This is a genomic window from Bacillus massilinigeriensis (genome assembly GCF_900111815.1).
GTDB lineage: Bacteria > Bacillota > Bacilli > Bacillales > Cytobacillaceae > Mesobacillus_C > Mesobacillus_C mediterraneensis.
On record NZ_LT630027.1, the window covers coordinates 1 to 41,459 of the forward strand.

General features: G+C 37.8%; 35 protein-coding genes, 3 pseudogenes and 1 riboswitch. Of the genes and pseudogenes, 16 read left to right on the plus strand and 22 right to left on the minus strand.

Annotation, left to right across the window (positions count from 1 at the left end; translation table 11 throughout):
- The first annotated feature begins 177 nt into the window (after positions 1 to 177).
- Entirely contained in the window at positions 178 to 300 is a 123-nt protein-coding gene (locus BQ5796_RS17875; RefSeq protein WP_428839327.1) for an ATP-binding protein, read from the plus strand.
- Positions 301 to 642: 342 nt separating this feature from the next.
- Here the strand turns inward: BQ5796_RS17875 and BQ5796_RS16950 are convergent, their stop codons facing one another.
- The 5 genes and pseudogenes from BQ5796_RS16950 to BQ5796_RS16965 all read right to left on the minus strand — a co-directional run bounded on the left by BQ5796_RS16950 (position 643) and on the right by BQ5796_RS16965 (position 4,109).
- Positions 643 to 1,473, minus strand: coding sequence for a hypothetical protein (locus tag BQ5796_RS16950; protein WP_071461339.1), 831 nt, complete (start codon positions 1,471 to 1,473; stop codon positions 643 to 645).
- A gap of 111 nt (positions 1,474 to 1,584) precedes the next feature.
- A pseudogene (locus BQ5796_RS17595) lies at positions 1,585 to 1,794 on the minus strand (ATP-binding protein); the annotation flags it as partial.
- Positions 1,795 to 1,882: 88 nt separating this feature from the next.
- Positions 1,883 to 3,474, minus strand: a pseudogene (gene tnpC / locus BQ5796_RS18900) (IS66 family transposase).
- A gap of 90 nt (positions 3,475 to 3,564) precedes the next feature.
- The gene (tnpB, locus tag BQ5796_RS16960) at positions 3,565 to 3,918 is read right to left on the minus strand and encodes an IS66 family insertion sequence element accessory protein TnpB (protein ID WP_071461543.1); all 354 of its coding nucleotides are present in this window, start codon (positions 3,916 to 3,918) and stop codon (positions 3,565 to 3,567) included.
- Positions 3,915 to 4,109 carry a hypothetical protein gene (locus tag BQ5796_RS16965; RefSeq protein ID WP_071461544.1) on the minus strand — a complete coding sequence of 65 codons (195 nt, stop codon included), beginning with the start codon at positions 4,107 to 4,109 and terminating at the stop codon, positions 3,915 to 3,917. Before BQ5796_RS16965 ends, tnpB begins: the two co-directional genes overlap by 4 nt.
- Positions 4,110 to 4,129: 20 nt before the next feature.
- Here BQ5796_RS16965 and BQ5796_RS16970 point away from each other — a divergent pair, with 20 nt between their 5' ends.
- Both BQ5796_RS16970 and BQ5796_RS16975 read left to right on the plus strand, forming a co-directional pair.
- Positions 4,130 to 4,399, plus strand: coding sequence for a hypothetical protein (locus BQ5796_RS16970; protein WP_071461545.1), 270 nt, complete (start codon positions 4,130 to 4,132; stop codon positions 4,397 to 4,399).
- Positions 4,400 to 4,542: 143 nt separating this feature from the next.
- A complete protein-coding gene (locus BQ5796_RS16975; protein WP_071461546.1) occupies positions 4,543 to 5,190 on the plus strand; it encodes a DUF4352 domain-containing protein in 648 nt (215 codons plus the stop codon).
- A 225-nt stretch (positions 5,191 to 5,415) separates the two neighbouring features.
- Here BQ5796_RS16975 and BQ5796_RS16980 read toward each other — a convergent pair whose 3' ends face one another.
- A complete protein-coding gene (locus BQ5796_RS16980; RefSeq protein WP_071461547.1) occupies positions 5,416 to 5,928 on the minus strand; it encodes a GrpB family protein in 513 nt (170 codons plus the stop codon).
- Between the two features lie 200 nt (positions 5,929 to 6,128).
- Positions 6,129 to 7,427: pseudogene (locus BQ5796_RS16985) on the minus strand (transposase).
- Between the two features lie 1,264 nt (positions 7,428 to 8,691).
- Here BQ5796_RS16985 and BQ5796_RS16995 point away from each other — a divergent pair.
- The 4 genes from BQ5796_RS16995 to BQ5796_RS17010 all read left to right on the plus strand — a co-directional run bounded on the left by BQ5796_RS16995 (position 8,692) and on the right by BQ5796_RS17010 (position 13,586).
- A complete protein-coding gene (locus BQ5796_RS16995; protein WP_234969415.1) occupies positions 8,692 to 10,128 on the plus strand; it encodes an AcpB/EbpR/MafR family transcriptional regulator in 1,437 nt (478 codons plus the stop codon).
- Between the two features lie 202 nt (positions 10,129 to 10,330).
- Positions 10,331 to 11,038, plus strand: coding sequence for a purine-nucleoside phosphorylase (gene deoD / locus BQ5796_RS17000; RefSeq protein ID WP_071461550.1), 708 nt, complete (start codon positions 10,331 to 10,333; stop codon positions 11,036 to 11,038).
- A 45-nt stretch (positions 11,039 to 11,083) separates the two neighbouring features.
- The gene (locus tag BQ5796_RS17005) at positions 11,084 to 12,379 is read left to right on the plus strand and encodes a purine/pyrimidine permease (RefSeq protein WP_071461551.1); all 1,296 of its coding nucleotides are present in this window, start codon (positions 11,084 to 11,086) and stop codon (positions 12,377 to 12,379) included.
- 25 nt (positions 12,380 to 12,404) lie between these two features.
- Entirely contained in the window at positions 12,405 to 13,586 is a 1,182-nt protein-coding gene (locus tag BQ5796_RS17010) for a NupC/NupG family nucleoside CNT transporter (protein ID WP_071461552.1), read from the plus strand.
- A gap of 220 nt (positions 13,587 to 13,806) precedes the next feature.
- Here BQ5796_RS17010 and BQ5796_RS17015 read toward each other — a convergent pair whose 3' ends face one another.
- From BQ5796_RS17015 to BQ5796_RS17035, 5 genes are read right to left on the minus strand one after another with little or no spacing between them, the layout of a single operon-like run.
- The gene (locus BQ5796_RS17015) at positions 13,807 to 14,580 is read right to left on the minus strand and encodes a TatD family hydrolase (RefSeq protein WP_234969416.1); all 774 of its coding nucleotides are present in this window, start codon (positions 14,578 to 14,580) and stop codon (positions 13,807 to 13,809) included.
- Positions 14,581 to 14,585: 5 nt separating this feature from the next.
- Positions 14,586 to 15,326, minus strand: a complete 741-nt coding sequence (locus BQ5796_RS17020; RefSeq protein ID WP_097678035.1) for an ABC transporter ATP-binding protein — start codon at positions 15,324 to 15,326, stop codon at positions 14,586 to 14,588.
- A 2-nt stretch (positions 15,327 to 15,328) separates the two neighbouring features.
- Positions 15,329 to 16,090: an ABC transporter permease gene (locus BQ5796_RS17025; protein ID WP_071461554.1), complete on the minus strand. Its 762-nt coding sequence runs from the start codon at positions 16,088 to 16,090 to the stop codon at positions 15,329 to 15,331.
- Complete coding sequence (locus tag BQ5796_RS17030; RefSeq protein WP_071461555.1) at positions 16,090 to 16,380, minus strand: thiamine-binding protein; 291 nt, start codon at positions 16,378 to 16,380, stop codon at positions 16,090 to 16,092. Before BQ5796_RS17030 ends, BQ5796_RS17025 begins: the two co-directional genes overlap by 1 nt.
- Before the next feature lie 12 nt (positions 16,381 to 16,392).
- Positions 16,393 to 17,388 carry an ABC transporter substrate-binding protein gene (locus BQ5796_RS17035; RefSeq protein WP_071461556.1) on the minus strand — a complete coding sequence of 332 codons (996 nt, stop codon included), beginning with the start codon at positions 17,386 to 17,388 and terminating at the stop codon, positions 16,393 to 16,395.
- 74 nt (positions 17,389 to 17,462) lie between these two features.
- A riboswitch (TPP riboswitch) is annotated at positions 17,463 to 17,571 on the minus strand.
- Positions 17,572 to 17,895: 324 nt separating this feature from the next.
- Here BQ5796_RS17035 and BQ5796_RS17040 point away from each other — a divergent pair.
- From BQ5796_RS17040 to BQ5796_RS17085, 9 genes are all read left to right on the plus strand, one after another.
- Positions 17,896 to 18,255 carry a nucleotide excision repair endonuclease gene (locus tag BQ5796_RS17040; RefSeq protein ID WP_071461557.1) on the plus strand — a complete coding sequence of 120 codons (360 nt, stop codon included), beginning with the start codon at positions 17,896 to 17,898 and terminating at the stop codon, positions 18,253 to 18,255.
- A 298-nt stretch (positions 18,256 to 18,553) separates the two neighbouring features.
- Positions 18,554 to 19,126, plus strand: coding sequence for a bifunctional transcriptional activator/DNA repair enzyme AdaA (locus BQ5796_RS17045; RefSeq protein WP_071461558.1), 573 nt, complete (start codon positions 18,554 to 18,556; stop codon positions 19,124 to 19,126).
- Positions 19,113 to 20,021: a DNA-3-methyladenine glycosylase family protein gene (locus tag BQ5796_RS17050; RefSeq protein WP_071461559.1), complete on the plus strand. Its 909-nt coding sequence runs from the start codon at positions 19,113 to 19,115 to the stop codon at positions 20,019 to 20,021. The genes BQ5796_RS17045 and BQ5796_RS17050 overlap by 14 nt, the downstream gene beginning before the upstream one ends.
- On the plus strand, positions 20,014 to 20,502 hold the full coding sequence (locus tag BQ5796_RS17055) for a methylated-DNA--[protein]-cysteine S-methyltransferase (RefSeq protein WP_071461560.1): 489 nt from the start codon (positions 20,014 to 20,016) through the stop codon (positions 20,500 to 20,502). The genes BQ5796_RS17050 and BQ5796_RS17055 overlap by 8 nt, the downstream gene beginning before the upstream one ends.
- Positions 20,503 to 20,735: 233 nt before the next feature.
- On the plus strand, positions 20,736 to 21,932 hold the full coding sequence (locus tag BQ5796_RS17060) for a class I SAM-dependent rRNA methyltransferase (RefSeq protein ID WP_071461561.1): 1,197 nt from the start codon (positions 20,736 to 20,738) through the stop codon (positions 21,930 to 21,932).
- A 147-nt stretch (positions 21,933 to 22,079) separates the two neighbouring features.
- The gene (locus BQ5796_RS17065; RefSeq protein WP_071461562.1) at positions 22,080 to 22,271 is read left to right on the plus strand and encodes a hypothetical protein; all 192 of its coding nucleotides are present in this window, start codon (positions 22,080 to 22,082) and stop codon (positions 22,269 to 22,271) included.
- A gap of 230 nt (positions 22,272 to 22,501) precedes the next feature.
- Entirely contained in the window at positions 22,502 to 22,756 is a 255-nt protein-coding gene (locus BQ5796_RS18600) for an AlbA family DNA-binding domain-containing protein (protein ID WP_071461563.1), read from the plus strand.
- 497 nt (positions 22,757 to 23,253) lie between these two features.
- Positions 23,254 to 23,841 (plus strand): dienelactone hydrolase family protein, encoded by a 588-nt coding sequence (locus BQ5796_RS17080; RefSeq protein ID WP_071461565.1) that lies wholly within the window; start codon positions 23,254 to 23,256, stop codon positions 23,839 to 23,841.
- Between the two features lie 142 nt (positions 23,842 to 23,983).
- A complete protein-coding gene (locus BQ5796_RS17085) occupies positions 23,984 to 24,634 on the plus strand; it encodes a hypothetical protein (RefSeq protein WP_071461566.1) in 651 nt (216 codons plus the stop codon).
- Positions 24,635 to 24,839: 205 nt separating this feature from the next.
- On the opposite strand, the gene BQ5796_RS17090 is transcribed toward BQ5796_RS17085, so the two are convergent.
- The 10 genes from BQ5796_RS17090 to BQ5796_RS17135 all read right to left on the minus strand — a co-directional run.
- Positions 24,840 to 25,241 carry a hypothetical protein gene (locus tag BQ5796_RS17090; protein ID WP_071461567.1) on the minus strand — a complete coding sequence of 134 codons (402 nt, stop codon included), beginning with the start codon at positions 25,239 to 25,241 and terminating at the stop codon, positions 24,840 to 24,842.
- A gap of 373 nt (positions 25,242 to 25,614) precedes the next feature.
- Positions 25,615 to 28,989: a trifunctional glycoside hydrolase family 18/polysaccharide deacetylase/glycosyltransferase family 2 protein gene (locus tag BQ5796_RS17095; RefSeq protein WP_071461577.1), complete on the minus strand. Its 3,375-nt coding sequence runs from the start codon at positions 28,987 to 28,989 to the stop codon at positions 25,615 to 25,617.
- Between the two features lie 573 nt (positions 28,990 to 29,562).
- On the minus strand, positions 29,563 to 30,537 hold the full coding sequence (locus BQ5796_RS17100) for a carbohydrate kinase family protein (RefSeq protein ID WP_071461568.1): 975 nt from the start codon (positions 30,535 to 30,537) through the stop codon (positions 29,563 to 29,565).
- Between the two features lie 10 nt (positions 30,538 to 30,547).
- On the minus strand, positions 30,548 to 32,038 hold the full coding sequence (locus tag BQ5796_RS17105; RefSeq protein WP_071461569.1) for a glycoside hydrolase family 32 protein: 1,491 nt from the start codon (positions 32,036 to 32,038) through the stop codon (positions 30,548 to 30,550).
- A 77-nt stretch (positions 32,039 to 32,115) separates the two neighbouring features.
- Positions 32,116 to 33,516 (minus strand): sucrose-specific PTS transporter subunit IIBC, encoded by a 1,401-nt coding sequence (locus tag BQ5796_RS17110; protein WP_071461570.1) that lies wholly within the window; start codon positions 33,514 to 33,516, stop codon positions 32,116 to 32,118.
- Between the two features lie 176 nt (positions 33,517 to 33,692).
- Entirely contained in the window at positions 33,693 to 34,688 is a 996-nt protein-coding gene (locus BQ5796_RS17115; RefSeq protein ID WP_071461571.1) for a LacI family DNA-binding transcriptional regulator, read from the minus strand.
- Between the two features lie 238 nt (positions 34,689 to 34,926).
- On the minus strand, positions 34,927 to 37,818 hold the full coding sequence (locus tag BQ5796_RS17120; RefSeq protein ID WP_071461572.1) for a DEAD/DEAH box helicase: 2,892 nt from the start codon (positions 37,816 to 37,818) through the stop codon (positions 34,927 to 34,929).
- Positions 37,819 to 37,846: 28 nt separating this feature from the next.
- The gene (mutT, locus tag BQ5796_RS17125; RefSeq protein WP_071461573.1) at positions 37,847 to 38,245 is read right to left on the minus strand and encodes an 8-oxo-dGTP diphosphatase MutT; all 399 of its coding nucleotides are present in this window, start codon (positions 38,243 to 38,245) and stop codon (positions 37,847 to 37,849) included.
- Between the two features lie 267 nt (positions 38,246 to 38,512).
- Positions 38,513 to 40,618 (minus strand): SA1320 family protein, encoded by a 2,106-nt coding sequence (locus tag BQ5796_RS17130; protein WP_071461574.1) that lies wholly within the window; start codon positions 40,616 to 40,618, stop codon positions 38,513 to 38,515.
- Between the two features lie 16 nt (positions 40,619 to 40,634).
- Positions 40,635 to 41,459, minus strand: an 825-nt coding sequence (locus BQ5796_RS17135; RefSeq protein WP_141769967.1) for a DUF1672 family protein, incomplete at its 5' end; no start/stop codon positions are given.

Sequence of the window (41,459 nt, forward strand, 5' to 3'; positions counted from 1 at the left end):
TTTGGCTAAATTAGGCTGAAGGAACGCTGTCTCTTCGGGCCCTTTTTGCCCCTCCTCCCGCCAGGGAATGATTAACATTAATCTATTGTCGCATGATTTTCTAAAATTGTACCGCCACAATTTTTTCCTAAAACAACAAAAAACACTGCCAACGAATATGGCAGCGTACAGGATGAGATCTTTCAGGAAGCCAAACTGGCTAATGCGATTTTAGACCGTATTTTACACCATGCATCGGTAGTAGCAATGGTGGGAAGTTCTTACCGCCTAAAGGATCACTTTACAACAGAAAGCGAGTAATTTTGTACACTCTTAAACGAGCAATAATGTACATATTTACGTTGACATTTATAAATTATGGACTAAAACGTAAAAAAATAGTGATATAGCCACGCAATCGCTATAAAAAATATTCCACGTATGAATATAAAGATTTTCCTCTCTAATAACATAATTCTGCGTATAAACACTAAATCATGTAGGGGTGCTTTTCACCATTTAGAACAAAACAGAATGCTAAGATAATGTAAGCACTACTAACCCCACACTATAAACACAATCCAAACATAAATGCACTAAAAAAATCCTCTTAAGAAAGGGGATTTTTTGTTTAAGTAAATGTATCAAAAATTAACAACTTTTTTACTCATATTCTTTATGATTTATTATCCTATAGACTTTTACATTACTCTCATCTATTGATATAAAGTGATTTGATTCTCTTGTATCTAATCCTCTTGTGCTACCTTTAATTTTACCTATTAGTTGAGGACGGCTTTTGCCAATCTCCCAACAATATAGTTCACCATTAGAATTGTATCTATCAAAAAAGTATCCAAATTTTCCTCTTACACAAAGAGCATTTGAGCCATGTAAGACTTTAGGCACTTTGTAAGATTCTAGAGTTTTTTTAGCTGGATTTACGCAAAGCAAAGGAAAGTCAGTATAAGGAAAAAGCCATAATGAAGGAGATTTGCCTTTACAGATAGCGTAACAGTCGACAATATATGGTCTATCTAATAAGTCACTATGGTATCTAAATGTGGGAGTACCATTATAGGAAAAAAGTACAAGACCTTCAGTTGAAATTCCACTTCCAAACACACCTTCGTCAAAATAACTAATCCAAATACCTTCTTTACTAGTTACTATATCTTCAATACCATCTCCACAGTAAAAGGAGTTTTGAATTTTACCTTCAGTATTTAAAATATAAAGATTTTCTCTTTTGCTATCATTACGTGCGTCGGCAATTAGGAAACGATTATGGTCAATCCATCTAATTAACGGAAAATCACAAGTGATATTAATATTATTAAGACTTAATTGAGTGTCACCTATTTGTACTATAAATTTTCTGTTCTTTTCTAATATCAATAATAATCCATAGTTGTCGCTCCAATCACAATCAATTAATTCAACATTGTTATTACTTGATGGTTTTGAGTACAAAATGGTTTCAATAATGTCCATGAAATCATCTCCAAAAGAATCATATGTAAATATTATACAACAGATTTGTATTTGGCAAGCAAAAAATGTATGAAACGGCAGTTAAAAATGTAGCCACCTGCCAACCGTTTTCTAATTTTGTAATAATGACTCCTTATAGCGATGACTATCGCCATTAAATACCACCAGATGAGAGTGATGGATCAGTCGGTCAATGACTGCTTCCGTTAATATTGGATCTCCAAAGACGTGGTTCCACTGACCGAACTGAAGATTGGTCGTAATAATAATACTCTTGGACTCATAACACATTGAAATAATTTGGAATAATAGTTCTCCACCGTAAGCCCGAATTATAAAAAAAGAACGCACCATCCGGTACGCATCACAAATAGCCGTAAATTCTGATTCTTTGAATCGAATTACGGCTTTATTTACGACATTCTAGCTGTATCTTCTTTGACCAGGGCAAGTACTGATCCAAAATTCCAGGATCTTGATGGATACCGAGATTCGGTAGATCGGTGAAAAGCTTCTTTATGTATTCGTAGAAATCAATGCCATTACTTTTGGCTGTTTCTGCGATACTTAAACAAATGGCATTGGCTTTTGCACCTGCTTCACTCACGCTAAAGAGCCAGTTTTTTCTCCCTATAACGTTTGGTCGGATGGCATTTTCGGCGGGGTTATTATCAATTTCAATGCGCCCATCGTACAGGAATGCTTTGAGTCCATTTGCCCTATTCAGTGTGTATTCGGCTGCTATGGCAAGGGCATTTTTTCCGTAGAATGGCGATTTTTCAACCCATTCAAGGAATTTCACAACAATCGGCTTTGAGTATTTTTGGCGTTTTTTTCTGCGCTTACTCGGAGACAACCGTTTAAATTTCCTTTCGAGTCGGTATAAATCGTCACAATAACTCACGCCAATCTGACCATTTTTGCTGTCCGCTTTCAGCCAATAGCAACGAACGTGCGCCCAACAGTTTGCGAAGGTAACGCCTTTCAACTTCCCATAGGCAGAATAGCCATCACAAATAATGGTCCCAGAAAAGCCTTCAGTGAAGCTTTCAAGGATTAGCGGGCCCGTGACAAAGCACTTTGAAAACGAGTCATTGGCGGCCCTTGGCATGGCACACTTCGATACACCCAATTATAAGCATTGGTTTGACCGGATTTCCCATCAGATCGATAGAGAATTTGTCCATACGTTTCATCGACGTGTAAAAGGGATTTCGTCATCATTAAATGCTTCATACGTTCATAAATGGGCAATAACCAATCGTGTGAGGCACGAATAACCCAATTCGAAAGGTTCTTATCGTTGGTATTCAGGCCATAACGGTCCCATTCTTTTACCTGACGGTAAAGGGGTAAGTATTGTGAGAATTTATCATATATGACTTTGGCAAGTACGCTAGGACTTGCGATACTGCGTTGAATAGTTGGCTGCGGTGCTTTACCTCGTTTAATTTGCGCCTTTTGAAATGTTTCACCTTTGCAATTTTTACATTCATAGGCATGTTCAATGTGTTGTACTTTCTTCATTCTTGCCGGAATAAATTCTGCTTCTTCGCGTACGATTGTGCTGCCAATTTCACTCATTTGTCCCTGGCAACACTCACATTGCGTATTTTCTGGATGATAGTGAATTGCTTCTACTTCTATGTCATCACGTAATGAATCATTTCGTTTTTTCTTCTGAATCGTTCGAACAACAGTATAGGAAATAGTCTGTTGGCTTTGTTCATCTGTGTGCTCAGATTCGCTAAAAGACGAGTCATCATCAAATAAGGAAGCTTGCCCTTCTGGGATGTTATATCTCGACTTTTCTGTTTTCGAGCCATATAAGAGCTTTGTAAAGTGTCGAAGTTGTTGCGTCAACGTTTCATTCTGTTTCAACGATTGATCCAATTTTTTCGATAGTTCTCGGTTTTGTTGATTGGAATGAGCCAATTGCTCTTCAAGCAATTGAATCACTCTCTCCAATTGGTTTTCATTCTTAGAAGAAGCCTTCGTCACATCATTCACCACTTTTCGCTCTTATTCACTCTTCTTATTATAGCGAGTTCGAACAGCGGCATAAAGATATAAAATGAAGGATTTTTCAATTTAAAACGAACCCTTTGGTGATGGCTGGATTGCCTTTGGCTGCTGGATGGATAACCCTTCAAGAAGCCAGCGAAGCTCTTGTTGCGAAAGATTACGTACTTCCTTTTCATCTTTTGGCCATTGGAGTTTACCGTTATCTAAGCGTTTATAAAGTATGGCGAAGCTATCACCGTCGAAGTATAAACATTTATAGCGATCTTTACTCCATCCTGCAAATAAGAAAATGGAATCACCATATGGATCCAGTTCGAAAGAATCTTGAATCAGCGTTGCCAGTCCATCAATGCCTTTTCGCATATCAGTTTTTCCACAAATGATATAAATATTTTTTACACTTGTATAGTCATATTTCACAGGTGTTTCAGCTCCCTCATAACCGTTTGGATCAAGTGCTGATCCATAGCGTTGGAGAAGGAGATTTCGACGTTAGCCTTTTTGATCGTGCAAACGTGACTTGTGGTAGATGGTGAAGCGGTGGATGGATAGGAAACGTTATTTTCGTTATGTAATGTAACGGGGACAATGGTGAGTTTTTGTTGCAGCATAGGAAAAGCACCTCCCTTAGATGGATACATTCATCGTACCAGGAGGTGCTGCATGCTTATATGCGTTGTTTGATTGGGGGCTTACTGTTCAGGCTTACATAGAAGAAAAGGAACAGATAATACAATTAACTAGAGAAGAGCTTGAATCATCTACAGATGTTCCTGTAAAAAGAAGTAACAAAGAATATGTATTGTTATTAGACATATTTTTTGCTGATGAATCTAAACAAACTGAAAAGATTAAAGTTGCTATTGCAGGTCTTATTATGGCAGATATTAAAAAGAATTAATTGTGCCTTTTGTTGTTATGCTTTATATACAAATTACTATCAATCTCAAATGCATTTGAGTCATTTGGTACAAAAAATTAACAAATTTTGAATATTATATAGTACAATTATATTGCATATACATAAACTAGGAGGATTCAGCTATGTCTAAATTAGTTAATTGCAAAGCATGTGAAAAGGAAATTGCAAAAGGTGTTAAAAAGTGTCCAAGCTGTGGCAAAGACCAACGCTCATGGTTTGGCAGACACAAGATTCTAAGTTTTATTGGAGCAATTATTATTCTTGGTGGTATTGGTAGTGCTTTAGGTGGAGGAAGTGAAGAAACTTCATCATCAGTTTCTAAAAGTGGGGAAGTAAAGCAAGAAGCTAAGAAAGAAGAAGTGCAATTCAAAGTAGGAGATATTATCAAAGTAGATAGCCTAGAGTACACTGTAACAAAGGTTGAGGAAAAGGATAAGGTTGGTAATGAGTACATTAATAAAACAGTTTCTAATGGTGGAACTTTCGTAGCAATTCAATACACAGTCAAAAACGTAGGTGACGAGCCTGTAGGCATGTTCGACTATCCATCTATAAATCTAGTAGATGAAAAAGGTGCGAAATATGACGCAGATATTGATGCGAGTTCAAATTACGCAATAGAAACAGATATTGACAATTCAAAGATTGCATCAGACCTAAATCCTGATATTCAAGTGACAGCTACAGATGTTTATGAAGTATCTAAGGCAAAGTATTCTCAAGGCAAATGGTTTATCCATATAGGAGATGCTAAAGTTCAACTTAAGTAGAACTTTCAGGGTACATTTAATGAAATAGAAATCTAATGATTTTCAATGTATAATACTATTTAGTGTATGGTAAAAGAAGGGGGTTGGAAGTAGACTTCCTTCTTTTATGTATTAGTTGACTATTTATTGTTTATTAAGGTATACCTTTAAAAACAATAATAAGAAATTATATGATAACTCCAATATTCTACTATTGTATTTCTTAGTTGAATTACCGAGGTGATATTATCTTTTTATTTTTTCTAGAATAGACTTAACAAATTGGGCTTTATCATCTGCATATTTATGTTTATTATTTTTATTTAGTGTTGATAATTTCTGTTTAAGTTGTTCGTATTCAATTCTTGCTGTATCGTTATTTCTCAAATAATCCCTAAAATCCAACTGTTCAAGTAAATATTTACTTCCACTTTGGTACATATGGATTTGATGTGTTCTTGGTTCACCTTTATTAAAGTAATGTCTATCTGGTAAAACATTTATTCCTTTGTATGAGTAACCAAGAGTTTCTAAAGGAATAACATCTTTTTCACCATCATGAAAATCTTTAATTTCAATAGCTATATCAATAATTGGTTTTGCACTTAATTGTCTAACAGCTGTACTACCAATATGGCGAACAGCTAGAATATGTTGACCAACTACCTTTTGTATCCTCTCTTGCTCTAATAAAAATTCCCTTTCCCATTCTTTTGTCCAAGGAACTAAAAAAACCTCACCTTTTGGTAATCCAAGCATTTCAATACCTCCATATCTTAAATGTTTCTTATCGTCTATTTAATGTATTTGAATCAATTTCATAATTGCTCTTTTTAAAAAAGCTAAAACGACTCCTGTTAGGGAATAAGCCTTTTTTTAAAATGATTTTTGAAAATGTGAGCAGTTGTTTGCACTCCAAATAGTAGGTTGAAAACAATCAACCTTTTCCAAACGCTCTATTAAGCAGCTGCTTGTTGATCACTCCATTGTTGGTTCATCCGATCGGCAGCCAATTTTGATGCATTGTAAACAAGAGTAACCAAATCAAAATGGAGTTTCGCCTTTCTTCCTGTCCGATGATGCACATTGTTCAACTGGAAGAATTCTTCTAAATAGGCATTTACTCGTTCCACGGCTGTTCTTCTGCGTAAATGGCCTTCTACTTTTCGGAACCACGGGCTGGTGCTGTATATCGTCTGAGGTCTGTTTGAATACGGACTTTATAGACTTTCTGGCATAAGGAATCCTTTGCCAAAGGGGCGCACTCTTTTGACCGGACGTATTTTAGAGATTGGTTCTTCTTATCATAGCTGTTATAACGATACGAATGCTTCCTGACGCAAGTAAGGGCAAAATGCTCGTCATAGCCGGCCCACTCGCCCTCGCCGCGTTTGTTGTAGGCGATGACGGAGTGGGCTTTCAGCGCGAAAAGTTGTTGGTAAATCGGAACGAAATCATAACCGGCATCCATGTATCCATGCTGAATAGAAAGGGGCAGCTCTTGAACGCCCTTTAAAAGAAGTATCGCAGCTTTGCCGTCATTCAAGTTTCCCGAACTCATCATGGATTGAAGAATACACTAACTTTTTTGTCCCGACAGCTAGATGGGCTTTGTATCCGTACCAGAAGACGTTTTTCCCTTCGCTGTTTTTCTTGATGCCCCAGGCAGGTTCAACTGGCATTTCCGAGCGAAGTTCTTCTATGGAAATATCCAGCTGATCGGCGATGGTCTTTTCGTACAAGATTTTATTCTATTCTTCTGCTCTTTTTTGCTGGTCGTACTATTCTTTTTCTTCTTTCTTTTTACGAACACGTTTTTTAGGTTCCAGCTTGGCTTTCTTTTCTGCGGCAGGTGCCTGATCCCTAGCCTGGAAGTGAGAGGCATCGATTGCCACATTTTCGTCGTCGACAAAGCATTCCTCCATCGCTTGAAGAAGAAGCGACTCCTTTTCTTTTTCCAATATGTTAGATGCAGAGAGTCTATCAATTAAACGGGAATAGGACGCTTCGTCAGGACTTGGTCCGAAACGAGAAATCCACATTCAAGGCGAAATAAGATCATGTTTCAACCTTTTTACGAGATCCTTAATAGTTGGGATGCGCTCCACTAGTCTGGCTACCAAAGAACAAATCATTGCAGCGTAATTTAGCTCGGCAGGAGAACCGCGCTAAGATTTTTTTGAAACGGCAAAAACAGCAGAATCCAGGTTTATCGCAGAAAAAACAGCTTGAAACTGTTGGATAGGGTTCCAAATCATATACCAAACAGGCTTCCTTGTCTTATAATAGAGATAGGGAGAATTCCTCCAATCTCTATTGTTTTGGTCCTACTTAACAAATTCGAGATTTTGGGGAGGTGCTCCTTTTTTGGTGCCTATAAAACCTTGATAGACAAGGGCTCAGATTCATGAAATTCATTCAATTATGTATAAATTTGGTATAAAATAGAATAAGTTTATGCTCATAGGTATATAGTTGTAAAATTGAATTTATTTAACTGTTAAAATCTGAAAGATGTTATGATGTGAAATATAATCATGGAAAATATTTTTTGGTGTATAGGAGGATCTTATGGAGAAATTTTGTTCAAAGTGTAACTCTACAATGGTAGAGGCAAAACTAGATAGTAAGGTCCGATTCGTGTTTCAATAAAACGAGAAAAGGTAGGATTATTAGCTTTAAAATCAGCAGATCTTTCGGCGATTGAAGCCTTTGTTTGTCCGAACTGTGGGCTCATTGATTGGTATGCAGCAGAACCAAGTAAGTTTAGCTAATTGAACATCTATAAACAAGTTGAAAAGGAGTAATGAGCATGAGTACTGGGAAAAACAACTTTGGAAGCAATTAATGAATAATGGATTTTTCACAGCAATATTTATTGTGTTACTAAGCGCTATAGCACTTGCTTTTGTATTATTAAAATAACAGAAAAAAGGCAAGAGAATAGCAATGTTAGTGTTTAGAAAGCTGCCTTTTTTCATTATCAACTTAAAACTTTGAAAATACAGATTTATCTAATCTAATTCAAAAGAATTGATCGGCCATTTGATCTATTTGATCAAGCATCCCATCATGAATTACCTTCTCTAATTCAAATGTCATATTCCCCAAAAATAATAATGGAGCTTTCGTAGTCGTGAGTTTTCTTCGTGATAGTATGACAAGCAGGACATTTATGCGATTTAAGAGGCATCTCTGTATGAATGCAAAGTCTCCCATCCACTGACTCCACCTTGGTGACCATTACTTCTTCAAAACCAGGTAAAATTATGTTAGAGTGCATTATGCACGTATCTCCAATTCCTGCTTGTTTTTCAGCAACTCAAGTATAAAAGATTGGATGGTTACGTGCATTTTTTTGTTCAAAATTGTGTAAGAACCCCAATAAATATTATAGAACCCAAAGGAGCACCGTTCCATTTAATGTGGAAGGTGCTGTTTTAATTGTTTTTCAATCTTAGGATAATATAAGTAGTGATAAAATAGTACTAATAAAAACGTTTAATGGTAAAGGGTGAGAACGTGGATAAGGAATTCAAACTAGCTAGGCAATTATTAACCTTGCTTGATTCTGAACAAAGATGGTTTACCTTAGCTGAGGTTGAAAAAAGTTTAGGTATTTCTGATAAAACAATACGTAAGATGGTTGAGGAGATAAACAAGCAATTGCCCGCCACTATGACCATTGAAGTTTCAAGAGGAAAGGGAATCTTTCTTCAACGTGATGGGCGAAGTAAAACGGTTAGTGAAGTGATTTCTAGTATGTTCAGACAAACGGTCTTTTATCGGCTGATGAATTTATTGTTTGTGAATGGTAATCACTTCTCACTGGAGGAACTTGCTGAAGCAATGTATATGAGCGCTTCATCTTTGAAGAAACTGATTGTTCAGTTAAACAATAATGATCTAAAGCCGTATAAGTTAAGCATTACATATTCAACCCCTATGATAAAAGGGAATGAAATACATGTCCGATATTTTTACTGGAAGTTATATGGTGATGCATATGAGTTTACAGGATGGCCCTTTACGAATATCAACTTTGATTTTATCAACCAATTAATCACGAATATAGAGGATGAGAAAAATATTGTTTATTTTATCAATTCCAAAAGGAAATTAACCTTTTTAGTGGCAATTGTATTGGAGAGAGTGATGAAAGGGAAGTATGTAAAAATTAATGAAGGTGGTTATCCTTGGGGAAAGGGGATTTTCCATTTGCCTGTAAAAGCCTTCGGGAAGGAACTTGAAAAACACTTCTCTATTGAATTGCCAAATAGTGAAATATTCTTCATCCAATCACAATTTAGTCTAAGCCAGTACCATTATTATGAAGGATCAGAAATGACACCCACGCAAGAAGCCGAATTATACAAGGATAAAGAAGCATATCAAATGGGGAATGAGTTATTAGCATTATTGGCAAAGGTTTACCCTAATATTGATAGGCAAGTGCGGTTTATCTCGAAGTTATATGAGTTTTTTGACAAGCTTTTAATCGACAATGCAATTCCCGAATGGATGATGATATCAAAAAGCAATTTAACAGCATATGTTCAAAAAGAGTGTCAGCAGATTTATCAAGAAATGCAAACATCCATGAAAAAGTGGCAAAAATCTTACCCATCCGTCAAATATAATGATTTTCATTTAACAAAACTAACGCTACTTGTTCGTTCAAGCATACGTTATAAAAGCAAAAACGCCTTCTTAGTTATCGGAGAGGAGTTTTCAATCCGCCATTACATTGCGAATTTGATCAAGAAAGAAATTGGTGACCAGTTGATCATTAATACTTCCATAATGAAAGGGCTGACTGACGAAATGGTGCGGCAACATCAGATTGATTTCGTCATAAGTAATTTCCCGGTTGAATTAAAGACAGTGCCCGTTGTTATTATTTCTACGATTCCATCTGAAAGAGATTTAGATAATATTCGTAAAGAATTGCTATTATAATTTGGTCAATTATTTTCCGTATCCTACGTAAGATTCTGGTCTAGTTTGTAAGTATAAAAAGCCGTATGCTCATAGTAGTTTCAGAGCTTATTTCTTTCTCTCAGAGAAATTTGTTCGGAAATTGCTATGGGCATCTTTTTTTATAATAGTTGGAAGCGATTTCACTTAAAACAATATTTATATTACTTTGGAGGGAAAAAATATGAGTAGGCATTTAGGTGCAAAAGAGGGACAAATAGCAGAACGCGTATTGCTCCCGGGCGATCCTTTGCGTGCAAAATTCGTTGCAGAACAATTTTTAGATAAGGCTTATTGCTATAACGAAGTAAGAGGAATGTATGGTTACACAGGAATGTACAAAGGTGTGCCGGTTTCAGTTCAGGGGACAGGGATGGGAAATCCATCGATGAGTATATATGTTACTGAATTGATAAAAGATTATGGAGTTAAAAAAATGGTTCGAATCGGAACATGTGGAGCCATGCAAAAAGAACTAAATATCCGCGATATTATATTAGCCCAGGCAGTTTCTTCAGATAGTAATTTGACAGAGAAGATTTTCCTTGGCTGTAATTATTCACCCACGGCAGACTTTTCATTGTTAATGAAAGCATATCAACAAGCACTAAGCAAAAAAGTAAATACCTTTGTTGGCAACATTTATAATTCTGATGAATTCTATCGTGAAACATTAGATAGGCTTCACAAGTTTATGGAATTCGGTGTGTTAGCGGTAGAAATGGAAAGCACAGCCCTTTATACCTTAGCTGCTAAATATGGTGTAAAGGCATTATCTATTTTGACCGTGGGTAGTCAATTATTAACAAATGAAAGCTCAACCCATGAAGAAAGTGAAAAATCCTTTAATGAAATGGTAGAAATTGCTCTAAATACGGTCATCGATGACTAATTATATAGGTAATTTTAATAGGTACGAAAAGAGAGTGGGAAAGAAATGAAGGACATACTGTCCGGATTGCAGTGGATGATTTTTATGATAGCAGGTGCAATTGCTGCACCAATTGCTATCGCAGATATATATAATTTAACACCCATTGAATCTTCTGGACTGATCCAAAGCACAATTATTACTCTAGGGATAGCTGGCTTTTTACAAGGGTTGATTGGTCATAAATTACCTATTCATGAAGGTCCTGCTGGTTTATGGTGGAGCATTTTTACCATTTATGCAAGTTTGGTGGGGGTTTTATATACTTCACACATAGCTGCTTTACAAGCTTTATGTGGAGGAATGATTATTAGCGGTGTTTTATTTATCCTGCTTTCAGCATTTAAGCTAATGGACAAGATTGCTCAATTATTCACACCAACCATCACATTTATCTATTTACTTTTATTAATCTTTCAATTAAGTGGTTCCTTTATGAAAGGGATAATGGGTATTACATCAAGCCACACGATGTTAGATGTTAAAGTATTTTTACTTAGTGTGATTGTCATTTGTATCACTTTTTGGTTGGGAAACAGCCGCTATAATTTACTGCAACAATTTTCAATAATGATAAGTATATTGGTAGGTTGGCTACTATTTATGATTTTCGGTAAAATGCCGGCACTTTCACAGGTAGATACACTATTTAAACTACCGGAGATCTTTCCGTTTGGAAGGCCTAATTTTGACAGTGGGACCATCACTACTGCGGTTTTGTTAACACTGTTATTAATAACCAATGCGATTGCATCAATCCGTTTGATGGAGACTGTTATGAAACAAAAACAATCAAATGATAATTGCCGCTATTTACGTGCTGGATTTACGTCTGGGATTACGCAATTTATTTGTGGCTGTTTAGGTGCGGTTGGCTCAGTACCTATCTCGGGAGCAGCGGGATATGTTGAACAAACAGGCATGAGAGAACGCATATCATTTTTAATTGGATGTAGCCTAGTTATCTGTATCTCATTGGTTCCGCCAATTATGAATGTATTAGCAGGCATTCCAGCGCCTATAGGCTATGCAGTAACATTTGTTATTTTTGTTAAGATGGTCGGAATAGCTTTGAAGGAATTGAAAAAGGTTATTCATGAAGAGCGAACCTATATGATTAGTGGAGTTTCCCTTTTAGTTGGTGTGGGTTTAATGTTTATCCCTTCATCAGCAACGATTCAGTTATCTCCGATTGTTATAGCCATTTTAAATAATGGATTAATTTGTGGAAGTCTCTTAGCTATTATTTTAGAACAAGGATTAATATGGAAGGAAAAACATTGGAGTAAGCTTACCCATTAAACAATGACTCATTGGAGGGAAAAAGATGCATTATTTAATATCTGTTGCTGGTCTAATTATTGTTCTATTACTTGCATGGCTAGCGAGTAATAATAAAAAAAGGATTAAATATCGTCCGATCATTGTCATGATTGTTGTTCAAATTGTTTTAGGATTTCTTTTACTTAAAACGAGTATTGGGGAATTCTTAATTAAAGGTTTTGCAGATAGTTTTGCCAAATTACTTGAATATGCCAATGAAGGTACAAACTTTGTCTTTGGTGGAGTTGCAAATGAAGGAGCTCATACATTTTTCCTTTTTGTTTTGATGCCAATAGTTTTTATGTCAGCAATAATCGGGATTTTGCAACATTATAAAATTCTGCCGTTCATTATAAAGTATATTGGTTTAGTACTAAGTAAAATAAATGGTATGGGGAAATTAGAATCTTATAATGCAGTTGCAGCAGCAATCGTAGGACAAAATGAAGTATTTATTTCGGTTAAAAACCAAATTGGATTTTTGCCTAAACATCGCTTGTACACATTATGTGCGTCGGCGATGTCGACTGTATCCATGTCAATTGTTGGTTCATATATGACGATGCTGGAACCTAGGTATGTAGTGGCAGCATTAGTATTAAACTTATTTGGCGGTTTTATCATCGCATCTATCATTAATCCGTATGAAGTTAAACCTGAAGAAGATATTATTGAAGTCCAAGAGGGAGAAAAACAAACGTTTTTTGAAATGCTAGGCGAATATATTATGGATGGTTTTAAAGTAGCTATAGTAGTTGGGGTGATGTTAGTCGGCTTTGTTGGATTAATTGCCTTAATTAACGGGATATTCAGCGGTATATTTGGCATCTCGTTCCAAGGGGTTTTGGGGTATGCTTTTGCACCAATTGCCTTTGTAATTGGTGTTCCGTGGCATGAAGCTGTTAGTGCTGGCAGTATCATGGCAACAAAGCTTGTTGCAAATGAATTTGTTGCGATGCTTGACTTTGTTAAAATACAAGACGGTTTAAGCGAACGTACAACGGCAATTGTATCCGTTTTCTTAATATCATTTGCTAACTTTGGGTCCATTGGAACTATCGTAGGTGCAGTAAAAGGGTTAAATGAAAAACAAGGAAATGTTGTTGCTCGCTTTGGACTAAAGTTGCTATATGGCGCGACGCTTGTAAGCGTTTTATCTGCTATAATAATCGGCATCGTATTTTAAATAGGTTTTATGAGTTTTAACGGATTAAGCTTAAAGGCATAATCTAAGTCTTATTCATAAGGGCACTATTTCTGGAGTCTATTCGTTTCAACAAACTCTAGAAGTAATGCCCTTTTTGCTGCCATCCAGTTTGCTTGGAAAGGCAATCGATATAAACTCAGCAAAATCTACTCCAGTTTTTTAGTACTTTAGTTATAAGTCTATTCAATGGAAAACCAGGTTAAATAGCAAAGAACGACTTAGCATTATAAAAAACATACTGCGACACTTCATCCATTGAAAGCTTTTTTATTTTGGCTATGGTTTTTATCGATTCTCTCATCATAGCGGGATGTGTCATCTTTCCGGCAAATGGTCCTTCAAAAGGCCATGGTCCGTCTGTTTCGACCATCATTTGCTGAAGTGGGTAGGCTTGGACGAGGCGTTGAATTTCCTCTTCATATAAAACATCGGGTGTGACAGAGATATAGTACCCGTTTTCTGCCATTCGTTGAACCGTTTTGCTATCACCTTTGAACCAATGGAAATGGGCCCCGGTAACAGAGTATCTTTCCAAAAGGTCACAAACGATCGGTGCATCTTCATAAACAGCGTGAAGGACGATAGGTTTTTCTAATTCCTTACTTAGTGTAATAAATGCTTCTAATAGTTCAATGTGTTGGCTGCGTTGAAGGGTAGTTAGTTTTTGATCTTTCCCTAAATAATACGGAAGCCCCACTTCACCAACTGCGACCATGTCATTTTGATTGCTCCTAATCCAACTGAAAAGTGTCTCTATTTCTTTTTCCGTGGGGGGCATTTGTTCAGGATGATAGCCAAAGGATGGCTTCACCTTTCGGTATAATTTGGCAAGATCCTTATTTTTCTTGCACGATTCTAAATCAAATGAAACGGATATGAGTGCTTCTATGGATGAATCGCTTTCCATGATATCCTGAATTTCTTGGTCGTTATAATGATCTAAGTGAATATGCGCATCAATCATTTTTAACAACTAGATCACTCTCCTGTTTTTTTGAGAGAATAGTAAATTTTCCGTTTCCATTCTAAAAACTCGTCTTCTAGATACAAACTTTCCTCTCTTGGACGTGAAAAAGGGACGCGAAACTCGGCTGCCACCTGAGAAGGTTTATTGGATAAAACAATAATTCGGTCAGATAGAAATAATGCTTCCTCAATATTATGTGTCACAAAAAGGATGGTTTGGCGATGTTCTTCCCAAATCGATAAAAGCCATTTTTGCATCTCAATTCGTGTTAATTCATCTAAGGCAGAAAAAGGTTCGTCCAAGCAAATGATGGGCTGTGGACTTAATAATGCTCGAACAAAGGAAACCCTTTGTTTCATACCACCAGATAACTCATCAGGATACGCATTTTCATAACCCGATAATCCAGCGATATCAATCATTTCTAAAGCTGCTTCTTTTTCTTTTTTTCCTTGAAGCTCTTGCCCTAACAACACATTTTCAACAATCGTTCTCCAAGGAAGGAGAGAAGGGGTCTGTGGCATATAACTAATAAACCCCCGTTTTCCGTTAATGACTTGATTATCTAAGCGAATTGTTCCTTTATCTGGTGTGAGGATTCCGCCGATAAGGCTGAAAATCGTACTTTTCCCGCTGCCTGATGGACCAAGAATCGAGACAAACTCATTCCTTTCAACGGTAAATCCGAGGTTTCTAATAACTTCGTTTTTCCCGAATTTCTTAGCAATATTTGAAACAGTTAGGTGACTCACTTTCATTCCGCCCCTTTCCACTGCCACCGAACGAGCCAGCGCTCAATAAGAACGATGATAGAGAAAAATAATAAACTTAGTGTCACGATAGCAAATATAGCCACGAATACTCTATCTGTTCGGAAGGATGAAGAGGCGAGGGTCATATAAACTCCGATACCCACTTTCGCGCCAAGCCATTCAGAAATAACAGCACCCATGACACTATAGGTAGCAGATATCTTTAATCCAGAAAGCAGGGAAGGAAGAGCATAGGGGAGCTCCAGCTTCCAAAATAATTGCTTATTCGATGCTCCTGCCATAATCATGTAATGCCTTAATTCATTGGGAGTTTGCTTAAATCCATCTAATGCGGCAACAGTGATTGGAAAAAAGCAAACGAGAGTAATAACGATCACTTTCGGCAATAACCCAAAGCCAAACCAAATCACTAAAAGAGGAGCTAAGACTATAATAGGGATGTTTTGCGAAATGATTAGCAACGGATAAATCGAATCCCGAAAGAAAGGGAGCAAATGCAATAAAATAGCTGTAAGCAGGCCGATTGATAAACCTAATGAGAACCCAAGCAACGATAATTTAGTCGTTGATAGTAAATGCGGATAAAAGTGAGACCAACCATTGAAACCCTCATAAAATATTTTTGTTGGAGTGGGTAAAAGCCAATTCGGTATTTCAAATTTTGTCGCAACCGTTTCCCATATAATGAATAAAAGGAGGAGAACCAACAATGGTCTCCACCCTTTCGTAATGATATTGATCATTATCTATATTTCTCCGTAAGCTGGTCCATCGCGATGCCTGATGGCTGGTACAATACTTTTACTTGGGAGATAACATTACTGCTTCCCATCTCAATCATGCGATCATTCATTTTTACGATTACCTGCAGTAATTGCTGTAAGTCGCCTTCCATTGTTGTTTCAAGGGGATGCACCTCAAACTTTACCCCGGACTCTTGAATCACTCGAATTGCTTCATCTACGTATGGAATAACATTTTCGCCATCTTTTGTTTTTGGAATGATTTGAATACTGATTAGTGAATTTGTCATTTCAGAACCCCCTTATTGTGGTAAAAATTCATTTGTAAATGCCTTTTTGGCATCAAGCTTTTTCTCGAGAAGTCCATTTTCAAACATCCATGAAGCATAATTTTCCCATACCTCTTGTTTTTGCTCTCCCCATCTCGGCGCATCATCTTGATATTTAGGAGCTAGCCATTCTTGGCTTTTTTTAACAAGCTTTGGATCCAGGTCAGGAACTGCTTTAATTAAAATGTCAGAAGCATCGGATGGATTTTTAATAGCAAATTCATAGCCTTTAGAAACTGCTTTTACAAACGATTTAACTGTTTCTGGGTTTTCTTTTATCATGGTTTCATTGGTTGCAAGAACAGGTGTGTAATAATCGAGTTTATCAGAGTAGTCTGTTAGATAGACCATGTTGAGCTTTTCGCCGCGCAGTTCTGCTTCTATTCCAGTCCAGCCATAATAAATCCATGCGAAATCGATGTCTCGTTTCATAGCTGTAAAGAAATCAGTATCACCCATATTTACAATCGACACTTTGCTTATATCGGTATTCCCTTTTTTCATTAAGGAAGAAATAACTGATTTTTCAATGGGTGAGCCCCAGCCCCCGTATGTTTTACCTGCAAAGTCTTTTGGTGAGACAATGTTCTTAGAAGCGGGTGAGGCAAAACCAGATGTATTGTGTTGAATGACGGCTGCGATGGAGACAAGCGGCACCCCTTGAATACGTGCTTGTGTGATCGATTCCTGATAGCTAACGCCAAACTCTGATTTGCCTGAGGCAACAAGCTGATCAGCTCCAGTTTCACCGGGCATCATGATGTTTACATCTAAGCCTTCTTTTTCAAAATATCCCTTTTCTTTCGCCACATATAAACCGGTATGATTCGTGTTTGGTGTCCAATCAAGTACGACAGTGACCTTTTTAAGAGATTGTTTATCTTTCTTTTTCGTTTCTTGTGTTGATTTCGGATTGCTGCAGCCTGCGATCATTAATAAGCAGCATAATACGATTAACCACTTTTTCATTCCTAGTCCTCCTATGTACATAATAAAAAGCGCCCTAGGGGAGAACCCAGGGCGCACATTAGCAAACAATCGTAATTGTTCAAGAATATGTTCCCTTCGCTGGTATCAACCAGATCAGGTTCTAAGGGTCAACATCTTAATGATGTAATCTCAACCGGCACACCGGTCCCCCTACAATTCTAGCTATAAAATTATCTTCCAAAACTAATTATAACATTCATTTTCCCTAAAGAAAAATATGATAATGGAATAGAGCGGGGGTTTGTTTGATAGTTCTAAAAAAAATCAGATACAGTTTAACGCTCGGACAAAAAGTATATATGTATTGAAAGGTGTGCTATCATTGGGGAAATGAGCTTCAGAATATAATTTATTTTCTAAAGCGTAAGTGTGCGAAAGTTTAGATGATAATATAGTAAAAGGATATTAAAGGAACTAGTGGGTCATACCAATAGAAGTAGTGTTGTTTTTGCCTTTAACCAAACACCAAAGGAGAAGTGAACAAAAGTGATTAACATAACCATTCCAAAACCCGATGTTACAATTACCAAACAGAAGAACCCTGAATTAAGTAATATTTACGGGTTTACAGATTTCCATCTCATTACTAGAGAAAAGGGCGGCATCTTTATGTTCTATAACAATAAAGAAGAGCTTTTGTTTGTCGGTAAGGCTAGGAAATTGAGGCAAAGGATTAAAAAGCATTTCGAAGACACTGTTTCCCCAATAAAAAATCATAGAGACGAAGTCACTAAAATTGACGTTTGTGTGGTTGAAGACCCTGTAGATAGAGAAATTTATGAAACGTATATTATTAATACACTCAAAGCAAAATACAACGTAGACAAGGTCTTTTTTGAAAAATGAATATAAACGTGAAAAGTGAAGCGCACTAGCTTCACTTTTTTATTTGAATACCGAGACCATAAGAGCAAGAATGAGGACGATTGGAGGTCGGATACTTGTTAAAATAAACTACAAATATGAGGAAGAGATAAAGTTAATCTCCCACTAAATGTATTATCTTTACCTGGAATAACGAATTGTAATAAGCTAAGGTGTTAGAAATGATTTATCCGATAAAGTGATTGCTTACTTTGTAAAGAGTATTGGTAAAGTAAAGACTACCCGATTGTAGGACGTACAGAGAGGAGTGTGAAGTAACATGGTGACGAATATCAACCTCTCATTTGAGGAGATGTGGGAGAAAATCATCGAATGTGACCGTAAATATGACGGGCTATTTTTTACTGCAGTAAAAACAACGAAAATATACTGTCGCCCTTCTTGCAGATCAAGGAAGCCGAAAAAAATAAACGTTGAATTCTATGACGACATAGAGGAAGTAGAAAAAGCAGGTTATCGTCCTTGCAAAAGATGCCAGCCAGAAGTGGCGCATTCCCCGCATGTGGCGTTTGTCAGAAGTGTCATTACGTTCCTGGTCAATCATTATAAACAAAATTTAATACTAAAGGATATTGCGGATGTAGTTGGTTTAAGCCCTTTTTATTTGGAACGCTTATTTAAACAAGAAACCTCTGAAACTCCACGTACTTATTTAGAAAAGATACGCATTGATAAAGCGGCCCACCTTTTAAAAAATACAACCATGACGAACCTAGAGATATGCTATGAGGTTGGATTCCAGAGTACCTCCAATTTTTATAAAATATTTCGCAGCATAAAGAACTGTTCACCTAGTGAATACCGAAAGGAACTTTTAAATGAATTGGACTGATTGTGGATCTTATCTAGAAATTTATCCGCCAAAGGAATTTAATTTTGAAGAGTGTTTAATTTTTTTAGGCAGGTCCAGCCAGGAAGTGCTTCATCAATTGAAAGAAGGATCTGTATATAAACTAATAAAAGTGAACGAATCTTTGGTTTTATGTCGTATTGGATACACCCATAATGCTATAAAAGTTGAATTCCCAATAAGCCCTCCACCGGTTGACTTGCGAAACAAAGTGGCAGCGTACATTTGGGAATGGTTTGATTTGGATCAGGATTTAGTGGGATTTTATCAAGTTGCTAGCACAGATAAAGTTTTAAAGAAAATTGTACCTAAATATGATGGATTGCGGATTATCGGTATTCCCGATCTATTTGAAGCGTTGGTATGGGCGATTATAGGACAGCAAATTAATTTAACTTTTGCCTACAAACTAAAGAAGCGCTTCGTCGAACAATATGGCGATAGTCTAACCTGCAATGGAGAAACGTATTGGTTATTCCCCTCATTTGAAAAAATAGCTTCCATCAACGTTGATGACTTAAGGAAACTTCAATTTACTGTTAGGAAAGCGGAATATATCATTGATATTGCAAAAGCTATGACAAATGGTGTGCTAACAAAAGAATTACTGCTTCAGGAAAAAGATGTTCAGCAAATAAGAAAATCATTAATGAAAATAAGAGGTATTGGAGCATGGACGGCGGATTATGTGATGATGAAATGCCTGCACGATACCTCTGCATTCCCAGTTTCAGATGTCGGTCTTCATAATGCCTTAAAGAATCTATTAGGTCTTGAGAGGAAACCGACTATAGGAGAAATAGAAGGGTATGCAACAGGTTGGGAAGGCTGGCAGGCATACGCTACCTTTTATCTTTGGAGGTCTTTATATGACTAAAACACATCAATTGGATTATGAATCACCAATTGGCATAATTGAAATAATGGGAACCAATGAAGCAATCAACTCGATTTTATTTTCAGAAAAAGATAAAAAGGAGAGTTTTTTACAGGATCAAACTCCTAATGTTCTAGCAGAATGTTATACCCAACTTGATGAGTATTTTAAAGGTGATCGTCATGAATTTTCATTTCCGTATCAATTTGAAGGGACTGGCTTTCAAAAAACAGTATGGGAAGCTTTAATAGAAATTCCCTATGCGGAAACGGGGTCCTATAAGGATATTGCCATTTCCATTGGGAATGAAAAAGCCATCAGAGCTGTAGGGAATGCAAACGGGAAAAACAAGTTAAGCATTGTGATTCCTTGCCACCGAATTATTGGGTCAACAGGAAAGTTAACCGGCTATGCAGGTGGTCTCTGGAGGAAAGAATGGCTGCTTCATCATGAAAAATCTTTTAAAAGAGTCATGACATAAAGGATAAAAGCACATTTCCCTCTATGGAATGTGTTTTTTGCCATTTTATCGCTTCAACCTTAAATAACAGGGTGAATAAGTGGTTACAATGGAGAAATGAATATGTCCCAATTTATATGTAAATGATTTAGCGCACTATAAATGGTATGCTTATCTAGTGTGTTCAGCATGTTTGCCTCGCGAAATGGCGGGGGATTATTTGGGCACGATAATAAAATTGATAGGATGACTAGATGAAAAAAGATGTCACTTTAAAAGTTAAGAGCAAGTTTGTAAATAAATATAGAAGCGGTTATCCGCTCATATCAAAGGAAGCCATCATTCATTTTAACGATGGTGCGGAAGAAGGAACGATTATCCGCCTCGTTGATGAAAAAGATAAGTTTATCGCAAAAGGCTATGTTGGAAAGCAGAACAAAGGTTACGGATGGACTCTTAGTAGAAACGAGAATGAACAGATCGATCAAAGTTTTTTTGTGAAAAAATTGAAAGACGCGATTAAGTATAGAGAGCCGTTTTATAATAGCCCTGATACCAATGCCTTCAGAGTTGTAAATGGTGAGGGTGATGGCTTAGGCGGTTTAACGATAGAGTATTTTGATGGCTACTATTTAATCAACTGGTACAGCAAAGGTATTTATCACTTTCGGGAGCAGATTATTAATGCTCTGAAAGAATTGGTTGAGTTTAAAGCAATTTACCAAAAGAAGAGATTTGATGTCAGCGGGAAATACATTGAAGAAGACGATTTTGTATTGGGAGAAAGAGGAAGTTTCCCGATTATCGTTAAAGAAAATGGAGTAAACTTCGCTATATATTTAAATGAAAGTGCGATGGTTGGTGTATTTTTAGATCAAAGAGATGTAAGAAAAAGAATTCGAGATACTTATGCAGCAGGAAAGAACGTACTGAACACCTTTTCCTACACAGGCGCATTTTCGGTATTTGCTGCCGTAGGAGGCGCAGCTAAAACGACAAGTGTTGATTTAGCAAACAGAAGCTTAAACAAAACCATTGAGCAGTTTAGTTTGAACGAGCTAGATTATAACGCTCAGGATATCATCGTTGAAGATGTGTTCAAATACTTTAAGTATGCGGTGAAGAAGCAGCTAATGTTTGATATGGTTATACTCGATCCCCCAAGCTTCGCAAGGTCAAAGAAGATGGTTTTTAGCGCGGAAAAGGACTATAAAAATCTTTTGAAGGAAGCTATCTCGATAACGGAAGATGAGGGAATTATCGTAGCTTCCACTAATGCTAGCTCTTTTAATATGAATAAATTTAAAAGCTTTATTGATATGGCATTTAAAGAATCTAACAGAAGGTATCAGCTTGTTGAAGAATTCTCCCTTCCGAAAGACTTTAAAACAATAAAAGAATTCCCTGAGGGCAACTACCTTAAGGTTGTGTTTATAAAGAAACTGCGGTAGAAAGAATCATGCTATATCGATACAGAGACGCATAGGAATGGCATAACATGATCATTTCTATGCGTTTTCGACATTATACTTCCAGTTTGCAGACATGACTTGAGCCATTGACGCACGTATCTGAGTTTAGAAAGGTGTTATAAGACAATGAAATATATCAAATCTCAAATGAAAAAGCTGATCAAAGACAATGAGGAATTGCAAATGCGCTTAAAAGAGCTGATGGAAGAACACCAGCTCGAGAAAAACTTCGCCCTCAAGGCGTTGTACCATACAGAGGTTGCTGAGGGCGGAAAGTACCAACTAGCATACCAAGCACTTGACTTGCCCAAAGGGTAGGTCATTTTTTTATTAATTTACATGGAGTCAATTGGGCGAAAGACAATAGCTTCACTTAGATTCAAAACGGTGAACCGTATATAGGGGGCGTCCACCGTTTGTTATGGTTTCAGCAACAAACCTAAACGGAAAGCTTATACTTTTCGATATGTTCTTGAACCATATTTATGTTAAGAGTTATTGTTTTTTTATAGAATCGGTTTGAGAAAAAGTATGCTGCTGTGTCAAATATGTGTAAAATAAAGATAAATAATTATGAAGCACAAGACTTAGACTTCAAACAATGGAACGATAGATGTAGAGAAGATAACATAAAGACAATGATTAGTTATGCTGTTTGTATGGCAAATGGCGGTGGGGGTAGCGTTGTTTTTGGTATAGCTGACAAAGTGCGGGGAATAGATAATGCTCTTAAAGGGGTACCATCTGATATAACTATATTCGAACTGCAAAAAAGGATATATGAAAAGACGGACCCACATTAACTCCTTCAATCGATGATATTTATCTAAAAGATGGTTCTGTAAGGCTTTTGATAATGAATGTTTTCCCAGGAATGCCTCCTTATACAACAACAGACGGTGCTGCAACAATAAGACAGGGAAAAGATTGTCTGCCTTTTACAGGAACATTAAGAAGGCAATATTGCACCATCCGCCAGTAGCTAGAAATAACCATCTAATGGATCTACTTGACAGATTAAAATTAGTACATGCTAGGTTATCATGTCTGACTCTTCATATAAAATTCACCTCTCGTCCGGTTTATTTTTCTTATGTATTTGGGCAAGAAACAATCGAGGAACCCATCGTAATTGCATATTTTACGATGGGTTCCTTTTACTTACTAAGACAAGTAGGGGATCATATCAGCTTGACCCGAAAAACTGGTGAGAAGATTGAGCGACAAAAATTTATTTTTTAACTGAGCATGAAGTTACGTATTAATAAATTGGTGTCTTTACTCTCGTTCGGAGGCTAAAATGAAAAATTCTGATACTCTAGTCATTGTCATTCATGAAATCTATGGAGTTAACAAACATATTCAGAGCTTTTGTGAATTGTTATCAAAGCAGAATTTTAATGTCATTTGTCCCAATTTATTAGGACGAGAGACACCTTTTGATTATTCCCAAGAGGGAACTGCTTATCAATATTTTATGGAGAGCATAGGTTTTACAAATGCTGTAAATAAAGTAAAACAGATAGTTTCCAGTGCTAAAGAGAAATACCAAAGAATATTGATTATAGGATTTAGCGTAGGAGCAACTGTTGCCTGGTTGTGCTGTGAGGACGAACGTGTGAACGGAATAATTGGATACTACGGTTCGCGCATTAGGAATTATGCAGAATTAACACCAATATGCCCAACACTGCTTTTCTTTCCAGAGGAAGAAAAATCATTTCATGTAGACGAGTTAATCTCCACTTTAGATAAAAAGAATATCGTAGTACATAAATTCAATGGAAAACACGGGTTTAGTGACCCTTACTCTCTAAACTATAACCCAATATCAGCACAAAGAGCTTATAGTGGTGTGTTGAGCTTTATTAGTGAGAGGGCTAACTAGTAGCTAGAATAAAAATAAAGAAGGTTAGTAAAATACAATAAAAATACCCAAAATTTTCTGCCCAATCATACCCCCTTAATAGAGTAGGGTAACTTCGTATTCTTTTATTAGTAAAATCATACAAAACATCAAGGGGATTTTTATGGCCAAAATGAGCAAGGGAGCCTTGGCTATGGTAGTAGCGGGAGCTGTTACGTTTTCTGTGACGAATGCCGTGTTATTTGAGCCGATTGTTAAAAAATTAGCATTGCCGAAAAAAGTAGAAGAAAAGACCGAGAGAGTTGCAGTGAAACCGATTAAGAAAAAAGACGATGATAAAAAGCAACAGTATCGTAAGCCTGCTGTTCAGGTAAAAGCGGCGAATGAAACAGCGAATAAAGTAGCTGCCGCACCACCCAAGGCGGAGACAATTAGCAAAAAGCCTGAGGCTAATTTTGCTAGTCAAAATCAAACAGCAGCTAATACTACTGTTACAAGAAAAGCAGAAGTTCCTCCAACAGCACCGGTTTCGAAAAAACCAAGTCAACCCACTGTAACTCCTGTAAAAAAGGTACCTTCCGTGAATCCCAATACGCCAAGTAAGCCTCCCGTATCAACGACACCTGGAAACACAACGCCACCAAGCGGGAAGACTCCTCCTGCTACCTCGAAGCGGCCAGCGACTGCGGGTACAGCACGTCCGGCTGGCACTGGGCCTTCTACGGTCAAACCAGCTCCTGCACAGCGGGCATCAATTGCAGTACAGGAAAAAGTAGAGCAAAAAAAGATTAGAAAAGAAAGCAGCGGAAAATAGGTCGCCAACATTTGGTGATCTATTTCTATGTAAAAGCAAGAGAAAGCCCTCATCGATTGGGAAAGGCTTTACTTGTTGTAGGGATAACATCAGGGAAATACGGACTTACAACGTTAGGGGTTTTAAAAATATAAAAAAGCCTAACCTCTCGGTGTTAAGAGTTGTTAGGCTTAGTAGTTTGCTTCAGTTATCATTGATAAATCGCTTAGTATTTTACAACCGTAGTCACGCTTCGCTTGGAAGCAATAGTTCGTCTCACCAGTTCTTCTTTCCATTTTTTTTCACTTAACTGATATTGACCATATTGATCCTTATAAGTCTTATTTAAAAGATTTATCGTCCTTGCTTCTTCAGGATAATTAAAAGACAATGCTTTGCCATGGCGGCCCTCTTCATAGATATATAGCTCAATAACGTCACCAAACTCCATGATTTTGTCTAAAAAGGTTACAAATTCGAAGTCTTCTTCACCATATTCATAAACATACGGCAGTGTAAATGGTAAATGTGCCTTATAATTTTCACCACTAATAAATGGGAAGTTATTATTCTCTTGATGGAACTCTTGTATCGGTCTTAAACTTGCAATAAAATAATGACTGGTCATTTCATCACCTACTTTTGGCAATCATTAGTTGTAATTTTATCTCTATATCATATTTAATATTAGTTAGTTGATTTTTATTAATGCGCCATATATTATACAAGTCGAGCTTCTCAATACTTGTAAATATTCATGTAGATGCAAACCCACATTATGAAATTGGAAAAAGAAGTCACCCTCTACCGCTATACAAGTGATTATCTAAATTTAGAAGCTATTTCACCATATGGTTTATTGGTATAATACCATTTTAATTCAGACATAGTGGTCTCGTTAGAGTCTTTCAGACCACTAAAACTATCTTAAGGTTATTAAAAACAGGGGGATCGTTTTGAAAATAAGCTTCGTTGTAAATCCACATTTCTTAACGGAACTCCTATATAGTTTCCTTTGCATCTTCGACAATCGTATTTTCCTTTGTTGCGTTGCCTTTTCGCTTTAGCTTACCCCAGCCGACGGTTCCTCCTTTTAGCGCCGAGAAGATTGATTTAATCACGACATAGGTCATCAGGTGCTTGTACAGGATGCGCTGTAGGAACAAAGAGCTTAGCGGCTTTGGATCTTCTTTTTCTAAACGGAATGCGTATAATGCAGCAAAGAGATCGAGCAGATAGAAAAGGATAAACCCAATGGCTGCTTTTTGAGGCTGGGTGTTAAAAAGGGCCAGGATGAACAAAATGTCAGCCAGCGGCGCTATTGTCTGGTAGACATATTGAAACAGCCACATGTTTGGAAGAGCGATATAACCTAATGATTTATTCTTCCAGCTAAATAAAGCTGAGCGGTGTTTCCATAAGCATTGCAGGGTACCGTACACCCAGCGGTAGCGCTGTTTTGCAAGACTCTTGATATCTTCTGGAGCCTCTGTGAACGCATAGGCTTTCTCTTCAAATTCAATTCTTTTGCCGTTGCGAAGAAGCGTAAGGGTGATATCGGTGTCCTCCGCTAGTGTATCCTCTTGGAAGTAACCTGCTTCCTCCACATCAGTCTTTCTCCACGCACCGATTGCGCCTGGTACAACCGTGATGCAGTTGAGGGTGGCAAAGGCTCTTCTCTCAAGGTTGAAGCCTGTCACATATTCGATATGCTGCCACTTTGTAAGGAGGTTTCGTTTGTTGCCTACCTTTACGTTTCCTGAGACCGCAGCGACATTTTGATGTTTAAAATGATTCACGAGCAGGGAAATGGCATCTTCAGCAATGAGGGTATCGGCATCAAGGGCGACAACGATTTCTCCCTTTGCTTGATGAAAGCCAAGATTGACTGCAGAAGACTTGCCGCCGTTCGCTTTTTTAATCAGTCTCACTAAAGGCTGGTTAACATAAGCAGCCTCTACAATAGCAGCCGTTTCATCTTTAGAACCATCGTCAACTACCAGAATCTCCAAGTTTTTGTAAGTGTTCGCAAGAATAGAATTAATCGTTTTGCAAATTACTTTTTCCTCATTGTAGGCGGCAATGACGACACTAACAAAGGGAGTGAAGTTAGGGTCTATCACAGTTTCCTGATATCTTTTTCGCTGTCTCCACGAAAGGAATACGAAGACAATCAGCCTTAAAATACCTAAAAAGATTGCAGAATAAAATAGGAGATTTAAGCCTGAATGCCAGCCTTTCATGGCCATGAAGACGGCTTTATCATAAATTAGAAAAGGGCTGTCCTTGCTTACTGCCGGCATGACTTCTTTCTCGCTTTTTCCAAGAAGGCCGCCAATGGTTGTAAAAGTATAGCCGCGCGCTTTAAGCTCACTTATGATCAGCGACAAGGCCTCTACCGTGCTGGACCGGTCACCGCCGGAGTCATGCATCAGAATCACATTTCCATTCTCCAGCTGGCTCAATACCCGGTTCACCACTTTATTTTTAGAGATACCTTTCCAGTCGTCCGTATCAATTTGCTTCCCGACCATGGTGTAACCCATCTCTTGTGCCCGTATTATTGGCACAAGTTCTTTATTTGTTTGCGGGTTAGCTTCGGCCACATATGGCGGGCGGAAGAGTGTCATCGAATGGCCTGTAATTCCTTGAAATAAGCGCTGAGTCGCATTCAGTTCCATTCTTGTTTGATAAGGAGTGCTTGATGCGATATCAGGGTGGGAATACGTATGGTTGCCAATTTCGTGGCCTTCCTTGTGCATTCTTTTAACGAGTTCTGGATGCATAAGCGCATTTTTTCCGACGATAAAGAAAGATCCCTTAATATCATTCTTTTTCAAAATATCCAATATTTTTGGTGTGTACGCAGGATCTGGGCCGTCATCAAAAGTCAGAACGATTTCCTTCTTGTTGGATTTCCCGTGCCGTACAATTTCTAATGGATTTGGCAGTTTGTCATAGCTTAACTTTTGGACCATGCTGTTCGAATCCAATTCGACCGTTCTTTTTCCTGCTTTTAGGGGAGCGGTTATCTGTAAGACTTCTCCTTCTCCCGTACTGTTCACAGGATTTGGACTAGCTAAGGACGTAAGGGCACCGGACGGGTCCTTGAATTCCTTCGGTTTATTGATAAATTTCCACACAGCAGGATCTTCAGAACCGAGGCGCCAGATTGCTACGCCTTTTGAGCCGCTGTCGATTCCCAGCCTCATTTGGTTGTAAAAAGATGCGGCATCAAGGAACCAGACAGTATAGTTTTTACGGTCCTTTTTATAGCGGAAATAAGGATTGCCTGATTGTTGATGCCAATAAATTGGAATGTTGTTTTTCCTGCTTAGCTCCATGACATCTCTAAAGGTCATTGCTTCTGCAGGTTTTTTCGAATTTTCCTCCCATTTATAGCCGTAGTTTCCTAAACTCACAACTAGTTTCTCGGAAGGGATATTAAGCTTGCTTAATTTATTTTTTACCCAGTCAGTTGATGCAATCGGTCCAGGCGTACTTGTTGAGTAATGCTGGTCATATAGCATGATAAACACCCTGTCTGCATTCGCAGCGATCGAAGGATAGTCAAAGCTATTGTTGCCTGGCGGGAGATCGACAGTGACTGCTAGGCCATTCTGATGAAACGCAGCATACGTTTTTTTCATAAACTCGGTAAACTGATTTCTGTCCTTTGGATGGACTTCTTCAAAGTCGATATTGATTCCATCAAAATGATTGGCCTGTACAAAAGTAAGCATATCTTTTATAAAGCGGTCTTCGGCACCAGGGGTGGTAAACAGCCGGTGGAGAATTTCTCCATCCCATTTATTGTTAACAAAATTATTAACTAATGGAAGCACCTTAACATCGTGTCTCTGTGCGATTCCTTTCATTTCGATATCCGTGTTCGCTTTTAGAGAGAGATCAGGATTAACCTGAAGCCACTCTGGTACCAGCGTTGTGATCGATTTTACATTTTTCTTGAAGGAAGATTTACTGTTATTGTCCCAATTGACGTAAAAGCCATAAACCTCCTGTTTTGACTCTATTTGTTTGTCTTCTAAGCGTCCCATATTCTCTTTTTTCACTGTTTGCGACGGAAAAGCCTTTTCACTGATCCTGGCATTGACAGGTTGTATGCCGCTCTTTGCTGTTTTTTCTTTTAAGGCAAGCGAGGGAACGGCCGGTTTCGTATTGAGGCTTTGGTTAAAAAACAGTGCAATAATCACCATCAAGATGGCAAAGCCGACACTCATTCGTTTAATAATCGACCAGCGGCTTTTAGCAGGATCAAGAAAAACCTGATCTTGATCGCGATTTTCTTTTTTCAGTCCTAGATTGTAGAACCAGTGGAAAAAGAAATAACAAATAAGGCCAATTATGCCGCCCATCAACCCGGAAACAATGCTTTGGGAAGATTGGAATTTTGCTTCTATTACAGCAAAAAACCAGTATTTATCCAGCCAGCCCAAATCAAGCACGGGCAAATCACGCATATTTGGTATAAAAGCTGTAACAAAAGCACCTAGTAATAAGGCAATGATATTAAGGCGAAACAAAAGAGAAAAAGCCAGCAATAATAAAATTCTTAAATTACCTAAAGGCAGAAAGGCTAGAAAAAATCCAAGTGTACTCGCAATTGCTCCCGCATTCCCGGTTACAGGTGCAAAAAAGGACCTGACAATCCATCCAAAAACTCGATTCATCTATATTTCCTCCCCAAAGTGCTGTCGAAGTATATGAGTATTTTGGCAAATCGATTTTTTATAAAAGCATGTTTCCATTTCAGCTTTCGACAAAAAGTGACTAACAACATAAACTTAGGTAACTATGTTGGAAACTTTGGGGGTAGGAGGAAAAGAATTTTCAAAAAGGGTATTGGAAAGCGTGGGAGAATTTAGGGGAGAAGCGGTTTTTATCCCACACTTTCCGCTTATCAGTATCGTCATATTATTTTAAGCGTTTTACTTTTGTACTTCGATAAGATTTAAAACCTGTTCCTTTTTTGGAAGAGCTGAAATGGCTCCTATTCCTGCAGCAGTCAGCGCGCCGCTTGCATTGGCAAACTGGAGGATTTCAGCATGTCGTTCCATTAATACTTGAACAAGGTTCTTAGGGGTTGCCTGTTCTTCAAGCAGCTTAAACAAGAACCCACCGATAAAAGAATCTCCAGCACCGGTCGTATCCTGGACATCCACTTTATATCCGGAAGATTGCCAATTTGCGCCTTTGACATGTAGTTTGGCACCTGCTGCGCCTTTTGTATATACGACCGCCAGCACATCACCTTTAAAAAGGGACTGGATGGCTTCCTCTGTATTACTAATTCCTGTTATAAACTCCAATTCTTCATCGGAAATCTTAACGAGATGCGCCTGCGGCAGGAATTCAAGTATTGCTGTACGGCATTCCTCAGAATTATCCCATAATGGCAATCTGACATTAGGATCAAAGCTTATAAGGCCGCCCTTTTCTTTCATCAAAACAATTGCTCTTTTATGTGCCTGTTTCATGGGACTCTCGACCAAATCAACAGAGCAAAAGTGAAGGATGTCACCCGTCCCAAACCAATTTTCCTTCACTTCATTTTCCGTAAAAAGAAGATCGGCAGATGGTTTACGATAAAAGGTAAAATCACGTTCTCCGTTCTCTTTCAGCGATACGAACGCTAGACCTGTATTTGCTTCTTTTGTGCGAAAGATTTTATCTGTTTGCACTCCAATATTTTCGAGCTGTTCAATAAGGTAGTCACCAAATGCATCACAGCCAACCTTAGTGATCATTGATGCTTCGTGTCCGTATTTAGCCACTGCAGCAGCAACATTGGCGGGAGCGCCACCTGGAGCCCGTTCAAAGAACAGTACATCTTTTAAGGCGACTCCTTTCTGCCGTGGGATAAAATCAATTAATATTTCTCCGATTGAGTAAAGTTTCGTCATCGTCTCACCCTTAAATCGATATTCCTTGCGAAAGCTCATACATGCTATAGCTGCAGCTGATTTTCCCATCACTGAAAATTTTGATTCCTGTTGATTCTGCTTTTGGGAAAACCCGGGCAGTAAAAACAACTTTACCATCATTGAGAAAGATTTCTGCAATACTGTGGTCAACAAATATCTGGACCTTCACCTTGTCCTCTATTTCAAGCTCCGAGCTTCTTACATAACCGTATTCCCCGCCAAAAGCCGCCTCGAAATTCTCACGGTTTAAGCTAACGGTCTGCTGACCACGGTTAAACTCCAGCATAAGCCCTTCATTTTCAGAAGCAAACAATTCAATGCCGAATTTGTTACCTTCTATCTCTTTGAACTCCACTTCAAGTTCATATTGGTCTGATTGGTTCCTGATTTCTCCGCCAGCTTCCGGAAGTATCATTCTCCTGGATTTTGATGTTTGTCTTAGCAATTTTAATTCCTGTACAGGCTTTTGAATAAGCTTTCCATTAACAATTCTTAATTCTCGTGGAACGGATAGGCAGTGTGCCCATGACTCTTTGTCAGACGGATAATCCACTTCACCCATTCCGGCCCAAGAAAATAGGAGGCGCTCATTATTTTTGCCAACAAAGGTCTGTGGGGAATAAAAATCAAACCCTTTTTCTAGCTCTTGATAATGATCTACTTGAAAATTCAAATTTTCAAGGTCCAGTTTGCCCAGCAAATAAATGACATTATAGATATTGTAATAATTATGTCCTTCCGCATTCAAGCCCTGCGGTGAGATAATCATCACATCAAAACCATCCAATTCAAAAATGTCCGGACATTCGAGCATATAAACAGATGCAGGAAATTCGAGGCTTACCTTTAATTCACCTTTAAAAGACCAGTCAATGGCATTGTCAGATTCATAGACAATAATGGCACCTGTTAAATTCGTTCTTTGCGCTCCAAGAATCATGTAAAATCTGCCATTCTTCGCAAAAACCTTAGGGTCGCGGACATGGCCGGTATATCCTTCCGGTACGCCTTCAATAACCGGGTTTTTTTTGTATTTCGTGATTGTGCAATCCTTATCCATTATCGCCAGGCACTGATTAGCCGTTCTTTCCGATGCGCTATATTTAATATTCCCGGTGTAATACATGTACAGTTTCCCATCCACTTCTAGAGAACCGCCAGAATAAGCTCCGTGAGATTCATAATCTTCTAAAGGGACCAGAGCCACCGGAAGGCGCTCCCAATTGACCAGATCCTTTGATTTTACGTGGGCCCAGTGTTTGTTCCCATGAATCGCATCAAACGGAAACCATTGATAAAAGACATGGAATTCTCCATTGAAATAGGCAAGACCATTCGGATCGTTCAATAGGCCGCATTGAGGGTGGATATGATAAGCCGGCTTCCATCTCGAATCAGCAGATTTTGCTTTAAGCTTTTCAAGTTCATTTTCTTGTGCTTCATAAATCGTTCTATATTTTGGTTCCGTATATCTTGGCATGTTGTTCCCTCCTGCTGAAATAGCGATGAGAGGAATTACTTCCTCTCAACTGGGATTATTCATCATTCGATTACTTATTATCGATTGTCTTTTAATTGTTTATCGGAAAAACCAAACAACCATGTTAAAACAAATGCTATAGCAATAGCTATGATATTTACGAGTAAATAAAGTAAAATTTGTCCATTTAAATAAAGCAATGTTCCAGGAATAACCGTAATAGCCATTCCTGTTGCTTTTAAACCAAAGATAGATGCGAAGAAGCCCCCGACACCACCGCCAATAAGGCCCATCAGGAATGGTTTTCCATATCGGAGATTCACACCAAAGATGGCTGGCTCGGTTATTCCTAAAAAAGCGGATAAGGATGACGGAAGAGCCAATGCTCTCAATTTTTTGGATTTAGTCTTTAAACCTACTGCCAATGTAGCGCCACCTTGAGCCGCAACGGCAGCGGTAACAATTGCGTTATATGGATTATTACCCAACTTTTCAAGCAAGGAAATTTCAAGCATATTGAAAACATGGTGTACACCTGTTATAACAATAATTTGGTTTAAGAACCCAATTAGGAATCCGCTGATGCCAAAAGGCCACTTCAAAACAGCAACAGTTGCATCCAAAATCAAATTTTCAACCGTATGGAAGACAGGGCCAATAACAAATAACGCCAGGCTAATCATAATTAATAATGTTAAAAAGGGTGTTACAACCAAATCAAGAGTATCAGGAACACGTTTGCGAATCATTTGCTCTAGTTTGGCACCGACGATACCGGCAATAAATGCTGGCAATACAGATCCTTGATAACCTACCACTGGGAGAAATCCAAGGAACAATATTGGTTCAGCGCTCCCTCCTGCGACGTTCCAGGCATTCGGTAAGGCTGGACTAACTAGCATAAGTCCCAGAACGAGACCAATAATCGGAGTTCCGCCAAAAACTCTGAAAGTAGACCACGCAACAAGTGCAGGTAAAAAGATAAAAGCAGTATCAGTCAAGACTTGCGTAAATAAAATGAAGTTTTGTGAAATGTTATCTGGTGATAAACCGAATAAAGCGAGGATTTGTTCCTGCATAACAAGTCCGCGCAACCCCATGAATAATCCGGTTGCAACAAGAGCAGGGATGATAGGCACAAAAACATCTCCAAAGGATCGAATTGCTCTTTGGAATGTATTCCCACTTTGAGCGGCTTCTTTTGCTTGATCTGATTTGGTGGAACCTCCAACCCCGAGACGTATTACTTCGTCATAAATTTTATTGACAGTTCCCGTTCCTAAAATTACTTGATACTGACCAGAGTTAAAAAAGGCACCCTTTACTTTCTCAATGTCTTCGACTCTCTGCTGGTCTATTTTTTCCTTGTCCTTTATCATAATTCTTAGCCTCGTAGCACAGTGGGCAGCTGATAAAATATTTTCTTGTCCGCCTACTGCTTCGATTATTTCCTTTGCAATTTGACTATTTTCAGCCATTAGCAAACCCTCCTTAAAAAATGAAATCGATTTCACAAAAAAATAAAAAAATATGAAATCGATTTCATATTTTTATAAAAAAAATCCTAAAAACATTCATTGATTTTCATTATTAAAATCAACTTCTATCTTTAGGTAAAAAGCAAATGTCACTTATGAAATCGATTACACACTGATTATATACTATCTCTTATAATTAGTCTATATCCTAAAATTACCTTTTTATCATTCCGTTCATTTTTAACAATTTGGTCAAGGAGCAATAATGCGGCTTCTTTGCCAGCTCTCTGATTTTCATATTCAATTGTTGTTAAGGCTGGCTGAACATACTGAGAAATATCAGCAGCCCCCATTCCTGATACTGCTATTTGATCCGGAATTTTATATCCTACTTCTTTCAAATACTGCATTGCTCCTATAGCTATTCTGTCTGTTACAGCGAAGACGGCATCAGGAATCTCTTTTGTTTCAGAATGCTCCATTATTATTTTCATTGCCTCGTAGCCCGATGGTATATCGAAATTTGTCGTTTTTACCCATTCTTTTCTAACCACTAGGTTATGTTCTTCCATTGATTTAAGGAACCCTTGTTTCCGATCCAAGCCAACTGCACGATCTGATTCATCGACACCAATGAAAGCGATGTTTTTATATCCTTTTTCTATGATTGCTTTTACCATCGTTTTTGAGGATTGAAAATCTTCATAGGTTACACTGCAAACGCCAGGAATGTCTTGGCCAATAGCTACAAAAGGCAGTTGGAGCTGTTCAATTTCAGTGATTAGCTCCGCATTTATATTCGTAGCAAATAGAACAATCCCATCTACTTGCCTGCTTTTTAATAATCGGATATACTCGATTTCTTTTTCAGGTTCAAGATTAGTTGTTGTCAGTAAGATTTGAAAACCTTGCTTACTAAATACATCATTCATTCCATCTACAATACGACTTGATGTTTCGGTACTGATCTTTGGAAGGATAACTCCAATGACTTTTGTTTGTTTTGTTCGAAGTGATTTTGCATGTTGACTTGGCACATACCCTGTTTTTTCAACCACTTCCAGCACCCGTTTTCTAGCAGCTTCACTTACATAACCTGATGCATTTAAAACTCTCGAGACGGTTGCTCTTGAAACATTCGCCATCTCTGCAATTTCCTTTATCGTCAACATCAAAACATCTCCCTAACTTGCTATCAAAACCATAATACCAATGGATTGCCTGATTCACAATGTCTCGTTTCCATTTCACCAGTCTAAAGAACCAAAAATATTAAATGAAAAGGTTTCAAATCAAATATCATATTATCGATGAAGGTGTGTTATTGGCTATTCTTTTGTCAAAGAACAAATGAAAGAATCGCTGTATCAGGAATACAGCTGCACAGATAATAATGACGGAAGTTTTGAGTTATTCTTCTACTAAATAATGATAAATATTATATTGTACGGGCTGTTCTAGCACTAAATTCATTGTCACAACTGATAAGTGATTTCCTTTTCCATCGGGCATTGTTTCGTTTATTGCACTGTCCTTAACAATATCGGCTTGACCGAGATAATAGAAATCAGTTCCTTCGCCGTCATCCTTTTTTACAAAAAGATGAATAGCCATGCCTGATTCTTTATAAGATAAAATGTTCTTTACTTCAGTTGAATCAAGGTTTAGACGATTCCGAGTGAACCATTTGAATAGCTCGGGTGCTAGAAATTCATCGCCATAAGCTTGACTTGTTTCGACTTCGTTCTTTTTATGGTACGTAACAAAAATCGGACAAGTATGATGCTTTGCGCGATAACCGTAAATGGTAGATGAATCATCATGCGGCCAGTTCAGCAATCGGCATGCATCTCTGCGGGAGTATTTTTGGAATAATGTCAGTGCTTTTGTTTTATCAAACTTTTTATTTTTCTTATAAGCACATTTTATAATATCCTGGATATATCCTTTGAAACTAGAGTCTCGCAAACTCTCCTGGATTTCTTCATTGAATCTATAGCTGTCATCAACAACTTCAATAATTGGCTTAAATTTATACTTCTTCACATCGTTTTGAACATGGAATTTTAACGAGAACATGTTTTCAACAGATGATATAGTAGCTTCATCCGCATATGTTCCGAAATTGGTTAACTTTCTAATGAAAGCTTCTCTAGAAATTGATTCATCCGTAAGCAGTGCTTCAATTAGCATAATTTCGTGTATTCGTTTCCCATTCAGAAACTCTCTTGAAAACATCGTTAAGACAGAAGATTCATATTCTGTAAGGGAGGGAATATCTTCTCTTATTTTCAAAAGGAAATGGAAGTAATTATCAGAGTAACCGATAATTACTTCAGGATCGATTGAGTTATGTTCCATAAAGTCAAAAAGGGTAGGGATACGGCCTAAACGATTTTTCATTTCTGTATAAGCGTCGCGTAATATTTTTAATTTCGAAAGGTTTGCATTGTTAATCGCCTCAAAAATTTTCTTTTTAGCAATTTCCTCAAAGTTTATCGTCGACACACCTTGGATATAGTCCGTGTTTACCGTTCTTCGCCGGACGTTATCCTTGTTCATCGTTTGGTCCCCAGAAAGGGCAATCGGAATGAGAAAGTTATTTTTATAGTTACCGATAAAATCGATAATGGTTACATAGTCTTTTGAATCGTGTTTACGCAAACCACGGCCTAGCTGCTGTATAAAGATAATGCTCGATTGTGTTTGGCGCAGCATGACGATTTGGTTTAAGAATGGAATATCGATTCCTTCATTAAAAATATCTACCGTTAAAATATATTCGAGAAAACCGTCATTCAAATTTTGAATTGCTTCTTCTCGTTCTTCTTGCGAATTATCACCAGTCAATCCAATCGTTTTCAAACCTTCCGCGTTTAAAGCATCAGAAAGTTTATGAACTTCTTCCTTTGAACTGCAAAACATTAGTCCGCGAACGCGATTCCCTGAGTAGCCGTAGTAATTAATTTTCTCAATAATGTGTGTTACACGTTCCGAAGATACTAATTTTCGAAGTTCTGTTGCGTCATCAATCGTTTCTCCGTTTTTTTCATAGTCCAGCACACCAAAGTAATGGAAAGGGCAGAGCATATCTTCTTTAAGGGCTGCTTGCAGACGAATTTCATACGCGATGTTGTAATCAAACAACTCATATATGTTGAACCCATCAGTTCTTTCAGGTGTTGCCGTCATGCCAAGTAAAAACTTTGGATTAAAGTAATCGATAATTTTTAAATAAGATTCTGCCCCTGCTTTATGTACTTCATCTATCAACACATAATCGAATTGATCTTTCGCAAATTGCTGTAGGCAGCTATCTCTCGAAATCGTTTGGATCGTGGCAAATAAGTATTTGGCATGAACATCTTTTGAAGTAACAGAAAGAATGCCAAAATCATCTTCATGCCCACCGAGAATTGTCCGATAATCCTGCATCGCTTTCTTTAAAATTTGTTCGCGATGGACAATAAACAGCATTTTTTTCGGCGCGAAATTTCGAACGTCAAAAGCTGATAAAAATGTTTTGCCTGTACCTGTTGCTGAGATAATCAAACCTTTTTGAGCACCCGATGCACGGAGCGCCTTTAATTGTTCGAGGGCTGCTGTCTGCATTTTATTCGGTTGAATTGCCAGACTATCAGCTAAAGCGTTTGTTAAATATTTAACATTTAGTTCCAGTGCATTTGAACTAGTGCGCTTAACAAAAGGCTGTAATTCATAAACTTGTTGGTAATTAGCAATCCATTCTTCTCCTAAAGGAATCGCTTCATTCCAGGCGTCTTCAAATTGATTTTTAAAGTGGTTAATGATTTCTCCACTTTCTAATGATGTTAAAAATACATTCCACTCGTAATTCGCTTTTAAAGCACTGTCTGTTAAATTTGAACTTCCGACAATTAAAGAAAAGTAGTCTTCATGTTCAAAAATATAACCTTTTGAATGGAAGCCTTTTTCACTAGTCAGTCGAACTTCTACATTATCAAGTTTCAGAAGCTCTTTAAACATTTTCGGCTGATTAAAGTTGAGAAATGTTGACGTTAATATGCGGCCGCTGATCCCTTTTTGCTTTAGATCATAGAGCATAGATTTTAAAGTTGCTAAGCCACCTTCAGTAATAAAGGCGACAGAGAAGATAAAGGTTTTACACGTTTTTAACTCTTGTAGTAATGTTGATAATACTGATTCATGTTGTTTGTTTGTTAACAGTTTTGGTCTGAACTGTGCGGACACCGGTTTGTTTTGATCGATAAATCCTTTGTAAAGAGAGTTTTCGATTTTTCGAATCAGTTGCTGCTGTTCCATTTGTATTCACACCATTTCTTAGGCTTTATTATTCATATTCCTTTGCAATCTTCTCAACAGCAGGGATATCTGCAGGGGCGAAATTCAGTTGTGAAAGCTCATTTTTCGCAACCCATTTCGTAGCTGCATGCTCTAATGCGGTAGGTTGTCCATCTATTAATTTCGCTTTGTATGTTTCAAGTCGTACAATTACTTTCTCGTATTCATAAGTTGTATCTTCTACCTTTGAACCAACTCTAATGGTGCAAGTAAATTCCTCTTTTATCTCCCGTTCTAACGCTTGTTGGGGTGTTTCTCCAACTTCTATTTTGCCACCTGGAAACTCCCAATAATTCGCCAAAGTCATTTCTGGACTTCTTAACGCACAGAAGATTTCATTCTTTTCATTTTCAATAATTGCACCAACGACATGGACTTCTTTTTTCATCATAATCACCTTTACTCGAGTTCTTATTGTAAGTGAATCCTATTTTCTCCTAGTTATACTACTAAATTCTATGGTAAGTGATCTTCATAAGCTGGGTCAATTTTTTGACTGGGAAATTGCGGGAGATATAATCTAACGTTTGTAAGTGGGGGGAGGGGGCATAATTTCGAGTTAATCAGTATGGTATGTGATCATGAGGTTCTGTTTGCATGAAAAGGTTTGATATAAAAGGGCTAGAAAAGAAGACCAAAATGTTGGTCTTCTCGGTTATATATATGCCCCGCGCTTTACCTGCTCTTCGAGTATGGTCAGGTTTTTTGTGATGTTGTGCGCTACACCACCGAGCGCCTCTATAGCTACAGCTTTTTGGGAGGAAAGCTGGTTTGCGATATCTTTATATAGGAGTTCTAATTCATCGATAATATTCGCTGCTGCAAGATTATAGAGGTAAACTTTATGATATTTTGACTTACTGAACAGGGCAGAGTCTAAATAAGGTCTAAAGTTTCGGATGACCTCAGGATAATGAATGATAAAGCGGTCTACACCCTTTCGTAGACCTTCGACCGTACCGGCGAATTCTTCCATGCTAACGAGTATTTCTGAAGCTCTGTTTTCAACTTTATTTTCAAATTCCCGTAAAGAATCGAGTGGAAGGCCAGGAATGTTTGGTATGCGTATTTTACGTAGAAAACTATTAATACCTCGTATACTTAAAACAATAAGCTCTAATTGGAATTCAATTCCCCGTAATATTATATCCAAGCCACTGAATAATGGAAAAATTACTTTTGAAAAAGTAGATGCTGTAAAAGTTGCATAGCCGCCTTCTAGGGCAATCATTTTGAGTTTCAGTCTCTCGGTAAGGTATGGTGATTCTTTTAACGTAATAGATGCTGCCTTGCTAAGATTAGCCTGGAAATCCCCGCCTTTAGAACTTTTTATGGAGGTAGCAATATTCTGGTCCATGTCAGTGAAATTTTTTCCGGTTTCACTAATGAGATTTTTAAAGTTCTCAAATTGTGTCTTCATATCTGTGTTGTTACCGTTAAGGATATCAAAGTGGGATTTCAGTTCCCCTACAACAGCATCCGCAAACTGATTGGTTCCTCCTTTGAAACATTCAGGAATCACATTGTTGAATAGATGATTAAAGGATGATGCAATCTGGTCAGCTGAACTTTTCATGTTTTCAAGTTTTTCATATACAGCATTAAAAGGTCCTTCTACGTCAATAGAAGTAGAGGTTATGAATTCGATAAATTCCATAGGGGGTGAGTTTAAAACCGCATTTAAACCTCTGCACTTACTTTCTGCAATATTCAGTAAGCTGATGGCACTATCGATTACTTGCTTGAACAGATGCCCAGTTGACAGGAGACTTTTGTATGCAGGGTCGCCAAACGCTTCTTCGAGGCTCGTTTCAAAAGCTGTTTGCAGTTTCTGTACGCGCTGATTAAATTGAGCGTCCTCTTCATTAACAATATCTGTAGAAGTTTTGATGTATGTGGAAGCAAGATTCAAGCGCTCCATCACTTGCTTTTCCAGTGCAGAAGCGAGCAAGTCTAGTTCATCCTTATTGATATCAATTATCTCAGAAAGTCCCCCGTGCAACGACTCTCCAGTCCAAATGCTAGTTACAATATGAGAATCTGCATCAATATAAATTTTCTCATTGCCAATTTGATAGTACTGTCCCGTCGCCGGATCCCTTAGCCCGTCTTCAGCATTTTTAATATAGCCCGTATGATTTGTGGTTATATACTCCGGAGAAGCGACACCATTATTAAGTTTGTAATGACTTCCAGGAATATTGTTTTCAAGATGCAAGGACTTCAATGCTGTTGTCAGGACATCATAGCTACTAAAGTAATTCACCATATTACGATAATTTGTTAGGGGGTCCACGAATCCCTCGGGAAGAAGAGCAGGGTTCAATGTAACAACATTTAAATGTGGATTCTGAACCCCAACGGCAAGTGACAACCCACCGCCAAGAGAATTGCCCGTAATTGAAGAAATCTCGTATTTTTCCGACATCTCTTTATAATAAGCCCGTGCAGCTTTGATTTGTCTCGGCTCTATAGGACTCAGCAACTGAACATCCGTTAAAATATCCTGATTCCCATATTTACCCGCCGCATCTGTGCCAACGAAGACGATAGTTACTTCCTGGGTGATATTGTTCTGCACAGTCATAGCATCCAAGCCAGTTCGATGCTCATATCTGGTATTTAGAACAGTATATTCTGTATTGTTAACTTCAAATTGAGAACGCTCTTTAATATTCAGATAAGCATGGTATCCAGCTAATTCCACTAAATCTGGATGGTTAGAAGAGGGTTTGCGAATATCTAAACTACTCACTGCCATTAACAACCTCCACCTTCTACTGTTTAATTATTAAATGGTTAAAATTTGTATCAAGGGAGCCTTTTTTACTACCAAGGCCTGTGAATTTGTTTACGTAGTTATCATGAAGTGAAATACCATAAGAACCAGAAGGGAGGTTATCTGCTTTCTTAATTTCTTCACTAAGCTGCTCAAAAATCTCGGAATCTGGCTTTGATTTCTTTTCCTTCATAAAATATTGGAGAGAAAAAATTACATCTTCAGTTTTAAATTTATTAGAGGTGTAAGCCTTTTTGATTTCATCTTCTGAGATATTGGGGTTTTTTAAGTATTCTTCTAATAATGGCTTAAGAGCATGGTTTCGAATACCTATATAAAAAAAGGGTGTAACATAACCGGTGTATGCGAATTTTTGTGTGAATTCAGGGTTCTCTCCTACAATAGGATATTTTTTTGGAAAATTCGCTGTGAGTTTTTGAAGTTGATCGAACGCTTCTTTGTTTGATATTTGATAAAGGGCTGTTTGCATAGCTCTTTCTACATCTCCAGGTTGCGATCGGACCTTATTATAAAAAACCTTGTTTTCTTTGTCGTTAATAGGAACGATTGCATATGTATGGAAATCAAGTAGACCTTTTGATTTTACAAAAACTGTAGCCGCACCATCTGCACCAATCATATGCTGGACTTCTACTTCTGTTTTATATTTATCTAGGAAAAACTCTTTAACAGCCTTTTCAATTTCTTCTCTGTTTTTTTTCGCAATAACTTCTTCTTCCTCACCGCCCTTCATACGATAACCTTCACCGGTATAATCTTGGACGCTAACGTATCGCTCGTCGGTTTGTGTGTTTTTGCTTGA

Bases quoted from the DNA above. Each gene is read 5' to 3' on its own strand.
- BQ5796_RS17130 (WP_071461574.1), bottom strand. From the start codon at position 40,618: ATGGCAGTGAGTAGTTTAGATATTCGCAAACCCTCTTCTAACCATCCA.
- BQ5796_RS18600 (WP_071461563.1), top strand. From the start codon at position 22,502: ATGTGTAAAATAAAGATAAATAATTATGAAGCACAAGACTTAGACTTC.
- BQ5796_RS16950 (WP_071461339.1), bottom strand. From the start codon at position 1,473: ATGGACATTATTGAAACCATTTTGTACTCAAAACCATCAAGTAATAAC.
- BQ5796_RS17055 (WP_071461560.1), top strand. From the start codon at position 20,014: ATGACTAAAACACATCAATTGGATTATGAATCACCAATTGGCATAATT.
- BQ5796_RS17030 (WP_071461555.1), bottom strand. From the start codon at position 16,380: ATGACAAATTCACTAATCAGTATTCAAATCATTCCAAAAACAAAAGAT.
- BQ5796_RS17080 (WP_071461565.1), top strand. From the start codon at position 23,254: ATGAAAAATTCTGATACTCTAGTCATTGTCATTCATGAAATCTATGGA.
- BQ5796_RS17025 (WP_071461554.1), bottom strand. From the start codon at position 16,090: ATGATCAATATCATTACGAAAGGGTGGAGACCATTGTTGGTTCTCCTC.
- BQ5796_RS16970 (WP_071461545.1), top strand. From the start codon at position 4,130: ATGGATACATTCATCGTACCAGGAGGTGCTGCATGCTTATATGCGTTG.
- BQ5796_RS17105 (WP_071461569.1), bottom strand. From the start codon at position 32,038: ATGCCAAGATATACGGAACCAAAATATAGAACGATTTATGAAGCACAA.
- BQ5796_RS17060 (WP_071461561.1), top strand. From the start codon at position 20,736: ATGAAAAAAGATGTCACTTTAAAAGTTAAGAGCAAGTTTGTAAATAAA.
- BQ5796_RS17120 (WP_071461572.1), bottom strand. From the start codon at position 37,818: ATGGAACAGCAGCAACTGATTCGAAAAATCGAAAACTCTCTTTACAAA.
- BQ5796_RS17045 (WP_071461558.1), top strand. From the start codon at position 18,554: ATGGTGACGAATATCAACCTCTCATTTGAGGAGATGTGGGAGAAAATC.
- BQ5796_RS17065 (WP_071461562.1), top strand. From the start codon at position 22,080: ATGAAATATATCAAATCTCAAATGAAAAAGCTGATCAAAGACAATGAG.
- BQ5796_RS16965 (WP_071461544.1), bottom strand. From the start codon at position 4,109: ATGCTGCAACAAAAACTCACCATTGTCCCCGTTACATTACATAACGAA.
- BQ5796_RS17100 (WP_071461568.1), bottom strand. From the start codon at position 30,537: ATGACGAAACTTTACTCAATCGGAGAAATATTAATTGATTTTATCCCA.
- BQ5796_RS17050 (WP_071461559.1), top strand. From the start codon at position 19,113: ATGAATTGGACTGATTGTGGATCTTATCTAGAAATTTATCCGCCAAAG.
- BQ5796_RS16980 (WP_071461547.1), bottom strand. From the start codon at position 5,928: ATGCTTGGATTACCAAAAGGTGAGGTTTTTTTAGTTCCTTGGACAAAA.
- BQ5796_RS17035 (WP_071461556.1), bottom strand. From the start codon at position 17,388: ATGAAAAAGTGGTTAATCGTATTATGCTGCTTATTAATGATCGCAGGC.
- BQ5796_RS17090 (WP_071461567.1), bottom strand. From the start codon at position 25,241: ATGACCAGTCATTATTTTATTGCAAGTTTAAGACCGATACAAGAGTTC.
- deoD (WP_071461550.1), top strand. From the start codon at position 10,331: ATGAGTAGGCATTTAGGTGCAAAAGAGGGACAAATAGCAGAACGCGTA.
- BQ5796_RS17095 (WP_071461577.1), bottom strand. From the start codon at position 28,989: ATGGGCGGCATAATTGGCCTTATTTGTTATTTCTTTTTCCACTGGTTC.
- BQ5796_RS17110 (WP_071461570.1), bottom strand. From the start codon at position 33,516: ATGGCTGAAAATAGTCAAATTGCAAAGGAAATAATCGAAGCAGTAGGC.
- mutT (WP_071461573.1), bottom strand. From the start codon at position 38,245: ATGAAAAAAGAAGTCCATGTCGTTGGTGCAATTATTGAAAATGAAAAG.
- BQ5796_RS17010 (WP_071461552.1), top strand. From the start codon at position 12,405: ATGCATTATTTAATATCTGTTGCTGGTCTAATTATTGTTCTATTACTT.
- BQ5796_RS17085 (WP_071461566.1), top strand. From the start codon at position 23,984: ATGGCCAAAATGAGCAAGGGAGCCTTGGCTATGGTAGTAGCGGGAGCT.
- BQ5796_RS16975 (WP_071461546.1), top strand. From the start codon at position 4,543: ATGTCTAAATTAGTTAATTGCAAAGCATGTGAAAAGGAAATTGCAAAA.
- BQ5796_RS17115 (WP_071461571.1), bottom strand. From the start codon at position 34,688: ATGTTGACGATAAAGGAAATTGCAGAGATGGCGAATGTTTCAAGAGCA.
- BQ5796_RS17005 (WP_071461551.1), top strand. From the start codon at position 11,084: ATGAAGGACATACTGTCCGGATTGCAGTGGATGATTTTTATGATAGCA.